Annotated in this window: 55 protein-coding genes and 2 pseudogenes (1 of these 57 cut by a window edge); 25 read left to right on the top strand and 32 right to left on the bottom strand. The window is 63.4% G+C overall.

Going from position 1 to position 55,465, the window contains the following annotated elements:
- The 3 genes from YUA_RS51145 to YUA_RS0122875 form a co-directional block, all read left to right on the top strand.
- Positions 1-71 carry the final stretch of a hypothetical protein gene (locus YUA_RS51145; RefSeq protein ID WP_198029491.1) on the top strand. It extends 94 nt beyond the left edge of the window, so 71 of the gene's 165 nt are visible here — the last part of the coding sequence; the start codon falls outside the window, past its left edge; its stop codon occupies positions 69-71.
- Between the two features lie 228 nt (positions 72-299).
- Complete coding sequence (locus YUA_RS0122880) at positions 300-1,031, top strand: 4'-phosphopantetheinyl transferase superfamily protein (RefSeq protein WP_027532797.1); 732 nt, start codon at positions 300-302, stop codon at positions 1,029-1,031.
- Positions 1,028-2,008, top strand: a complete 981-nt coding sequence (locus tag YUA_RS0122875; RefSeq protein WP_027532796.1) for an LLM class flavin-dependent oxidoreductase — start codon at positions 1,028-1,030, stop codon at positions 2,006-2,008. The genes YUA_RS0122880 and YUA_RS0122875 overlap by 4 nt, the downstream gene beginning before the upstream one ends.
- Before the next feature lie 159 nt (positions 2,009-2,167).
- Here the strand turns inward: YUA_RS0122875 and YUA_RS0122870 are convergent, their stop codons facing one another.
- From YUA_RS0122870 to YUA_RS0122860, 3 genes are all read right to left on the bottom strand, one after another.
- On the bottom strand, positions 2,168-3,193 hold the full coding sequence (locus YUA_RS0122870) for a histone deacetylase family protein (protein ID WP_027532795.1): 1,026 nt from the start codon (positions 3,191-3,193) through the stop codon (positions 2,168-2,170).
- A gap of 134 nt (positions 3,194-3,327) precedes the next feature.
- Positions 3,328-4,269 (bottom strand): SMP-30/gluconolactonase/LRE family protein, encoded by a 942-nt coding sequence (locus tag YUA_RS0122865; protein WP_027532794.1) that lies wholly within the window; start codon positions 4,267-4,269, stop codon positions 3,328-3,330.
- A complete protein-coding gene (locus tag YUA_RS0122860; protein ID WP_027532793.1) occupies positions 4,226-6,301 on the bottom strand; it encodes a PQQ-dependent sugar dehydrogenase in 2,076 nt (691 codons plus the stop codon). Before YUA_RS0122860 ends, YUA_RS0122865 begins: the two co-directional genes overlap by 44 nt.
- 207 nt (positions 6,302-6,508) lie before the next feature.
- Here YUA_RS0122860 and YUA_RS0122855 point away from each other — a divergent pair, with 207 nt between their 5' ends.
- From YUA_RS0122855 to YUA_RS0122845, 3 genes are all read left to right on the top strand, one after another.
- Positions 6,509-6,742, top strand: a complete 234-nt coding sequence (locus YUA_RS0122855; RefSeq protein ID WP_027532792.1) for a hypothetical protein — start codon at positions 6,509-6,511, stop codon at positions 6,740-6,742.
- A 9-nt stretch (positions 6,743-6,751) separates the two neighbouring features.
- Positions 6,752-6,928 carry a hypothetical protein gene (locus tag YUA_RS51140; RefSeq protein ID WP_198029490.1) on the top strand — a complete coding sequence of 59 codons (177 nt, stop codon included), beginning with the start codon at positions 6,752-6,754 and terminating at the stop codon, positions 6,926-6,928.
- A gap of 263 nt (positions 6,929-7,191) precedes the next feature.
- Positions 7,192-8,781 (top strand): gamma-glutamyltransferase family protein, encoded by a 1,590-nt coding sequence (locus YUA_RS0122845; protein WP_027532791.1) that lies wholly within the window; start codon positions 7,192-7,194, stop codon positions 8,779-8,781.
- A 203-nt stretch (positions 8,782-8,984) separates the two neighbouring features.
- Here YUA_RS0122845 and YUA_RS0122840 read toward each other — a convergent pair whose 3' ends face one another.
- From YUA_RS0122840 to YUA_RS0122825, 4 genes are read right to left on the bottom strand one after another with little or no spacing between them, the layout of a single operon-like run.
- Entirely contained in the window at positions 8,985-10,268 is a 1,284-nt protein-coding gene (locus YUA_RS0122840) for an FAD-binding oxidoreductase (protein WP_027532790.1), read from the bottom strand.
- A gap of 12 nt (positions 10,269-10,280) precedes the next feature.
- Positions 10,281-11,012, bottom strand: a complete 732-nt coding sequence (locus tag YUA_RS0122835; RefSeq protein WP_027532789.1) for an amino acid ABC transporter ATP-binding protein — start codon at positions 11,010-11,012, stop codon at positions 10,281-10,283.
- Positions 11,009-11,662 (bottom strand): amino acid ABC transporter permease, encoded by a 654-nt coding sequence (locus YUA_RS0122830; RefSeq protein WP_027532788.1) that lies wholly within the window; start codon positions 11,660-11,662, stop codon positions 11,009-11,011. Before YUA_RS0122830 ends, YUA_RS0122835 begins: the two co-directional genes overlap by 4 nt.
- Before the next feature lie 25 nt (positions 11,663-11,687).
- Positions 11,688-12,446, bottom strand: a complete 759-nt coding sequence (locus YUA_RS0122825) for an ABC transporter substrate-binding protein (RefSeq protein ID WP_027532787.1) — start codon at positions 12,444-12,446, stop codon at positions 11,688-11,690.
- A gap of 161 nt (positions 12,447-12,607) precedes the next feature.
- Here YUA_RS0122825 and YUA_RS0122820 point away from each other — a divergent pair, with 161 nt between their 5' ends.
- Positions 12,608-13,267: a helix-turn-helix domain-containing protein gene (locus YUA_RS0122820; RefSeq protein ID WP_035971666.1), complete on the top strand. Its 660-nt coding sequence runs from the start codon at positions 12,608-12,610 to the stop codon at positions 13,265-13,267.
- Between the two features lie 113 nt (positions 13,268-13,380).
- Here the strand turns inward: YUA_RS0122820 and YUA_RS0122815 are convergent, their stop codons facing one another.
- Entirely contained in the window at positions 13,381-14,646 is a 1,266-nt protein-coding gene (locus YUA_RS0122815; protein WP_027532785.1) for a D-amino acid dehydrogenase, read from the bottom strand.
- 71 nt (positions 14,647-14,717) lie between these two features.
- On the bottom strand, positions 14,718-16,046 hold the full coding sequence (locus YUA_RS0122810) for an aspartate aminotransferase family protein (RefSeq protein ID WP_035971664.1): 1,329 nt from the start codon (positions 16,044-16,046) through the stop codon (positions 14,718-14,720).
- Between the two features lie 148 nt (positions 16,047-16,194).
- On the opposite strand from YUA_RS0122810, the gene YUA_RS0122800 reads away from it, so the two are divergent.
- Positions 16,195-16,743, top strand: coding sequence for a cupin domain-containing protein (locus tag YUA_RS0122800; RefSeq protein ID WP_027532783.1), 549 nt, complete (start codon positions 16,195-16,197; stop codon positions 16,741-16,743).
- Between the two features lie 43 nt (positions 16,744-16,786).
- On the opposite strand, the gene YUA_RS0122795 is transcribed toward YUA_RS0122800, so the two are convergent.
- From YUA_RS0122795 to YUA_RS0122785, 3 genes are read right to left on the bottom strand one after another with little or no spacing between them, the layout of a single operon-like run.
- A complete protein-coding gene (locus tag YUA_RS0122795) occupies positions 16,787-19,042 on the bottom strand; it encodes a xanthine dehydrogenase family protein molybdopterin-binding subunit (RefSeq protein ID WP_027532782.1) in 2,256 nt (751 codons plus the stop codon).
- A complete protein-coding gene (locus YUA_RS0122790; protein ID WP_027532781.1) occupies positions 19,035-20,090 on the bottom strand; it encodes a xanthine dehydrogenase family protein subunit M in 1,056 nt (351 codons plus the stop codon). The genes YUA_RS0122795 and YUA_RS0122790 overlap by 8 nt, the downstream gene beginning before the upstream one ends.
- Entirely contained in the window at positions 20,087-20,584 is a 498-nt protein-coding gene (locus tag YUA_RS0122785; RefSeq protein WP_027532780.1) for a (2Fe-2S)-binding protein, read from the bottom strand. Before YUA_RS0122785 ends, YUA_RS0122790 begins: the two co-directional genes overlap by 4 nt.
- A 239-nt stretch (positions 20,585-20,823) precedes the next feature.
- On the opposite strand from YUA_RS0122785, the gene YUA_RS0122780 reads away from it, so the two are divergent.
- Positions 20,824-21,477 carry a TetR/AcrR family transcriptional regulator gene (locus YUA_RS0122780; protein ID WP_027532779.1) on the top strand — a complete coding sequence of 218 codons (654 nt, stop codon included), beginning with the start codon at positions 20,824-20,826 and terminating at the stop codon, positions 21,475-21,477.
- 65 nt (positions 21,478-21,542) lie between these two features.
- On the top strand, positions 21,543-21,950 hold the full coding sequence (locus tag YUA_RS0122775) for a DUF4864 domain-containing protein (protein WP_027532778.1): 408 nt from the start codon (positions 21,543-21,545) through the stop codon (positions 21,948-21,950).
- On the opposite strand, the gene lspA is transcribed toward YUA_RS0122775, so the two are convergent.
- Genes lspA through YUA_RS51135 form a run of 3 tightly spaced genes read right to left on the bottom strand, consistent with a single transcriptional unit; the run spans position 21,947 to position 23,901 of the window.
- Positions 21,947-22,447: a signal peptidase II gene (gene lspA, locus YUA_RS0122770; RefSeq protein WP_027532777.1), complete on the bottom strand. Its 501-nt coding sequence runs from the start codon at positions 22,445-22,447 to the stop codon at positions 21,947-21,949. The genes YUA_RS0122775 and lspA overlap by 4 nt on opposite strands.
- Positions 22,437-23,702, bottom strand: coding sequence for an MFS transporter (locus YUA_RS0122765; RefSeq protein WP_027532776.1), 1,266 nt, complete (start codon positions 23,700-23,702; stop codon positions 22,437-22,439). The genes lspA and YUA_RS0122765 overlap by 11 nt, the downstream gene beginning before the upstream one ends.
- Entirely contained in the window at positions 23,641-23,901 is a 261-nt protein-coding gene (locus YUA_RS51135) for a hypothetical protein (protein WP_198029495.1), read from the bottom strand. Before YUA_RS51135 ends, YUA_RS0122765 begins: the two co-directional genes overlap by 62 nt.
- Between YUA_RS51135 and YUA_RS0122760 the strand changes: the two genes are divergently transcribed.
- From YUA_RS0122760 to YUA_RS0122725, 8 genes are all read left to right on the top strand, one after another.
- Positions 23,876-24,298: a hypothetical protein gene (locus tag YUA_RS0122760; protein ID WP_245285238.1), complete on the top strand. Its 423-nt coding sequence runs from the start codon at positions 23,876-23,878 to the stop codon at positions 24,296-24,298. The genes YUA_RS51135 and YUA_RS0122760 overlap by 26 nt on opposite strands.
- Before the next feature lie 77 nt (positions 24,299-24,375).
- Positions 24,376-24,660: a hypothetical protein gene (locus YUA_RS0122755; protein ID WP_027532774.1), complete on the top strand. Its 285-nt coding sequence runs from the start codon at positions 24,376-24,378 to the stop codon at positions 24,658-24,660.
- A gap of 9 nt (positions 24,661-24,669) precedes the next feature.
- Complete coding sequence (locus YUA_RS0122750; RefSeq protein WP_027532773.1) at positions 24,670-26,094, top strand: TolC family protein; 1,425 nt, start codon at positions 24,670-24,672, stop codon at positions 26,092-26,094.
- 13 nt (positions 26,095-26,107) lie between these two features.
- Complete coding sequence (locus YUA_RS0122745; protein WP_027532772.1) at positions 26,108-27,439, top strand: copper oxidase; 1,332 nt, start codon at positions 26,108-26,110, stop codon at positions 27,437-27,439.
- Between the two features lie 32 nt (positions 27,440-27,471).
- Entirely contained in the window at positions 27,472-27,927 is a 456-nt protein-coding gene (locus tag YUA_RS0122740; RefSeq protein WP_027532771.1) for a cupredoxin domain-containing protein, read from the top strand.
- Positions 27,928-27,944: 17 nt separating this feature from the next.
- The gene (locus YUA_RS0122735; protein ID WP_027532770.1) at positions 27,945-28,244 is read left to right on the top strand and encodes a copper-binding protein; all 300 of its coding nucleotides are present in this window, start codon (positions 27,945-27,947) and stop codon (positions 28,242-28,244) included.
- 374 nt (positions 28,245-28,618) lie between these two features.
- Positions 28,619-30,757 (top strand): flagellar biosynthesis protein FlhA, encoded by a 2,139-nt coding sequence (gene flhA / locus YUA_RS0122730; RefSeq protein WP_027532769.1) that lies wholly within the window; start codon positions 28,619-28,621, stop codon positions 30,755-30,757.
- Positions 30,758-31,050: 293 nt separating this feature from the next.
- Complete coding sequence (locus YUA_RS0122725; protein ID WP_027532768.1) at positions 31,051-31,251, top strand: hypothetical protein; 201 nt, start codon at positions 31,051-31,053, stop codon at positions 31,249-31,251.
- 1,193 nt (positions 31,252-32,444) lie between these two features.
- On the opposite strand, the pseudogene YUA_RS52665 reads toward YUA_RS0122725, so the two are convergent.
- Positions 32,445-32,549: pseudogene (locus tag YUA_RS52665) on the bottom strand (PEPxxWA-CTERM sorting domain-containing protein); the annotation flags it as partial.
- Between the two features lie 780 nt (positions 32,550-33,329).
- Positions 33,330-33,434: pseudogene (locus YUA_RS52660) on the bottom strand (PEPxxWA-CTERM sorting domain-containing protein); the annotation flags it as partial.
- Positions 33,435-34,532: 1,098 nt separating this feature from the next.
- Here YUA_RS52660 and YUA_RS0122710 point away from each other — a divergent pair.
- Complete coding sequence (locus YUA_RS0122710; protein WP_027532765.1) at positions 34,533-35,312, top strand: class I SAM-dependent methyltransferase; 780 nt, start codon at positions 34,533-34,535, stop codon at positions 35,310-35,312.
- Between the two features lie 84 nt (positions 35,313-35,396).
- Here the strand turns inward: YUA_RS0122710 and YUA_RS0122705 are convergent, their stop codons facing one another.
- On the bottom strand, positions 35,397-36,257 hold the full coding sequence (locus YUA_RS0122705) for a DMT family transporter (RefSeq protein WP_027532764.1): 861 nt from the start codon (positions 36,255-36,257) through the stop codon (positions 35,397-35,399).
- A gap of 70 nt (positions 36,258-36,327) precedes the next feature.
- Positions 36,328-36,864 carry a TetR/AcrR family transcriptional regulator gene (locus YUA_RS0122700; protein ID WP_371259906.1) on the bottom strand — a complete coding sequence of 179 codons (537 nt, stop codon included), beginning with the start codon at positions 36,862-36,864 and terminating at the stop codon, positions 36,328-36,330.
- 211 nt (positions 36,865-37,075) lie between these two features.
- On the opposite strand from YUA_RS0122700, the gene YUA_RS0122695 reads away from it, so the two are divergent.
- Positions 37,076-37,285, top strand: coding sequence for a hypothetical protein (locus YUA_RS0122695; protein ID WP_027532762.1), 210 nt, complete (start codon positions 37,076-37,078; stop codon positions 37,283-37,285).
- 3 nt (positions 37,286-37,288) lie between these two features.
- Here the strand turns inward: YUA_RS0122695 and YUA_RS0122690 are convergent, their stop codons facing one another.
- A complete protein-coding gene (locus YUA_RS0122690) occupies positions 37,289-37,582 on the bottom strand; it encodes a DUF1127 domain-containing protein (protein ID WP_027532761.1) in 294 nt (97 codons plus the stop codon).
- A gap of 184 nt (positions 37,583-37,766) precedes the next feature.
- Here YUA_RS0122690 and YUA_RS0122685 point away from each other — a divergent pair, with 184 nt between their 5' ends.
- The gene (locus YUA_RS0122685; protein ID WP_027532760.1) at positions 37,767-39,326 is read left to right on the top strand and encodes a winged helix-turn-helix domain-containing protein; all 1,560 of its coding nucleotides are present in this window, start codon (positions 37,767-37,769) and stop codon (positions 39,324-39,326) included.
- Positions 39,327-39,531: 205 nt separating this feature from the next.
- Here the strand turns inward: YUA_RS0122685 and YUA_RS0122680 are convergent, their stop codons facing one another.
- The 6 genes from YUA_RS0122680 to fliI all read right to left on the bottom strand — a co-directional run bounded on the left by YUA_RS0122680 (position 39,532) and on the right by fliI (position 45,289).
- Complete coding sequence (locus YUA_RS0122680) at positions 39,532-39,999, bottom strand: hypothetical protein (RefSeq protein ID WP_027532759.1); 468 nt, start codon at positions 39,997-39,999, stop codon at positions 39,532-39,534.
- Positions 40,000-40,293: 294 nt separating this feature from the next.
- Positions 40,294-41,253: an AraC family transcriptional regulator gene (locus YUA_RS0122675; protein WP_027532758.1), complete on the bottom strand. Its 960-nt coding sequence runs from the start codon at positions 41,251-41,253 to the stop codon at positions 40,294-40,296.
- A gap of 168 nt (positions 41,254-41,421) precedes the next feature.
- Complete coding sequence (locus YUA_RS0122670) at positions 41,422-42,480, bottom strand: anti-sigma factor domain-containing protein (protein ID WP_027532757.1); 1,059 nt, start codon at positions 42,478-42,480, stop codon at positions 41,422-41,424.
- Between the two features lie 75 nt (positions 42,481-42,555).
- On the bottom strand, positions 42,556-43,101 hold the full coding sequence (locus tag YUA_RS0122665) for a sigma-70 family RNA polymerase sigma factor (RefSeq protein ID WP_027532756.1): 546 nt from the start codon (positions 43,099-43,101) through the stop codon (positions 42,556-42,558).
- A gap of 322 nt (positions 43,102-43,423) precedes the next feature.
- Positions 43,424-43,843: a flagellar export protein FliJ gene (gene fliJ, locus YUA_RS0122660; RefSeq protein WP_027532755.1), complete on the bottom strand. Its 420-nt coding sequence runs from the start codon at positions 43,841-43,843 to the stop codon at positions 43,424-43,426.
- 120 nt (positions 43,844-43,963) lie between these two features.
- Positions 43,964-45,289: a flagellar protein export ATPase FliI gene (fliI, locus tag YUA_RS0122655; protein ID WP_027532754.1), complete on the bottom strand. Its 1,326-nt coding sequence runs from the start codon at positions 45,287-45,289 to the stop codon at positions 43,964-43,966.
- 415 nt (positions 45,290-45,704) lie between these two features.
- Between fliI and ctrA the strand changes: the two genes are divergently transcribed.
- Positions 45,705-46,406: a response regulator transcription factor CtrA gene (gene ctrA, locus YUA_RS0122650; protein WP_007600544.1), complete on the top strand. Its 702-nt coding sequence runs from the start codon at positions 45,705-45,707 to the stop codon at positions 46,404-46,406.
- 90 nt (positions 46,407-46,496) lie between these two features.
- Here ctrA and YUA_RS0122645 read toward each other — a convergent pair whose 3' ends face one another.
- On the bottom strand, positions 46,497-48,080 hold the full coding sequence (locus YUA_RS0122645) for a hypothetical protein (protein ID WP_027532753.1): 1,584 nt from the start codon (positions 48,078-48,080) through the stop codon (positions 46,497-46,499).
- Positions 48,081-48,153: 73 nt separating this feature from the next.
- The gene (locus tag YUA_RS0122640; protein ID WP_027532752.1) at positions 48,154-49,971 is read right to left on the bottom strand and encodes a CHAT domain-containing protein; all 1,818 of its coding nucleotides are present in this window, start codon (positions 49,969-49,971) and stop codon (positions 48,154-48,156) included.
- Between the two features lie 275 nt (positions 49,972-50,246).
- On the opposite strand from YUA_RS0122640, the gene YUA_RS0122635 reads away from it, so the two are divergent.
- The 3 genes from YUA_RS0122635 to YUA_RS0122625 are packed head-to-tail and all read left to right on the top strand — an operon-like array spanning position 50,247 to position 52,256.
- Entirely contained in the window at positions 50,247-50,651 is a 405-nt protein-coding gene (locus YUA_RS0122635) for a DUF350 domain-containing protein (RefSeq protein WP_027532751.1), read from the top strand.
- 1 nt (position 50,652) lies between these two features.
- A complete protein-coding gene (locus YUA_RS0122630) occupies positions 50,653-51,066 on the top strand; it encodes a hypothetical protein (RefSeq protein ID WP_027532750.1) in 414 nt (137 codons plus the stop codon).
- A gap of 29 nt (positions 51,067-51,095) precedes the next feature.
- Positions 51,096-52,256: a glutathionylspermidine synthase family protein gene (locus YUA_RS0122625; RefSeq protein WP_027532749.1), complete on the top strand. Its 1,161-nt coding sequence runs from the start codon at positions 51,096-51,098 to the stop codon at positions 52,254-52,256.
- A gap of 172 nt (positions 52,257-52,428) precedes the next feature.
- Here the strand turns inward: YUA_RS0122625 and YUA_RS0122620 are convergent, their stop codons facing one another.
- From YUA_RS0122620 to YUA_RS0122605, 4 genes are all read right to left on the bottom strand, one after another.
- Positions 52,429-53,301 carry a protein-glutamate O-methyltransferase CheR gene (locus YUA_RS0122620; RefSeq protein WP_027532748.1) on the bottom strand — a complete coding sequence of 291 codons (873 nt, stop codon included), beginning with the start codon at positions 53,299-53,301 and terminating at the stop codon, positions 52,429-52,431.
- Positions 53,298-54,500 (bottom strand): chemotaxis response regulator protein-glutamate methylesterase, encoded by a 1,203-nt coding sequence (locus tag YUA_RS0122615; protein ID WP_027532747.1) that lies wholly within the window; start codon positions 54,498-54,500, stop codon positions 53,298-53,300. Before YUA_RS0122615 ends, YUA_RS0122620 begins: the two co-directional genes overlap by 4 nt.
- Before the next feature lie 74 nt (positions 54,501-54,574).
- Positions 54,575-54,940, bottom strand: a complete 366-nt coding sequence (locus tag YUA_RS0122610; RefSeq protein ID WP_007600538.1) for a PleD family two-component system response regulator — start codon at positions 54,938-54,940, stop codon at positions 54,575-54,577.
- Between the two features lie 73 nt (positions 54,941-55,013).
- On the bottom strand, positions 55,014-55,465 hold a 452-nt coding region (locus YUA_RS0122605), incomplete at its 5' end, for a chemotaxis protein CheW (RefSeq protein WP_063627812.1).

Genomic DNA, 55,465 nt, shown 5'->3' with positions numbered 1-55,465 from the left:
AGTCCGCGCTGAAGGACGTCGACGCCAGCCTTTCGATGCTGGGCGGGAAAAAGGCCAAGAAGAAAAAGTAAGATTAGTCGGCCGGGACGCCGCACGAATCTTCAATTTCATTTTCAAATCTGGGCCGCTCGCCTGTCGAGTTGGGGTCTCGCACAAGCTTGGGCCTGTAAACCGGCCAGCAATCGACAAGAATTTGCCTGGGTGGACCGCTAGAAGCGGACTGCTCAGTTGCTTCCTGCTCGGTTGATTCTTCGGTCAGGGCCGGATTTGGCCTCCGCCTGACGCTATGGGCCCAATTGATGGCAGACGACGAAATTGAACTGTTTGTCGGACTGATCGAGAGCATCGACACGCCGGGCGCGGTCGAGGCATGCCGCCGGCTGCTCTCGGTCGACGAACGGATACGCGCCGACCGCTTCATGTTCGAGCGGCATCAGCGGCAATATATCTTCGCGCACGCGATGTTGCGCCTCGCGCTCTCGCATGCGGCGCCCGAGGTCGAACCGACCGACTGGTCGTTTTCGACCGGCCGCTATGGGCGGCCCTTTGTCGCGGCGCCTGCGACCTCGATGACGCTGCATTTCAGCCTGTCCCATGCCGACGGCTGCGTGGCTTGCGTCGTATCGAGGCACGAGACCGTCGGCGTCGACGTCGAGACCGTGTCGCGGCGCGTCGCACCGCTCTCGACCGCGCTTCGCTTCTTTGCGCCGGAAGAGGTCGAGACGCTGCGCGGCCTGCCGGAGCCGGCTGCGATCGAGCGCTTCTTCGACTATTGGACGCTGAAGGAGGCCTATCTGAAGGCCAGGGGTTTCGGGCTCAATCTACCGCTCGACGCATTCGCGATGCAGGTGTCGCGGGAAGCGATCGAGATCAGCTTCAAGCCTGATATCTCCGATGATCCCGCTGGCTGGTGCTTCTCGCTGTGCTCGCCCTCGCCCTCACATCGCCTGGCGATCGCCGACGGCTCCCGCGCGGCCGGTGGCCTTCGCATCACCCGTAACGCCTGGCCGCTCCAGGAAGCGGCGGAATGAATCCGGCGCGGCTGCGCGTCTTTCCCGCGATCTCGCGCAACCGCGATCCCAAGCAATATGTCGGCGAGCTGATGCGGGTGGCGGAATTCGCCGACCGCAACGGCTTCGAGGGCATTCTGCTGTTCGAAGGCAATGACGTCTTCGTCGAGCCCTGGGCGATGGCCCAGCACATCACGGCCGCGACGACCCGAAGCTCGCCGCTGATCGCTGTCAATCCGGTCTACATGCACCCGTTCACGGCGGCGAAGCTCGTGTCGTCCTTCGCGCAGCTCTACGGCCGCAAGGTCTACCTCAACATGATCACGGGGACCGCGATCAGCGATTTGCAGGGGCTGGGCGACGAGCAGTCGCATGCCGACCGCTATGTCCGGCTCGGCGAGTTCGTCGCGCTGATGCGCCAACTGCTCGCGAGCCCACGCCCGGTCAATGCCGACGGCCGATTCTACCGCACCAGCAATCTGCAACTCCGGCCGCGGCTGCCGGCCGAGCTGATGCCTGAATTCCTGATCGCGGGGCAATCGGACGCCGCGCAGCGCGTCGCAGCTGAGACCGACTGCATCAAGATGCAGATGCTGCCGCCCGACCTCGATCGCGGCCTCAACGCCCCCGGAATGAATTTTGGAATATTCGCGCGCGAGAGCAGCGAGGAGGCGCGACAGGCCGCGAAGGCCCGCTTCCGCGACAACCCTGACGACCGCGAGCTGCTCGCGCTCACGGTGGAGAATTCGGATGCCGTCTGGAAGCGGCGATTGTATGAGGGGCAGAGCGGCGAGCTCCAGAACAACGGCTATTGGCTGCTGCCGTACCTCACCTTCCAGGCCGACTGCCCCTATCTCGTCGGCAGCTATGCCGAGATCGGCGCGAAGCTGAAGGAATTTGCAGCGAAGGGCCTCACCACGATCATGCTCGACATGGTCGCGGACGACACCGAGATGCAGCACGTCTGCAAGGCGCTGAGGGCGAGCGGGATGTTCTGAGGACTGATGCCGCCAATCCAATCTCTCTCCTTCTCGCAAGGCTGCATCCAAATCGTCATTGCGAGCGCAGCGAAGCAATCCAGAGTCGTCGCGAGGAAAGATTCTGGATTGCTTCGCTTCGCTCGCAATGACGGAGAATGACGAGTTGTTCCGGGCGCCTCACCGCGCCTCTTCGAAGCCCGCGAGCACCGAGGTCAAATTCGCGCCAAGGATATCCGAGAGATAGCCGCCTTCCTGCACGAAAACGGTCGGCAGGCCCATCTTGGCGATGGCCTGGCCGATGCGGCGGAAGCCGGGCGTGGTGACGGCGAGGCCCTTCAGCGGATCGTGCTCGGAGGCGTCGAGGCCGAGCGCGATCACGAGTGCGCCAGGCGCAAAGGACTCGATCGCCTTGCGCGCGACATCCATGGCCTGGATGTAACCGTCATCGCTGGTGCCGATCGCCAGCGGAATGTTGAGATTGGTGCCGAGGCCGGGACCTTCGCCGCGCTCATGCGCATAGCCCCACACATACGGATAATACGCGATCGGATCGGCGTGGATCGAGATCGTGTAAACATCCGGCCGCGCGTAGAAGATGCCTTGTGTGCCGTTGCCGTGGTGGACGTCGACGTCGAGGATCACGACGCGCTCGTGCTTGAGCCGCAGATGTGCCGCGGTAATCGCGCTGTTGTTGAGGAAGCAGAAGCCGCCGGCCATGTCGCGATAGGCATGATGACCGGGCGGACGGCACAGCGCGTAGGTCGCGTCCTCGCCGTCCATCACCATCTGCGCCGCGGTGACCGCAACATCCGTCGCCGCGCAGGCGGCGGCCCAGGTGCCGGGACCGATCGGCGCCGCGGTGTCTGCGGTGTGCCAGCCGAGCTTGCCTACGATATGGGTGGGATAGGTCGCGGCATGGCGTACCGGATGGACGTTACCGATCATTTCCGGACCGGAATCGCCGAGCGCCGTCCAGGCATCCCAGGCTTCACTCAGAAACGACAGATATTCGGGGCTGTGAATCCGCGCGCGCGGGCCTTGGCCGAACTTCGTCGGCTCAACCAGTTGATGCTTGCCGTCCTTCAGGCCCTTGAGCAGGCGGTCTGCGCGCTCGGGCTGTTCGGTGGTGCGCTTGACGACGCCGCGGACCAGGAAGAATTGCGGATCGTGGCTGCGGTGCAGTTCGGTATGGACGGCTTTCACTCAACACTCCGTGGTCGCGTGCTCTCTAACGATGCCACGGAATGTCTAAATCCCGGCGGCGGCCAGATGCAAGCAAGAAGAATGCCGCCTTCGCGCTGCGGCCCTGCGTCAAGAGCAGAGCGCCTTTGACGAGCCTAGCAGCGTCCGCGCTGGAGACAGTGCTCGCGGCCCTGTTGATCCGTGCGGAAGGATTCAACGAAGCCGCCCTGGCGCTGGGTGACGAAGACGGTCTTGCCGTCGCTGCCGCCGAAGGCGAGGTTGGTCGGCTCCTTGCCCTTCAGCGCGATCTCGCGCTCGACCGTCCCGCTGGCCTTCATCAGCGCGATCGTGCCCTTGAGGATGCGCGCGACGTAGAGGCGGCCGGCAACGTCGGTGCGCAGGCCGTCGATGGTGTCGGGCTGGAACGTCTTGACGAGTTTTGCGTCGGCGAGCTCGCTGCCGCGGATGGTGTAGGACCAGACTTGGCCATTGCTGGATTCACCGACATAGAGCGTCTTGCCGTCGGGGCTGAGATCGATGCCGTTGGTGGTGCCCATCGCGCGCGGCGCCGACATGATTTGTCCCTGCACCGATCCGTCGGCAGCCTTGGCGATGCGCCAGATGTAGCCTTCCCGGCCCTTCCAGTTCGGATCGCTCGCATAGATCGTGCCGTCGCGAGCGATGGTGATGTCGTTGGGCTGGTTCATCTCGTCGGAATGAAACCAGACTGCCGGCTCGGTTGCGCCTTTCGCGATCGCGAAGATGTTGTGCTTCTTGTAGTCGGCGATGAACATCGTGCCATTGCGATCGAAGCGGATGGCGTTGCCGACGCTGCCCTCGGGGAGCACCGTGAAGGCTTCCGACGCCGCGCCGCCTGCCGGCAATCGGCCGATGGTGCCGGGCCTGCCGAAATTGACGACAAAGAGATTGCCATCGAGATCTGCGGCGGGTCCTTCGATGCCGAAGGTATATTCGCCGGCCGGCGTCACTTGCACGCTTTCGAACAGCTTCGTCTCGGCTGCGACGAGCGGCGTCGCGACGACGAGCAGGATGCTACTGCACAGGCACCAGAAATTCCTGCCGGATGTAATAGCCATCGTCGTCGCTGCACTCGCCATTCAAATAAGGATCGGCCGGCCGGAAGAATCTGCTGAAGCCCGGTTTGTCTACAGCGTTCCTTTGTGTCACGATAACGACCTTGGCGGCCGGTATTTCGCCGCATTCCTTGTTCGCCTTGCTGAAGAATTTGCGCTGCGGCAGACCGAGCTTGACGCGCATCCGCGTCCCCGGAACCATCCTGGCAACGAGCAGATCCGCGGTCGTGAGCAGCGCAGCATAACCGGGCTCGGTCTTCGGCAGGCTCTCGCCCCCGGGCGGCATCAGCTTCTCCGCACCGATGCCGCGCAGCCGCGTGCGCAGCTTGCCGGACTCGGGATCGCCCGGATAGATCCAGCCATCCTGCGACAGCATGAAACGGAGCACGGTCGCGTCCTTGTCGGCATCCGACTGCCCCGCCTTCAGACCGAAATCGGAGTGACAGCCGAGGCAGTGCTTTTCAACGAGGTTTTTGCGCAGCGCGGTGAGCCGGGTCTTGTTTTGCGCATCCTTCGCGACGAAGGCGGCGAGCTGGTCGATCAGCGCCTGGCTGCGGGTATCGCAGGGCAGCGGCGGCGGTGGATCGCCTGCGGCGCGATCGATCCGGATGATCGTCTGGTTCTTGTCCTCGACCAGCCAGATCGCACCATCTTCTGCGACCGTCATGCCAACCGGCGCGCCTTGCGGGCGCGCACCATTGACGCGGTGCCAGCCAGCGATCAGCTCCTCGAACGGCGCGGCGGCGACATCTCCCGCGTCGGTCTGAAAATTGTGGGTCGGATCGGCCGCACAACTGACGTGGTAGCGCACCGGCGCCGGGGCGGGTTTTGGAAAACCGTGATCGTCGACGTCGTAGACCAGGACGCGGCTGCCGGTCGGGCGATAGCCGTGCAGGCCGACCAGCAGCTTGCCTTCGAGCTCGGGAAACTTCGTGCCGTGATAATACAGCATCGCCAGCGGCGCACCGTGCGGCGGCAGCAGCGAGAACGGCGCCTTATAGAGCGCGTTCGCCGTGCAAAGGGATTTATAGACACCGGATTGCAGCACGAGCCTGAACTCGGGGCTCGGCGTCGACAGGTCATAACAATACGGCCAGCCATAATGCCGGCCCTGCTCGATCGCGTTGATCTCCTCGTTCGGCTTGAAGATATCGGGCAGGTCGCGGCCGTTCTCGCCTTGCAGGAAGGCGTAGCCCGCATCGGGAAAATTCGGGTGCAGCGCCAGCGCCATCGAATTGCGCAAGCCGCGCGCGTAGGTCGTGTGCGGCGGATCGGGATCATTCGGCTTCAACGCCGGGAAGACGCCGCTCGACGGCGGCGTGAACAGCCAGATCGCGGCCATGGCGGAGGCACCTTCAGCCGCCGCGCAGGGCTTCGTGATCGGCGCCGGCGTGATGCAATCGTCGCTGTGGGCGCCGACATTGACGAACAGCCGCCCGCTCCTGTCGAAGACGAACTGCTTGAGCGGATGCGCGCTCTCATCGAGCCTGGTGCCGTCGGGCAGCGTGACGCGGCGGCCCGGCATGTGACGAATGATCGTCTCGACCGTGCCGCGCGGATTGTCCGCGAGTGGATCGAAGCGGAAGATGGTCTCGGCGGTCGAGGCATAGAGTTTTTTGTCCGGGCCGATCACGAGGCCGAACGGATATTCGAGCCCGGTCAGGAGCTCCTTGAACCGCTGGCCGCCGGCGGCGTGCGGATCGAGCAGCAGCAGCCGGCCATCGGTGTGGCCCCAGCCGCCCATGTCGGCAATCACAAACAGGTCGTGGCCCGGCACCTGGGTGATCGACCGCGGAAATTTCAGATGGTCTTCTTCGCTGGCGACGAGGCCCGCACAAAAGCCCGCCTTCATGTCGATCTGGACCTTGGGAAGGGCGAGATCGTCGCTGCCACAGGCCTCCGTTCCCACCGCGTAGCCGCTTTTCCTCACCGGATCGGACGCGGCCACTGAGCCAAAGCCGAGCAGGACCGCCGCGAAGGCGACGACACCCACGCACAAGCTTCGGCGCCCATCCTGAAATGTGAGCTGATTCACAGCGGCCTCCCCGGCTTTCGGCCGCGAGTTGTTCCACGCCGCTTTGGCGCCGTCCAGTTGAACATCACTCCCCTGTGATCAAACCCGCAGGGCTCTTCGTGCCGACCAATCCCCGTAGATTCCCTTACCGGGCTTGGCCCGAATATTCTTCGACTGTTTCGGATGGTATCGATATGCCGTCCAAATCGCTTTCCAGAGGAGGCGTGTATGGTTCAGATGTATTTCCACTGCTCGAATGCCGAAGGCACGCTGATCGATCGCTACGGCATGGCAGTCGCCAACCTGACCGAGGCGCGCGACCGCGCCGCCCAGATCATGCGCTCGATGATCGAGACGCCCGGCGCCGAGGATTGGCGTGATTGGGTGATCCATATCAGCGACGACGATGGCGAGGAGATCTTCGATCTTCCCTTCACCGCCATGCTCGGCAAGCCGCATTGAGGTGATGCCATGCTGCTCGCTTCTTTGACCCTGCTCCGGCAGCCCTTCGCCTTCGTCGCCACCAAATGGCAGAAGCTGGTGCGGATCGCAGGCAACCCCTACCGCCCCGAGCTTCACTACATGCGCGGTCCGGGCCCGAAATGGCACGCCAAATATCAGGCCAGCCGGCTGAACCGCGAGCTCTGAGCCTGGCGCCTTTGCTGCTTTCCAACTGATCGGTCTCTCAACTCGTCTCATGCCCGGGCTTGTCCCGCCTGCGCGGCCAAAGCCGCTTCGGCGAGGCGAAGGCCCGGGCATTCACGTCTTTGCCTCTAGCGCGGAAGAACGTGGATGGCCGGGATGTTCTCGTTGGCGGCAATGTGCCATTCTTCGCGTGCTCCGCCAATTGCGGAGCTTCGACGTCAGCGCAACGAAGCCAAGACAAGCACAAGACAAGCACAAGCGACATCATGCCTCATCAGTTCAGCCTCAACCAAACCGTCCGCAAACCCGCCGTCACGTCCAAGGGCGGCATTGTCGCCTCGCAATCGCGGCGGGCGGCCGAGGTGGGGGCGCAGGTGCTGGCGGCGGGCGGCGATTGCGTCGACGCGATCGTGGCGACCACCTTTGCGCTGAACGTGCTGGAGCCCTGGAACAGCGGCATCGGCGGCGGCGGCGCGATGGTGCTCTACCGCGCCAAGGAAAATCGCTACCAGGTGATCGACTACGGCATGTGCGCGCCGCAGAGCCTGCGCGTGTCCGACTATCCGCTCAGCGGCGAAGGCGCAGCCTCCGACCTGTTTCCCTGGCAGCGGGTGAAGGACGACCACAACATCCACGGTCCCGGTGCGATCGCCGTGCCCGGCGTCGTCGCCGGCATGGAGGAAGCGCATCGCCGCTACGCCAAGATGCCGTGGAAGGATCTGGTGGCGCCGGCCGTCGCGCTCGCCGGCGAAGGCCTGCTGGTCGATTGGTGGACCGCACTGACGATCACGGCCTCGGCGGCCGATCTCCGGCGTTATCCCGCAAGCGCTGCAGCATTCCTGAAGGACGGCCTGCCGCCGAGCCCGCCATGGGGCATCAAGTCCGAGACCCGGCTGCCGCAGGACGCGCTCAAGGCGACGCTGTCGCACCTCGCCGAAGCCGGTCCGCGGGACTTCTACCAGGGCGACCTCGCCAAGAGCATCGCATCCGACATCAAAGCTGACGGCGGCTCGCTGTCGGTCGAGGATCTCGCCGCGTTCCGCGCCCATCTGCGCGAGCCGCTGGCGATCCCCTATCGCAACGGCAAGGTCTATGCGACGCCCGAACTCACGGCCGGGCCGACCATGGCGCATGCGCTGCGCCTGTTGCAGCAGAACCTGCAGCCGGCGAACGCGCCGGATGCAGCCGCCTATGTCGAATATGCGCGCGCCCTGCAGGCGGCCTTCCGCGAGCGACTCAAGGATATGGGCGATGCCGACGGCAAGCGCTCGCTCGGCGCCGAATATCTCGCGCCCGCCTGCACGACGCATTTCTCCGTGGTCGATCGCCACGGCAACATCGCCGCGGTGACGCAGACGCTGCTCTCGTCGTTCGGCTCGAAATATGTGACGCCGCACAGCGGCATCGCCATGAACAACGGCATCATGTGGTTCGATCCGACGCCCGGCACCACCAATTCGCTCGCCCCCGGCAAGCGCTGCCTCTGCAACTACACGCCTGTCATCGCCGAGACCAGGGACGGCAAGCGCCTCGCGGTCGGCGCGTCCGGCGGCCGCCGCATCCTGCCGTCGGTGATGCAGCTTGTCTCCTTTGCGATGGATTTCGACATGGATCTCGATGCCGCCATCCACCAGCCGCGCATCGACGCCAGCGAGGGCGCGGTCGTGATCGGCGATATCAGGCTGCCAGAGGAAGCACGCAAAGTCCTGGCCGCGCATTTCGACTATGAGGAGAGCCAGGTGCAGGCCTTGCCGCAAAAATTCGCCTGCCCGAGCGTGGTGATGCGCGATGGCGACACGAACTTTGGCGCGGTCGAAATCTTCCAGCCCTGGGCCGACGCGGTGGCGGAGGACTGATTAAGGAAACGCGATCGGGCCACGGGCGCTGCTGCACCTCTCCCGCTTGCGGGAGAGGTCGACGCGCTCGCAGAGCGCGCCGGGTGAGGGCTTTCTCCTCTTGGGGGTTCTTCCCAGTGGAGACAGCCCTCTCCCCAGCCCTCTCCTGCAAGCGGGAGAGGGAGCGCACCTGCTTCGCGGCCGCAGTCAAATCCTAATGCGCTCTAGATCCCCAGCCGGTCGCGCACGCGCCCCGCAATCACGGCTGTGGTCACGCCCACCGGCCAGAACGCGTGCATCGGGATCGGATTGATGCCGGTGATGGGCATGTCGATCTCGGCCTTAGCGCCGCCGATCAGGCGACGCGCGAGTTGCGCGCCCATCGCGGTCGAGAGCGCGACACCGCGGCCGTTGCAGCCGAGCGAGATCAGCACGCCCTCCGCCGGCTCGTGCACATGCGGATAGTGGTCCTTGGTGATTGCGAGCCGGCTGTTCCAGCCATGGGTCCAGGCCACGCCCTTGAGCTGCGGCCAGAGCCGCTCGGCGTAACGCATGAGATAGGCGACGTCGGATGGCGAGTTGATCCAGCGCATCGGCCCGCGGCCGCCCATCAGCAGACGGTTTTGCTGATCGATGCGGTAATAGACCGTGATGTGGCCGCTTTCGTAGAGCACTGGCCGCGTCGGCATGATCGAGCGGGCAACCTCATTGGACAATGGCGCGGTGGCCGCGATCGAGGAGAACACCGGGACGATGGAACGGCGGAGCGCCGGCCAGAGATCGTCGGTAAAACCATTGGTCGCGAGCAGCACCTTGTCGGCATGCACGACCGCGCGCGGCGTCTCGATGCGCCAGCGGCTGCCGTCGCGACGGAGCGACAGTGCCGGCGTCTCGCCATGGACCTTCGCGCCGGCGGAGATCGCGGCGCGCGCGAGGCCGCGGGCGTAGCTGAGCGGATGCAAATCGCCGCCGCGGATATCCAGCATGGCGCCGATGTAGCGGTCGGTGCCGGTCATCGCGCGCAACTGCTCGCGGTTCAGATACGTTACCGGCATGCCGCGGCGGATGCATTGCTGCGCGGTCTTCTCGATCGCGGCGGCGCTGGCCTCGTTATAGGCCGCACGCAGCGTGCCGTTCTGCCTCGCCTCGCACGGGATCTGGTAACGGCGGATCAACTCGTGCGTGAAGTTGGTGGTGCCGTAGGAGAACGCGATCATGCGGCGGCCGAGCTCGGCGCCGAAATCAGCCTCGATCTGATCGGGATCGTGCTTTAATCCGGGATTGGTGTGGCCGCCATTGTTGCCGGATGCGCCCCAGCCCGGTTCCTGCGCCTCCAGCACCAGCGCCTCGACGCCCTGCTCGGCGAGATGCAGCGCGGTGGAGAGACCCGTGTAGCCGCCGCCGATGATGGCCACGGAAACATTCTTGTCGGTATCGAGCGGCGGCGTACCCACCGGCGTGACGGCGGTGTCGGCATAGAGCGAGGGCGGCAGAGGCAGGCGCGTCATGGCGAAGTCCGGTCAGAGCGGATGCAGCACGCGGCGCAAAAAGTCCTGCGTGCGCGGATGCTGGGGTTGATTGAGTAGCGCTTTCGCAGGCCCCTGCTCGACGATGACGCCACCATCAATGAACAGCACACGGTCGGCGACGTCGCGAGCAAAGCCCATCTCGTGGGTGACGACGACCATGGTCATGCCGTCGTCGGCGAGCTTGCGCATCACGCCGAGAACGTCGCCGACGAGCTCCGGATCAAGCGCCGAAGTCGGTTCGTCGAACAGGATCGCCTTCGGCTGCATCGCCAGCGCACGCGCGATCGCGACGCGCTGCTGCTGGCCGCCGGAGAGCTGCGGCGGATGCACATCAGCCTTCTCGGCAAGCCCGACGCGAGCAAGCAGCGCGCGTCCGCGCTCGTATACCTGGGCGCGCGGCTCCTTCTTCACGAAGAGCGGCCCCTCGATGACGTTTTCCAGCACTGTCCGATGCGGGAACAGGTTGAAACGCTGGAACACCATCGAAACCTGGGTGCGGATGTTCACGATCGAGGACGCATCGCGGTCGACCTTGAGGCCTTCGACGCTGATCTCGCCGCGGTCGTAGCTTTCAAGCCCGTTGATACAGCGCAGGATGGTGGACTTGCCCGATCCCGATGGACCAATGATGCAGACCACCTCGCCCTTCTGCACGGAGGCCGTGATGCCCTTGAGCACCTCGACCTGGCCAAAGCTCTTGTGGACGTCGTTGAGCTCAATCATTTCTTGCCGGCCCGCTTCTCGAAGTGGCGGACCAGCAGGATCAGCGGAATGCTCATGGTGAGGTACATTAGCGCCACCATCGTAAACACGTTGGTGTTCTTGAAGGTCGAGGACGCGATCAGCTTGCCCTGAAGGGCAAGCTCGGCGACCGTGATCGTCGAGGCCTGCGAGGAATCCTTCAGCATCATGATCATGACGTTGCCGTAAGGAGGCAGCACGATGCGCACGGCCTGCGGCAGCACCACGCGGCGCATGGTGAGCCACCAGCCCATGCCGATCGACTGCGCCGCCTCGATCTGGCCCTTGTCGATGGCCTCGATGCCGGCGCGGAAGTTTTCCGCCTGATAGGCCGAATAGGCGATGCCGAGCCCGAGAATCGCGGCCTGCAACGCCGACAACGTGACGCCGAGATCAGGCATCACGAAGTAGAGATAGAACAGCAGCACGATGATCGGGATGCCGCGGATCACGTTGATCAGGCTGGCGCTGAGCATCGACAGCGCCTTGATGCCGGAGACCCGCATCATCGCCCAGATCAGGCCGAGCGCCGTCGAGAGCAGCAGCGAGCCGATGGTGACGACGATCGTCAGCGCGACGCCGCTCATCAGGATCGGGAAGAACTCGACGGCGTCGTGCCAAAAACCTTTCATCGGGCAGCCTTCGATACGCCTCTCATCAGCCCTGGGCCTTCAGGCCCCATTTGTCGAGGATCTTGTCGATGGTGCCGTTGGCCTTGAGTTTCGCCAGCGACGCATTGATCTTGCCGAGCAGCGTGCTCTCACCCTTGCGCACGCCGATGCCGACGGAGCCGACAGTGACCGGCTTGTAGCCGTCGATCAGCCGCACCTCGGGGAAGCCGCCCTGCTTCAGATTATAGGCCAGGATCGGATAGTCGGCGTAGCCGGCCTTGAGGCGGCCGGTGTTCACGTCGCGCAGGATGTCGGGGATGGTGTCGTAGGCCTTGACGTCGGCGAACAGGCCGGACTTCTTCAGCGCATCGACGAAGGCGGTGCCGACCTGGGCACCGACCGTCTCGCCCTTCAGATCGTCCTGCGTGGCATAGGGCTTGGTGTCGCTCTTCGGCACCACCAGGCCTTCGCCATAGGTGTAGATCGGGTCGGAGAAATCGACGACCTCTTTCCGCGGCGCCGTGATGAACATCGCAGCCGCGATGATGTCGATCTTGCCCGAGGTCAGCGACGGGATCAGCGCCGAGAACTGCATCGGCTCGATCTGCACGTTGAAGCCGGCATCCTTGCCGATCTCGGTGACAAGATCGACCATGATGCCCTGGATGGTGTTGGTCTTGGTCTCGAGGAAGGTGAAGGGAATGCCGGTCGGCGTCGAGCCGACCTTCAGCACCTGCTGCGCCGAAGCCGGCACGATGGCTGCAAGTGCGAGCGCCGCAACCGCGGCCAGACCAAAACGCTTCATCGCATCCCCCTTTGGGTCCGGCCGTTGTCGGCGCTCGCACGTCGTGGTCGCAGACGTTGCGGACCGAGCCGTTTCGGCCTATTTTCACCAATATGAAAATTTGGTCACACTTTCGCGGATGACGCAAGCGGTTTTCATGCACATGAAGGAAGCGGTTTGACGTGAGCGGTGGCAAAAGATTGCGCAAACCGGCCGCCGCAAAGCCGGCCAGGAAGGTGAAAAAGGCGACTGCGAAGCCGGCGGAGCCTGCCATGGACGTCGCGGTCGGCCGCCGCATCCGCGATCTCAGGCGTATCAGGCAATTCTCGCTCGAGACGGTCGCCGCGCGCACCAATCTGTCGATCGGCTTCCTCAGCCAGATCGAGCGCGGCCTGTCATCGCCGTCGCTGCGCGTGCTGGCAACGCTTTCCGACGTGCTCGGCGTTGGCATCGCCGCGCTGTTCGGCGCGAGCCCGAACGCCGACGGTGCCTCGGATCAGGTGGTGACGCGCGGACTGCAGCGGCCCGAGCTAAAACTCTGGCGCACGGGTGTGTCCAAGCAGTTGCTCAGCCCTGCGAGTGCCGACAACCGGCTCAATCTGTTCCTGGTGCATCTGGAGCCCGGCGGCTCGACGGGCGACGAACTCTACACCCATGACGGCGAAGAGGCTGGCCTGGTGCTGGAAGGCGAGATGATGCTGACGGTGGACAGCGAGACGTGGTCGCTGAAGACGGGCGACAGTTTTCGCTTTGCGAGCCAAAGGCCGCACCGGTTTTCCAACCCGGCGCAGGATGCGAAGGCGGTCGTGCTGTGGGTGAATTGCGTGACGGGGACGGCTTGAATTCTCCGCTTCCGTCGTTGCGAGCGGAGCGAAGCAAATCCAGACTGCCGCCGCGGAGAGATTCTGGATTGCTTCGTCGCAAGAGCTCCTCGCAATGACGAGGGGATAGAGTCTTAACCAAACCGGTGCGCGTACCGATCCACCGTCAGCGCGCTCACATCGACCTCCGGCTTCTCGCCCGACAGCATATCCGCGAGCACGCGCCCCGAGCCGCAGGACATGGTCCAGCCGAGCGTGCCGTGGCCGGTGTTGAGATGGAGGTTGGCGTATTGCGTCGGGCCGATCACGGGCGGACCGTCCGGCGTCATCGGACGCAGGCCGCTCCAGAACGTCGCCTTGGAGAGATCGCCGCCACGCGGGAACAGATCAGTCAGGGAGTGATCGAGCGTGGCGCGGCGGGCATCGTACAGCTTGCTCGAGAAGCCCGAGATTTCGGCGGTGCCGCCGACGCGGATGCGATTTCCCAGGCGCGTGATCGCGACCTTGTAGCTCTCGTCCATCACCGTCGATTCCGGCGCGCCGGAGGCGTCCTTGATCGGCACCGTGATCGAATAGCCCTTCACCGGATAGACCGGCAGCGAGATGCCGAGCGGCGCGACGAGACGCGACGACCAGCTTCCGAGCGCGAGGACGTAGGCATCGGCCTCTAACATGCCCGCGCTGGTCGCGACACCGCTGACGCCCGTGCCGTCGGTGACGATGCGGTCGATGCCGGTGTTGAACATGAAGCGCACGCCGAGCGTCTCGGCATGCTTGGCCAGCGCCTGCGTGAACATGTGGCAATCGCCGGTCTCGTCCTGCGGCAGACGAAGCCCGCCTGCGAACTTCTCCTTGACGCCGGCGAGCGCCGGCTCGACCGCGATGCAGCCCTCGCGGCTCAGCACCTCGAAAGGCACGCCATATTGCTTGAGCACGGCGATGTCTTCGCCGGTGCCGTCGAGCTGCGCCTGGTAACGGAACAGCTGCAGCGTGCCCTGCGAGCGCTCGTCATATTGAATACCGATGTCGCGGCGCAGATCGCGCAGGCAGTCGCGGCTGTATTCCGCGATCGGGATCATCCGGCTCTTGTTGACCGCATAGCGCGTGCTGGTGCAGTTGCGCAGCAGCTTGAGCAGCCAGACCCACATCACCGGATCGAGCTTCGGCCGGATCACCAGCGGGCCATGCTTCATCAAGAGCCATTTGACCGCCTTCACCGGCACGCCGGGGCCGGCCCATGGCGAAGAATAGCCGGGCGACACTTCGCCGGCATTGGCAAAGGAGGTCTCCAGCGCCGGCTCGGGCTGACGGTCGACGACCGTCACCTCGTGGCCGGCACGGGCGAGGTAGTAGGCAGAGGTGACACCGATGACACCGCTGCCGAGGATCAGAACTTTCACGCTTGGTCAAACTCCCGCGGCATCACGCGCGCCGCTGCAAGATAAAACTCCGCAAACGGCGAGAGCAATTATCAGGCCACCTTCTTGATGGCGTCACCGAGGATCGAGACCATCTGGTCGATGTGGCTCTTCTCGACGATGAGCGGAGGCGACATTGCGAAGCTGTCGCCGCTCATGCGCAGATAAAGGCCGGTGTTGAAGCAGTCGACCATGACGTCGTAGCCGCGCGCGCCGGCGGCGCCGTCACGCGGCGCGAGCTCGACCGCGCCCATCAGGCCGCAATTGCGGATGTCGACGACGTTGGGCAGGCCCTTGAGCGAATGCAGCGCATCGCGCCAGTATTCGGCCATCGTCGCACCGCGCGTGAGCAGGCCCTCGTCCTTGTAGATGTCGAGCGTCGCGATACCGGCGGCGCAGGCGGTCGGATGCGCGGAATAAGTGTAGCCGTGGAACAGCTCCATCTGGTTCTCCGGACCGACCATCATGCCGTCATGCACCTTGCGGCTCGCGAACACCGCGCCGCAGGGAATGGTGCCATTGGTGATGCCCTTGGCCGTCGTCATCAGGTCCGGCGTGACGCCGAAGAAGTTGGCGGCGAACGGCGTGCCAAGACGGCCGAAGCCGGTGATGACCTCGTCGAAGATCAAGAGGATGCCGTGCTTGTCACAGATCGCGCGCAGGCGCTGCAGATAGCCCTTCGGCGGCGGCAGCACCGCGGTCGAACCCGGCACCGGCTCGACGATGACGGCGGCGATGGTCTCGGCGCCGTGCAAGGCGACCAGACGCTCGAGATCGTCTGCAAGCTCGGCGCCATGCTCGGGCTGATCCTTGGCAAAGGCGTTGCGGGTCAGATCATGGGTGTGGCGAATGTGGTCGACGCCCGGCAGCAGCGTAGCGAAGGCACGGCGGTTGGCGACCATGCCGCCGACCGAGGTGCCGCCGAAGCCGACGCCGTGATAGCCGCGCTCGCGGCCGATCAGGCGGGTGCGGCTCGACTGGCCGTTGGCGCGGTGATAGGCGAGCGCGATCTTCAGCGCGGTGTCGACCGATTCAGAGCCGGAGTTGGTGAAGAAGATGCGGTCGAGGCCCTTCGGCGCGATCTCGGCGAGCCGCTCGGCGAAGTCGAACGCCAGCGGATGGCCCATCTGGAACGTCGGCGCGAAGTCCAGCGTCATCAGCTGCCGCTCGACCGCAGCCGCAATCTGCTTGCGGCCGTGGCCGGCATTGACGCACCAGAGGCCGGCGGAGCCGTCGATCACCTTGCGGCCGTCGACTGTGGTGTAGTGCATGCCCTCGGCCGAGGAGAACAGGCGCGGTGCCTTCTTGAACTGACGGTTGGCCGTGAACGGCATCCAGAACGAGTCGGTCTTGATAGTGTTCGGAATCTGATGAAGGGTCACGGGCCACGCTCCTTTGCTGACGACCTAGCAGAGCCACGGCTTCAACAGGGCAACAAGTCCTTTTCTGGCGAGCTGCAAGCCATTGATTTCACTGGGGCAGCCGGTCCATATTTGCGCGATCCGCAACACCTGCAACAGGACCAGGGGCATGAGCGTCGACATCGGTGGACGGCTGCGATTCATCCGGGCGCGCCACAAGCTGTCGCAGCGGGAACTCGCCAAGCGCGCCGGCGTCACCAATTCGACGATTTCGCTGATCGAATCCAACCAGATGAACCCGTCGGTCGGCGCGCTCAAGCGCATCCTCGACGGCATCCCGATGGGGCTCGCCGAGTTCTTCGCGCTGGAGCCGGAGAGCCGGCGCAAGATCTTCTACCGTGCCGAGGAGCTCACGGAAGTCGGCAAGAAGCCGATCTCGTATCGGCAGATCGGCGACAATCTGTTCGGCCGAACCCTGCAGATCCTGAAGGAGCGCTACGAGCCCGGCAGCGACACCGGGCGCGTGCATCTCGTCCATGACGGCGAGGAAGGCGGCATCGTAATTTCAGGAAAGCTCGAAGTCACCGTCGAGGACGAGCGGCGCATCCTCAATCCCGGCGACGCCTATTATTTCGAGAGCCGCCGCCCGCATCGGTTTCGCTGCGTCGGCGGCAAAGCGTGCGAAGTGATCTCGGCCTGCACACCACCGACATTCTGAAGCGGCGGAGCGAGAAGAACTCGCCCCGCCGGTTAGCTCAGATCTACGTCAGCAGCTCTTCGATCCTGATCGGGAAACGCCGCACCCGCACGCCGGTCGCGTGCCAAACGGCATTGGCGACCGCGCCGGCGCTGCCGGTGATACCGATCTCGCCGACGCCCTTGATGCCGAGCGCATTGACGTGCGGATCGTGCTCCTCGACCGTGACCACGTCGAGCGGCGGCACGTCGGCATTCACCGGGATATGATACTCGCCGAGATTGGCGTTCATGATCCGGCCGCTGCGGCGGTCGGTGATGGCCTCCTCATGCAGCGCAAAGGACATGCCCCAGATCATACCGCCGAACAGCTGGCTCTTAACCAGATGCGGGTTGACGATGCGCCCCGCCGCGAAGGCCCCGACCATGCGGGTGACGCGGACCTGGCCGAGCTCGGGATCGACCTTCACCTCCGCGAACACCGCGCCATGGGCATGCATCGCATACTCCTCCATCGCCGTCGGATTCGGCGCACCGGTGCCGCGCGCCTCGACCTCGGCGACGCCGGCACGCGCGAGGATCTCGGTATAGCTCTCGCTGCGGCTCTCGTCGTCGCGCCGGATCAACCGGCCATCGCGCGCGATCACGCCGGCATTGCCGGCGCCGAACAGCGGCGAGCGTTCGTCATGGGTGGCGAGATCGGCGAGCTTTGCGATCACGGCAGCACCGGCGCTGTGGATCGCAGCGCCTGCGGTCGCGGTGTGTGCCGAGCCGCCAGCGATGCCCGCATCAGGCAGGTCCGACGTGCCGGCCTTGAACGTGACGCGATCGATATCGAGCCCGACGGCATCGGCTGCGATCTGGGCGAGCGCCGTCCAGGCGCCCTGCCCCATGTCATGTGCGCCGATCTCCATCGCGCCGGTGCCGTCACGGCGGATCGCCGCACGCGCTTCGGCCTGGAACATCAGCGCGGGGAACGTCGCGGTGCCCATACCCCAGCCGACCAGAAAGCCGGCATCGTCGCGCATCTGCCGCGGCTGGAGCGGGCGCCTCGACCAGCCGAAGCGCGCCGCGCCCTGATCGTAACAGGCGCGCAGCGCTTTGGACGAGAACGGCTTGCCGGTGATCGGCTCGACCTCGGCGTAGTTCTTCAAGCGGAAGGCGAGCGGATCGATACCGCAGGCCCAGGCCATCTCGTCGATCGCGCTTTCGAGTGCAATCGATCCGGTCGCCTCGCCCGGTGCGCGCATGAACAGCGGCGTGCCGGTGTTGACGCGCACGGCATCGTGCGAGGTGCGGATTGCAGGTGCGGCATAGAGGGTGTGCGACGCATCGGCGGCCGGTTCATAGAAGTCGTCGAACGTGCTCGACACGGTGCGCGCATGGTGATCGAGCGCGGTCAGGCGCCCCTCGCCGTCGGCACCGATGCGCAGGCGCTGACGCGTCGGCGCGCGATGGCCGACCGGGCCATACATCTGCTCACGCCGCAGCACGAGCTTGACCGGCCTGCCGACCAGCTTTGCGGCCATCAGGCCGAGCACGGGAGGACCGGCCATGAGCCCCTTGGAGCCAAAGCCGCCGCCGAGGAACGGGCTGCGGATGTGGATCTTGTCCGGCGCGATCCCGAACAATTCGGCGATGCGTCCAAGCGACAGCATCAGGCCCTGGGTCGGCATGTCGACCGACAGATTGTCGCCGTCCCAATGGGCGACGATCGCATGCGGCTCCATGGCGTTGTGATATTGCGGCGGCGTCTCGTAAACGGCCTCGATCCGCTTGTCGGCGGCCGCAAGGCCCGCCTCGATATCACCGCGATGATTCTCTGTGGGATTGCCGACACCGACGACCGGTGGCACGAAACTTTCGCCGGCATCGAGGCCGACGAGGGCGGGCAGCATCTCGTAGCGCGGCGCCAGCAGCGCCGCGCCTTCAGTTGCCGCCTCCAGCGTCTCGGCGATCACGACCGCGATAGGCTGGTTGGCGTAGCGGACCTCGTTACTCTGCAACACCTCCATCCGGAACACGAACGGATTGGTCTTGATCTCCGGATCGATCGCGAGCTGCGGCTTGTGGTCCGGCGTCATGATTTCGATGACGCCGGGATGACGCTTGGCCGCAGCGACATCGAGTGAGGTCACGCGGCCATGCGCGATGCTGGACACCGCCATCACAGCAAACAGCATGCCGGGCGGATGATTGTCGGCGGCGTAGGTCGCCTGTCCTTTGACCTTGAGCACGCCATCTCGGCGGGTGAGCGGCTGGCCGATGCTCGAGCCGTGACGGAGATGGGCGGGAGCGCTGGTGAGATTGAGCTCAGGCATGGATGGCTCCAGACGTCGAAGCAAAGGGGGATGCCGGCAGCGCGGGAATACGCGCGGGCGTACCGGCGGCGGCAAGGGTCAGCGCGCGCACGACGATGCGGCGTGCGAGCTCGATCTTGTAGGCGTTGTCGCCGGACGGCTTTGCATCGGTGAGCGCGCGCCAGGCGGCTTCCCGGAAGGCATCTGCCGTTGGCGCAACGCCCTTGAGCACGTCTTCCGCGGCGCGGGCACGCCAGGGCTTCGCGGCGACGCCGCCGAGCGCAAGCCGCGCCTCCGCGATCTTGCCGTTCTCGATCCGCAGCGCAGCCGCAGCCGAGACGATGGCGAATGCGTAGGACGTACGCTCGCGAACCTTGAGATAGCGCGCATGCGCGGCAAAACCACGCGCCGCGGGCGGTAGACGCACCGCGACGATGAGGTCGCAAGGTTCGAGGGCTGACTCACGCTCGGGCGTATTGCCGGGCAGGCGGTGCAGTTCATCGAGCGTGATCTCGCGACGACCGCTCTTGCCTTCGATCTCGACGATGGCGTCGAGCGCCACCAGCGGCACGCAGAAGTCAGAGGGATTCGTCGCAATGCAGCTCTTGCTCCAGCCAAGCACGGCGTGCGTCCGGTTCTCGCCATCGCGGGCGTCGCAACCGCTGCCGGCCTCGCGCTTGTTGCAGCGGCTGGCGGTGTCGTAGAAATATGCACACCGCGTCCGTTGCAGCAGGTTGCCGCCCACGGTCGCCGCATTGCGCAATTGCGCCGACGCGCCGGAGAGCAGCGCTTCTGCCACGGCCGGATAGGATTTTGCGAACCCCGCATCATGCGCGAGATCGGCATTGCTGACGAGCGCACCGATTCGCAACGACCCGTCGGCGAGGCGTTCGATCCGATCGAGCCCTTCGAGATGCGTGACATCGACGAGGCGATCCGGACGGCTGACGCCGCCCTTCATCAGATCGAGCAGATTGGTGCCGGCCGCAAGATAAGTTGCGCCCGGCTGCGCGGCGGCGGCAACGGCTTCAGCGACCGTGGCGGGCCTGACATAATCGAACTGTTTCATGCGGAGCGCCTCTGATTGGATTCGTCGGCACCGGCCTGCGCCTCCAGCACGGCATCGACGATGCCGGCATAGGCGCCGCAGCGGCAGAGATTGCCGCTCATGCATTCACGGATGCGTTCGGGATCGTTGCCGGCCTGAGCTTCCTGCATCATGCCGATGGCGCTCATGATCTGGCCGGGCGTGCAGAAGCCGCACTGGAATCCGTCATGGGCGATGAAGGCGGCCTGGACCGGATGAAGCTGGTCGCCCCGCGCGACGCCTTCGATGGTGAGGATGTCGGCGCCGTCATGGCTGACGGCGAGTGCGAGGCATGAGTTGATACGCTTGCCGTCGACGAGAATGGTGCAGGCGCCACACTGGCCGCGGTCGCAGCCCTTCTTGGTTCCGGTGAGATGGAGGCGCTCACGCAGGAGATCGAGCAGCGTGACGCGCGGATCGTCGAGGACGAAGTCGCGCCGTGCACCGTTCACGGTGAGGCTGATGGAGTGGTTCATACAAGGCTCCGATCAGATAGGGACATGGCTCATCGTTCGGCGCGCCACCGCCGTGGCCCCCGCCGATATTGCGCCGCCCGGACACATTCCGGGCCGACACCAACGAAGATACGGAGGCACCCTCCGCTTAACAAGGGCCGCCGAAAAATATTTGGAATTCGTCAAAAGCCCGTGCGCAGACAACGCGATGCAGCGAGCCAAGGGTTCAATCTAACCAATTCGTGATCTACATTACCGATATGGACGACCACACCGACCAGACCCGCAGGCCCCGCGCCGATGCCGTGCGCAATCGCGAGCGCGTGCTCGAGGCAGCCAAGGTCGTGTTCAGCGCCGGCGGCCCGGAGGCGAGCCTGGAGGCCGTGGCCAAGCGCGCCGGGGTCGGCATCGGCACGCTCTACCGGCATTTTCCGACGCGCGAGGATCTGTTCGAGGCGGTGTACCGGCGCGAGGTCGAGCAGCTCAGCGAGCTCGCCGAGCAGTTGAAGAACGCCAAGGACCCGGTCGATGCGCTCAGGCGCTGGCTGCGCTCCAACGTCGAATTCGTTGCGACGAAAAAGGGCATGTCGGCGGCATTGGCGCTGACGTTCCAGAGTTCGTCGGACCTCGCTGCCTTCTCGATGGACCGTCTGACCAAGGCAATTGGCTCGCTGCTCGACCGCGCGGTCGCGGCCGGCGAGATGCGAGGCGATGTCAGTCCCGAGGACCTGCTCAGGGCCCTGGTCGGCATGTGCTACATGCACGACCAGCCCGGCTGGCAATCCTCGGTGTTGCGGATGCTCGACGTGTTCGTGGATGGTTTGCGCGTGCAGGCCGGCACGAAGGCCAAGTCACACACCGCCAAGTCACACACCGCCAAGCGCGCGAGGCCGGCGGTGAAACCGAAGCGATAGCGCGTCCGTATTTGCCAAGGTCGTGCCAGGATCGGCATCACCGGGATTTCAACGCGGAGCCTGCCATGCGCATTGCCGCCTTGCTGGTCTTTCTCAGTATTGCTTGCAGCTCCATCCCCGCACGCGCCGACGATGTCGCGACAGCGCAAGGCGTGATCCGGGCTCAGGAACAAGCCTTCGGCCACGACGATGCCACGGCCGCCTATTCCTATGCCGCACCGACGATCAAGCAGCTCTTCCCCGCAGCCGACATCTTCATGTCGATGGTGCAAAACGGCTACGCGCCGGTCTATCGTCACAGGAGTTTTGAGTTCGGCGAGAGCAAGATCGAAGGCAGCTCCGTCGCCCAGCGCGTTCACATCATCGATGCCAATGGCGAAGCCTGGGAAGCGCTCTACACGCTCGAGCAGCAGGCGGACGGCAGCTACAAGATCACCGGCTGCTCGCTGCTGAGGGCGGGACAGGCGGTTTAGGCCGCCTCCAGACATAAAGACACCACGGTCGCGACTGCACCCAAAGTGATCGCGGTGTCGGCGACGTTGAAAATGGCGAACGACCAAGCCTGATAGGAGAGATGGACAAAGTCGATCACCGAACCGATCCGGGCGCGGTCCAGCATATTGCCGAACGCGCCACCAATAATCAGGGCAAGTCCGGCTGCCAGCATCGGTTGGCTCGGCGGCACGCGACGAAGCCACCAGGCCAACAGTCCGCAGGCGAGAAGCGAGAGGCCAACCAGCGGCCAGCGCTGGGCGTTGTCTGCGAACCGCAGGAAGCTGAACGAGATGCCCTTGTTGTAGGACAACACGAAGTCGATGGTTGGCAATACCGTGGACGAGAAAATGATCATCGGACGATCGGGTTCCAGCAAGCCGACGACGAGCTGCTTCGTGCCCTGATCCAGCAGCACGATAACTGTGATCAACCAGATCCAGCGGAAGCTGACACGTGACGGCGTCCTAGGTTGCAAAACCCGGTCCCGCCTTCACCGAATTCATCCGCGAGCGGATCAGCAGCGTCACTACAATACCGATATTGAGCGCATTCCACGCCACGCCGTTGGCGAACGCAGCCGCATAGGAGCCGGTGGCATCGAAGATGATGCCGGACACCCAGCCACCAAAGGACATGCCGAATACGGAGGCGAAGATCACGATGCCGACGCGGGTTGCGGCTTCGCTTGCCGGCATCGCCTCGCGCACGATGATGGCATAGCTCGGCACGATGCCGCCCTGGAACAGGCCGAACATCGCGGAGATCAGATAGAGCGAAGTGAGGCTGTCGAAGAACAGGTAGAACACCAGCGCAAAGCCCTGCGCCAACGCGCCGATCAGCAGAGTCGGAATGCCGCCGATCTTGTCGGCAAGGTAGCCCGAGCCGATGCGGCTGACGATGCCGCAGGCCATCATCAGCGACAGCATCTCGGCGCCGCGCGCCACGCCGTAGCCGAGATCGCCGCAATAGGCGACGATATGCACCTGCGGCATCGCCATGGCGACGCAACAGGAAATGCTGGCGATCGAGAGCAGCGCCGTTAGCGTGTTGGTCGACAGCCTGAGATCGACCCGCGGCGGCGGTGCGTTGGCGTGATTGCGGACCTTGTCAACGCCCATCTGCACGCGCAGGACCAGCACCAGGATCGACATCAACACCACGCAGACGACGGCGATGCCGATATGCGTGGTGCGCCAGCCGATCTTTTCCATGCCCGTGCTGATGAGCGGCGGCCACATCGTGCCGGCCACGTAATTGCCGCTCGCGACGATGGTCACGGCCAGTCCGCGATAGCGCTCGAACCAGTGCGAGGCCTCTGCCATCAGCGGCGCGAAGGTCGCGGACGTGCCGAGCCCGATCAGGAAATAGGCTGCCACGAACTGCCAGAGCTGGGTCGACAATCCCGCGAGCGTATTGGCGACGCCGAGAAAGGCGATGCTGATCCCCATCGCGGGCACAATGCCGAACTTGTCGGTGATCTTGCCGGCGATCACGCCGCCGAGCCCGAAGCCGAACATCATCAGTGTGAAGGCCAGCGACACCGCACCGCGCGTGGCAGCGAACTCGGCTTGCACGACGGGAATCACCACGACGACCGCCCACATGCCGACGCCGCCGATCGAGCCGATCAGCAGTGCGAGCAAAAGCCGCACCCAGGCCTGACGGGAGTCAGGGGTGAATGAGGCCGGTCTCTGTCCTGGGTGATTTGGCGCGTGCACGGCGCGGACCATGTTCGGGGATCGCTTCGCGGTCAAGCATGCTGCCGCGATATTGGGCATGCGCGGTGCACTGCGGTAAGAAGAGCTTGGCGAAATCGCGCTTTGCCATTAGTTTGCAATCTGCGTGTGCAACAATGCCGCGCAAGGAGCGTGACGGCGGGATGTTGTTGCAATTGACGCGATCGATGCGGATCAAGGTGGGGCGCTTCATTGCGCTAGCCTATCTGTTCTGCGTGCTCGCGCCGGCGGCAAGCCTCGCCTGGGGCAGTGGTCCAGCGCCATGCCTTGGCGACGAAGCCTTGCTCGCCGACCTCGTGCCTGTGCATCATCAGATGTCGGCTAGCCACATGCATGGCGACGTGCCGCATGACCATTCGGGGATGCACGCGCATCACCAGGCTGCCGCGCAGGACACGCCTGCCCCGCATCGTCATGACGGCAAGGGCAAGGTTGGCCCGTGCTGCGCCATGATGTGCGTCAGCGCGTTACCGGCCGATCTGCCGAGCTTCGCAAAGCCGCTTCAGCCGGTCTCCAGCTGTGCGCCCGAGATCGTGCCCAGCCTGCACAGCGCGGCGCCACCCATTCTCTACCGCCCTCCCATCATCTGATCTGATTCCACGACGTCAGGCCAGGCGCGCATCCGCGCGCGCGAACCTGTGGTCTTCACACAGATCAGGAATTGCTCATGCTTACGCTTCTCGGGGCGAGGTCCGCCGCCGCATCTGCGGCGCGCGGAGGACACTTTCGAATCAATTGGCTACTGCTAGCCGCAGCCGCATTGGCGTTGTCCGGCTGCTTGCCAGCAACGACGTCCGTGGCCGGCGCGGATCCGGCCGATCCCGCGGCAAAGGCAGCACGTGTCGGCTATCGCTCGACAGTCGCGCCCTATACGAGCCTGCGGCCCGCTACGCCGGCGCCATGGCGCGAGCGCAACGACGCGGTCGCGCCGCAGCCGAAGCAAGACCGGTAGGAGCGCGCCATGGCACAGTATTTTGCGCGGGGCGCGCACGTTCTCGCCCTGCTCGGCCTCTCCGGCTGCGCGGCGTTCTCGCCCGACAGCGGCATGACAGCGGTCTCGGCGCTGACGAGCCAGACTCTCAACAAGGACGTCGCCTTCGTGCGAACCGCCGAGGGGGCCGGCGCGGTCGAGGCGCGCGTTCGCCAGCTGCTGTCGGGGACGCTGAGCGCAGAGACCGCCGTACAGGTCGCGCTGCTCAACAACAAGGGGCTGCAGGCCGCCTATAACGAGCTGGCGCTGGCCGAGACCGATCTCGTCGAGCAGAGCCTGCCGTCCAATCCGGTGTTCTCGGTGTCGCGGATCTCGGGCAATGGCGCCAGCGAGATCGAGCGCCAGGTCGTCGGCGACATCTTGGCGTTGGCCACGCTGCCGTTCCGGTCCGACATCGCGCGCGAGCGCTTTCGTCAGGCGCAATTGCGCGCGGCGCTGGCGACACTGCGGCTCGCCGCCGACGTGCGGCGCGCTTACGTCCGCGCAGTCGCCGGAAACGAAATGGTGGTCCTGCTGACGGATGCAAAGGCGACGGCGGAATCAACTGCGAAACTCGCGGTCAAGCTCGGCGAGACCGGTTCGGTCAACAAGCTCGACCAGGCCCGCGAGCAGGTGTTTTACGCCGAGACCACAGCCGATCTCGCCACCGCACGCCAGGCGACGACGAGCGCCCGTGAAAAGCTGACGCGGCTGATGGGGCTATGGGACGACGGTCTCGACTTCCGTCTGCCCAATGCCTTGCCGCCGATACCTCGTCGGCCGCAAGCCCTGCCCTCGATCGAGGCCGACGCGGTCGAGCACCGTATCGACTTGCAGATCGCGCGGCTGGAGCTTGCGGCGCTGGCGAAGTCGTTGAACCTCACCGAGGCGACACGCTTCGTCACCCTGCTCGATCTCGCCGGCATCTCACGCCGGACTCAGGATCCGGAAGGCGCCCCGTTCCGCGAACGCGGCTTCGACGTGCAGTTCCAGATCCCGATTTTCGACGGCGGCGAGGTCCGCGTGCGGCAGGCCGCGGAGACCTACAACCTCGCCTTCAACCGCCTCACCGAGCGCGCCGTGAACGTCCGTTCGGAAGCGCGCGATGCCTATCGCGTCTATCGCGCCACCTACGACATCGCGATCCACTACCACCGCGAGATTTTGCCGTTGCGAAAAATCATCACCGAGGAGATGCAGCTGCGCTTCTCCAGCATGCAGGTCGATATCTTCGCGCTCCTGGCCGAAGCGCGGCAGCGCCTTGCCTCGTTGCGTGGCGCGATCGACGCGAAGCAGAACTTCTTCCTCGCCCAGTCCGCGCTGCAGACTGCCGTCAATGGCGGCGGCGCGCCTGCGACCGACAGCGACAATCCAACCAATATCGTCGCGGCAGCGCCTGCCGATGGCGGCCACTGACATGGAGGCCAGCATGTTTTCCCGCCGAGGATTTTTGGGCACCGCCGCGCTCGTGAGCGCGTCAGCCGTCAGCGGCCGCGTCCAGGCCGGATCGATTCCGGAAGCAGCCCATATGGACAAGGCGGTGATGCAGCCGCCGCTGCACCCCATCAGCGGTCCCGACTACCGTCCCGTCGTCACGCTCAACGGCTGGACACTGCCATTTCGCATGAACGGCGACTGGAAGGAATATCATCTGATGGCCGAGCCTGTGGTGCGCGAATTCGCCGAGGGCATGAAGGTCAATCTCTGGGGCTATAACGGCCAGTCGCCGGGGCCGACCATCGAGGCCGTCGAGGGCGACAAGGTCCGTATCTTCGTCACCAACCGCCTGCCCGAATACACCACCGTTCATTGGCACGGCATGATCGTGCCCAGCGGCATGGACGGCGTCGGTGGACTGACCCAGCCGCACATCGAGCCGGGCAAGACATTCGTCTACGAGTTCGAGATGAGGAAGAGCGGGACCTTCATGTACCACCCGCATTCCGACGAGATGGTGCAGATGGCGATGGGCATGATGGGCATGGTCGTCGTGCATCCGCGCGACCCGAACTTCAGACCCGTCGACCGCGACTTCGTCTTCGTGATGAGCACCTATCGCGTCGATCCCGGCACCTATTTGCCGCGGGTCAACGAGATGACCGACTTCAACATGTGGACCTGGAATGCGCGGGTGTTTCCGGGCATCGATCCCATGCCGGTGCGGCTCGGCGATAGGGCGCGTGTGCGCATCGGCAATCTCAGCATGACCAACCATCCGATCCATCTGCATGGCCACAGCTTTGCCTTGACCTGCACCGACGGCGGCTGGATTCCCGAGAGCGCGCAATATCCTGAGACGACGACCGATGTGCCGGTCGGTGCGGTCCGCGTGTTCGACGTCCTCGCCGACAATCCCGGCGACTGGGCGTTTCACTGCCACAAGTCGCATCACACCATGAATGCGATGGGACACGACATGCGCAATATGATCGGCGTCTCGCGCAAGGATCTCGCCAAGGCTGTCGGCAAGCTCGCGCCCGACGCCATGGTGATGGGCCAGTCCGGCATGGCGATGGGCAACATGGAGATGCCGGCGCCTGACAACACGCTGCCGATGATGAGCGGCGCCGGCCAGTTCGGCCCGATCGAGATGGGCGGCATGTTCACGGTGATGAAGATCCGCGAAGACCTCGCGCGCGACGATTATCGCGATCCCGGCCCCTATCAATTCCCGCAAGGCACCGTCGCCTACGAGGTCGCCTCGCCCGCGGCAGAGCCGGCGCGGCAGCCGGCCACGCCGGCACACAAGATGAAGATGTGAGCGTTTCGATGAACCACCAACTGGAGACCACAATGAAGAACACGATCAAACTCGCCCTCGCGCTGGCCGCGCTGTCGATCGCACCCGCCCTCGCGCACGAGGGTCACGACCATCATGGCTTCTCGGCCGGCGAACCCGGCGTCCCCAACAAGCCCGCGCGCACCATCGAGATCGCGTTGAGCGAGATGGCCTATGAGCCGTCGACGATCACCGTCAAGCGCGGCGAGCAGATCCGCTTCGTGCTGCGCAATGTCGGCAAGGAGGACCACGAATTCCTGCTCGCCACCACCAAGGAGAACCTCGCGCATGCCGAGGTGATGAAGAAGCATCCGCACATGGAGCATGACGATCCGAACGGGGTGCGGCTCGCGCCGAACAAGACGGCCGAGATCGTCTGGAAGTTCAGCAAAGCCGGCACCTTCGAATTTTCCTGCCTGATCCCGGACCATCGCGACTACGGCATGGTCGGCCACGTCACCGTGAAATGAAGATATTGGAGACAGCCATGACGCTGATCGTCCGCATCGCCGCAGCGCTCGCACTGGCGCTGAGCCTGACCGTGAGCGCAGCTGCGCAAGCCGCTTCCATCAGCGGCGAGGTCAGGAAAATCGACGAGAGCGCCGGCAAAATCACGCTCAAGCACGGGCCCGCCAAGAGCCTCGGCATGGATGAACCCATGACCATGGTCTACCGCGTCAAGGATCCCGCGATCCTCAAGCAGGTGAAGGTCGGCGACAAGGTGTCGTTTGAAGCCGAGGAGGCAGCGTCGGGGTACACGGTGACGAAGATGCAGAAGGCGAAATAGCCGGCCTTCCCTCAACTGTGATTCCGGGGCGCGCCCTTGGCGCGAGCTATGATGCGCAACTGCGCATCGGAGAATCCATGTCTCCCTCATGGTTTGCAGCCCGATGGATTCCGGGCTCGCTCTTCGGGCGCCCCGGAACGACCTCCAGGGGCCCGAAATACGCTCCGTCTGACCAGTTCCCGCACCCCTTGTTAACCCTTTGCTAACCATACACCGGGCAAAAATTGCCGGGTGGAGTCGAGTGTCGTCAGCCGCGTAGAACGGGAGTTCCCGTGGACGCCAGTGCGGTGCCTCACTTTCGGAACGGCGGCCCATCGGCCGTCGCGCAGACGTTTGGGGCGCGTGGACGTCAGTCGCGCGGGGAGGCAGCTACCATGGTCGACGTCACCGCGGGACAGGGCGTAGGCAGCGCGAAGCCGGGCCTCCCCTCCCTCACCGAGATCGTCAACATCCTCAAGCGCGGCGATATCGCGCTGGCGCTCGGCATCCTCACCATCCTGGTGGTGCTGATCCTGCCGCTGCCCGCGATCGTGCTGGACCTGTTCCTGGCGATCTCGATCACGCTCTCGATCCTGATCCTGATGACCTCGCTGTTCATCCAGACGCCGCTGGAATTCTCCGCCTTCCCGACCATCCTGCTGATCTCGACCATGCTGCGGCTGTCGCTCAACATGGCCTCGACCCGCCTGATCCTGTCGCACGGGCACGAGGGCACGGATGCCGCCGGTCACGTCATCGAGGCGTTCGGCAGCTTCGTGATGGGCGGCAATTTCGTCATCGGCATCATCGTCTTCGCCATCCTGATCATCGTCAATTTCGTCGTCATCACCAAGGGTTCGGGCCGTATCGCCGAAGTCGCGGCGCGCTTCCACCTCGACGCCATGCCCGGCAAGCAGATGGCGATCGACGCCGATCTCTCCGCCGGCCTGATCGACGAGAAGGTCGCCAAGCACCGCCGCAAGGAGCTGGAGGACGAGAGCGGCTTCTTCGGCGCCATGGACGGTGCCTCGAAGTTCGTCCGCGGCGACGCCATCGCCGGCCTCCTGATCGTCTTCATCAACGTCGTCGGCGGCATGATCATCGGCGTCGCGCAGCAGGGCCTCTCCTTCGCCGACGCCGGCCGCAGCTACACGCTGCTGACGGTCGGCGACGGCCTCGTCACACAGGTGCCGGCGCTGATCGTCTCGACCGCGGCGGGCCTGCTCGTCTCCAAGGCCGGCGTCTCCGGCGCCGCCGACAAGGCGCTGATGAAGCAGTTCTCCGGCTATCCGCAGGCGCTCGCGATGTCCTCGGCGGTCATGCTGGTGCTGGCGGCACTGCCGGGCATTCCAACCCTCCCCTTCCTCGCGCTCGGCGCGGGTGCCGGTGTGCTGGCCTGGCAGGCTCGCAACCGCAAGAGGACCGCCGTGAAGGCCGAGGAAGCCGCCAACGCCGCGCCCGCTTCCGGTACGCCGGGTGCGCCGGGCGCTGCGGCGGAGGAGCCGATCTCGGCCGCGCTCAAGATCGACGACCTCAAGATCGAGCTCGGCTACGCGCTCTTGCCGCTCGTCAACGGCCCCGACGGCACCGACCGCCTCACCGAACAGATCAAGGCGCTGCGCCGCTCGCTCGCGATCGAGATGGGTTTCGTGATGCCGGCGGTGCGCATCCTCGACAACGTCCAGCTCGAGGCCAACACCTACATCATCAAGATCAAGGAGGTCGACGCCGGCACCGGCAAGATCTGGCCGAACCAGTTCATGGTCATGGACCCCGGCGGCAGCCAGGTACAGGTGCCCGGCATCCACACCACCGAGCCGACCTTCGGCCTGCCCGCGACCTGGGTCGACGCCAGCCTCAAGGAGGAAGCTTCGCTCAAGGGCTACACCGTCGTCGACGCCGCGACCGTGCTCTCGACCCACCTCACCGAGCTGCTCAAGGCCAACATGTCGGACCTGCTCTCCTATGGCGAAGTGCAGAAGCTGCTCAAGGAGCTGCCGAAGGAGCAGGGCGAGCTGGTCAAGGACATCGTGCCCGGACAGGTCACCGTCTCCGGCATCCAGCGCGTGCTCCAGCTGCTGCTCGCCGAGCGCATCTCGATCCGCGACCTCTCGACCATCCTCGAAGGCATCGCCGATTCACTCGCCTTCTCGCGCAATCCCGCGACCATGGTCGAGCATGTCCGCGCCCGCCTGGCGCGGCAGATCTGCGCGCAGAATACGTCGTACAACGGCTATCTGCCGCTGATCGCGCTGTCGGCGCGGTGGGAGCAGGCCTTTGCCGAATCCATCGTTGGCCAGGGCGAAGAGCGCAGCCTCGCGATGCAGCCCTCGAAACTGTCAGAGTTCATGACCGGCGTGCGCGAGGCCTTCGAGCGCGCCGCGCGCGAAGGCGAGGCGCCGGTGCTGGTGACGTCTGCGGCAATTCGTCCCTTCGTCCGCTCCCTGGTCGAGCGGTTCCGGGCCCAGACGACGGTGTTGTCGCAGGCCGAAATCCACCCTAGAGCGAGGCTGAAAACGGTCGGAAGCATCTGATTTGCCTTAAGAAGCCGTGTGTTTTTCGGCCACAGGCAAATGGTTTTTGAGTTCCTGGCGCCTTATCGGCCAAATGCTGACAAGGCGCCTTTCAAGTGCATTATACCATTGAAATAATTACGAAATTACGAGATCGAGCCCTGCTTTCGATCGCGACTTCTCACGTCCTGTCACGCTCTTGTGATCGCCCCTTGGGAACGAATCCGCCCAATACTACGTTGTTGGGACCGGAAGCATGAACCTGCCCAAATACGCAGGCGACTACTTCGGGTAGATGGCGGCAGGAGCCTTCCATGAACCACTCGATTTACAGCGCAGATCGCTCGACCCACCTGAAGATCGTGGTCGTGGCCCTCGTCGCAGGGATCGCGGTGGCAGGCTTCGGCATTACGGCACGCACTGGTTCGGACGACGGCCTGACGCAGACCGCCCGCGTCATCAAGGCCGGCAAGCCGGTCGTTATCACCAGCTCGAACGCATCGCTCGTTCGCTAAGGAGATTTGAGTTTCAGGAATTCACGCGGCTCTTTACCAGCCCCCCAAAGTCGCCACGTGGATATGTAGACGACCCCAACCCCAAGTCGACTACAGAAAGCGCCCGCCCCCCACGGGCGCTTTCTCATGTCTGGGGTAGCTCTTCGTTGCGAGCGTCGAGTCGAAGGATGGGTAGAGCGAAGCGAAACCCATCAACGTTTCCTCCGCGCGGAGACATGATGGGTTTCGCAAGTGCTCTACCCATCCTACGCTCCCACTCAATTCGTATCTTCATTTCAGACACAGCTTCCCATCCTCGCGGCTCATTTCGCCCGAGCTTTGCGTCGTTGTTTCACCCTCAATTGAAAGAGGGCGCAGGGAAGACCGGGCGCCGGCTGGCACCCGCGGTCCACTGTGCGAAATTGCAACGAGAGAATTTGCACAGCGGCATACAGGTGAAGCCAGGACATCCCGGCCTTCCCTGCGCAGTGGTTTGACGGCTTATGTCGCGCTCTCCTCGGGGAGCGATGCACTATTGCCCCCGTCGCCTTGCCGATCACTGATGCAAGAGCCCGGTTGGGCACTCCACATCACCACAAGACTTGGCGCACAGGCTGCGGGCGCCAGGACCACACGATTTTGCCGTACGCAGATCACACCGGTCGTGCGCGCGACGCATCCGCTCACGGTTGCCCGCCCTGCGATTGCCTTTCGCGCCGATGCGGCCCACGTCCACCGCCGTCCGGCCCGCGTTCGTGACGATCGCGATACGCCCCTCTTCCTTGGGCCGGAGTGAGACGACGTATACGCCGTTTCCGAATTTCGGTAAAGCGGAATATTTTTGGCGAAGCGGGTTGTCCCAGGTCTGGCGTGTTTTGCCTGTCAGGCAACGCAAGGGCTTGTAGATGAGGCGACCATGCCTTGAACGAAGGACCCTGCCTGGCTAGGTTTCACAACCTGATGAAGCGCGGCATTCCATGGAGCGGCGCTTTACCTTCGATCAAATCGCGGGTGCATATCGGGCCTCACGCTCTAGTCTCGATAAGCAGCTCTGACTTCGGTTCAATGTCTGGAATTGGGTCAGAAGCTAACGGTCGAGGGGTGGCACGCAAGGTCAGCTACGTGCCCAAGAGGCGACATATCAGGCTGGCCTGATATGAAAGAGGCCGCCAACTGAGGCGGCCTTTTCTATTTTCCTTCCGGGGTGACCCGATTTAGGCGGCGCTGAGCGCCAGCCTGTCCTTGCGACGATAGGCCATGAAGCCAACGCCAGCAAAGCCAAGAACCATCATCGCCCAGGTTGATGGCTCAGGAACGGCGGCAATTGGACGGATCGTTCCGGACGCGTCGTAGTTTGGCAAATGGAGTGAATAATTGCCATGAAACTGAAACTCTGAACGGTCCAACAACGCAACGGTTTGTCCCGAAAACAGTTGCGATGCATCGACATAGAAAGTCCCCCAATAAAGGTCATCTGGGGTGCCTATCGAGAACATTAGCTGGTTTTGGAAAATCGTTTGGCCTTCAAGTGTATTGAGGACACCCAGGGCGCCCGCATTGATTTTGCCGCCCGTGATTTTGTCGGTAGCGGTATCAAACGTGATCGTGCCGGAAAATGGCAGGGCAGGATCGCCCCAGGCATCTCCATAGGTTCCGCTTATCGCTTCAACGACAACGGCAGCCGAGGCTTGACTTGCGAACGTAGCCGCGCAGGCAAAAACAGCTAGAGCCCCGGTCAATCGCTTAAAACAAAATGACATTTAACCCCCTCAATCAAAAGCTGCGCGACAGTTTCAAATATTGAATTAAGAGTCAATCATCCTGACCTATTTTATATATTAAATGGTCGCCGAGCGCACCGATCATCGCTGTCGGACCCAATGGCCCTGGGCAGATTCCGACTTTCCATATCGGTCGGACGCAAGCCTCTGACGGGAGACTACGGTGACACAAAATGCCAAGTCTGAAAGCCCATCAATTGAGTGCACTGTCACCGTAATACCCAGCACTGTCACCGTAATACGATAGGCGACATCGGAATTGTGGCACAGACAGAAAGACCGCCCGAAGGCGGTCCTCGTCACTGATGTTGCCCGTGCTTACGCGGCGCTGAACTCGATTGACCTCCTGCGCCGATAGGCCATAAATCCCAGTCCCGCGAAACCGAGGGTCATCATTGCCCAGGTCGAGGGCTCCGGGACCGCGCTCGAGATCGGAGGAACGACTCGCTCGGTCCAGATCCCGGCACCGGGAGCGCCACCATGATACAGCCGGGCGTAATAATTGTTGGTGTTGCCGGTTCCAGCGAGAGTCAATGCGAAGTCGCTGAAAAAACCATCAGGCCAAGAAAGCGTCTCGACCTTATAGGACGCATCGGAGAGTTGCACGTCCCAGTCCGAGATCTTCCCGCCGATGAAGTTGAACGTGGCGTCGAACGCGGTGTACGCCGCGGATGACACGAGGATGGCTCCCGAGGAGAAATTCCATGCCATGACATCGTGCACGGTACCCGTGAAACTGCTCGTCACGGTCGTGTCGTCGAACGTGACCGAGCCGGTCAAATGAGTCCCGTAGAATGCGACGTTTTGAAGAGGCGAAGTGCCCAATCCGTTCACGACGCCGTTCGAATAGGAATTGCCCGTGTAGTCAAACGTAATTGCCGCCGCTAATGCAGTGCCGGGCTTCATCGTGGTCCCGATCCCAACCAACATAGTCGATGCGAACAGCGCTCTGAAAATTCTAGACTTCATGATGTCCTCCGCAATCTTCGGAAGGATTGCAGATGGCTCCGGCGAGCGCATCCACCGTTCGGTTGAGTCCGGCTAGAAAGAGAAAATTTCTCGCCAGATTTCGGGGCAAAAGCGGCGGTTGAGCCAAGCGCGAAGCGTGTCCGCTTGGAAAGCTGACCTGATGACGGTCGGACGCTGTTGAGCTTAGGGTTATGAGCAGCCGGTCCCGGCCGAATGGCGATACTTCCGCTTTGCCAGCAAAAACGGCTGTCCGAGCAAATCCTAGGATTTCTGCTCAGCCCCCCACAACGCATTTCCGACCTTTCGGCCGAGACTTTCACCGACCTGGAAGCCTCCAAATTACTTGGTTTCCAGCCGAGCGCGTACAGCGGCTTGGCATCTTCGACATCATCACGAACCCGTCGAGTGGAATATTCCTCGCGAAGTGGGTTGCCCCAAGCCCAGCGTGTTTTGCCCGTCAGGCAACGCAAGGGCTTGTGGACGAGGCGACGATGCCTTGACAACGTATGGCTTGACTTGGCTAGGTTCACAACCGAACGAGGCGGGGATGCTATGGAGCAGCGCTTTACTTTCGATCAAATCGCGGGTGCGTATGGGGCCTCACGCCCCGAATATCCCGAAGCCCTCGTGGACAACGTGGTTTCGTACGCCAGCCTGAAGCCCGGCGATCCCATCCTCGAAGTCGGCTGCGGCACGGGGCAGGCAACAAAGAGCTTCGCGACGCGAGATTTGCAGATCGTTGCGATCGATCCCGGACCCGAAATGGTCCGCGCTGCGCGCGAGAGCTTGGCACATTTTGGTAATGTCGAACTGGTCGAGACGACGTTCGAGGCGTGGTCACAAGACAAGGCACCGTTCCGACTCATCATCGCTGCGCAGTCGTGGCACTGGGTTTCGCCGGAGTTGCGGTTCGTGAAAGCCGCGAAGCTGCTTTCATGTGACGGATCATTGGCCGTCTTCGGACATGTTCCGACAGGACTACCCATCCAATTGCTCGAGCAGTTCAGGGAAATAACCCTGCGTCATACGGGCCGCTGGGGGCCGCCACCGGAAGCCTGGTACCTGCCAAGCGGTCCATTCAACGGCTGGTTTGACGAGTCGGGATTGTTTGGACCGGTGGAGCACCGCTGCTATCCATGGAAGTGGCGGCACACAACATCAAGCTACGCAAGTTTCCTGGGGACGCGCTCAGATATCCGGATGCTCACGCCAACGATGCGCGAAGAGCTGCTCAACGACATTTCCAAAGCAGTCGATCGTCACGGCGGAGAATTCGAAATGGACTACGAAACTCACCTCTACATGGCCCGCCGAGCTGGTCTCGATCAGTAGCGGTTCAAATGTCTGGAATCGGGTCAGAAGCTGTCGGCCAGCGGGGCGGCACGGCAAGGTCAGCGATGGGCCAACAGCGGGAACTCAAACCGGTCGAGCGCTCGGCCTAAACTGTGTCACGGCAACACCAGAGATCGCCAGCAGCGCACCAACAATCAACTTCGGGGTCATCGGCTCGCCAAGAAACAATGCACTCGACATCAAGGCGAACACCGGCAGCAGCAGACCGAAGGGAGCGACGCGCCCCATGGAGCAGCGAGCGATCAGCCAGAACCAAAGGCCAAATCCAACAATTCCTCCGATAAAAATCGTGTAGGCGAGTGCCAGCCAGCCACGTTCATCCGCAGCAACGAGGCTCGCCAGTTGCCCATATTCAAGGAGCAACGACATCAACATCACCTGCGGCACCGTGAACAGCGACGCCCAACCCATCAACATCAAGGGGTCGAAAGGGCCGTAGCGTTTCGTCAAGACGTTGGATACCGCGAACGCGAAGGCAGCTCCGATCACCAGCAGCAGTGGTAGGCCGTTTGACGACAGGCCGGGCTCCGTCCTCAACACAAAGACGCCGGCAAATGCAAGCACTACCCCGGAGACGGTAGTGAGAGATGGCCTCTCCGCCAGAAGCGGCCAGGCCAACAGGACCGTGAAGGGTGTGGAGAGTAAATATGCGACAGCTGTCATGCTTCCCGAGCCGAGCCCTAGACCAACGTAGAAGAGCCCGAAGTTCAATCCACCAAGAAAAAGCGAGATGGCTGCGATAGGACGCAGCTGTTCACGCGTGGGCTTTTTGACGAACGGAATGAGCAGGAGCGCGGTGGCCAGGAAACGCAGCGCTAGGAAGAAGAACGGCGGAAACTCCGTAATGCCCACTTTGATGACCACGAACTGATAACCCCAGAGCAAAGGAACGGCCACCGCGCAAACAATCTGGATCACGGACATGGTATTCTCCTTTAAAGACCGATTGGTCTAGATATCGACGCGCCGATCGTGGGGACGGCCCCGGGTTTGCTTACCTGATGAAACGATCGAGCAGAGCGTCAGCCGCGGCTTGGGTTATGGCTCCCGTCGGCGCCGTTTTGCTGATCACTCGCAGCCCCTCAACGAAACAGACGAGAATTCGGGCAGCATTTGCAGGGTCGACACCGTCGGCTAACTTGCCCGCCGCCTTCGCACGGGAAAGTGCATCCGCCACTCGCGCCTCCATGACTTTGAAAAAGCTCGCGATACGACGATTAACGTCAGCGTCACGCCCGGCCAGTTCCATGGTTGTGGCAATCACCAGACATCCACGCCGACCGTGGGTCCCGCTCGTGCGGTCAACATATCCAGCAAGATAGGCCCGCAGGCCGTCCACCGGCTCCTTGCGAGGGTCAAGCTCGATATCCATCCGTGTCACGGCATCGGCAATGTAACGATCGAGCGCGCGCAGGAAGAGCGAGTGCTTGTCACCGAAAGCAGCATAAAGGCTGCCACGCGAGAGCTTCGTCACACGAAGAAGGTCTGGCAGCGCTGTCGCATGATAGCCACGCGACCAGAACACATCCATCGCGCGTTCGACAGCGGCTTCCGCATCGAAACTCCGCGGGCGACCGCGGGGCAACGGCACTGAGGTTCGGTTGCTCATTGGAAAGATATAGACCAAATGGTCTTTAAATCAAGTGACCGCTCAGGGTCGTGTGGACGACGCCGCTCCGTGGAAGTGGCGGCACACCACATCAAGCTACGCAGATTTCCTGGGGACGCGCTCGGATATCCGGATGCTCACGCCAACGATGCGCGAAGAGCTGCTCAACGACATTTCCAAAGCGGTCGATCATCACGGCGGAGAATTCGAAATGGACTACGAAACTCACCTCTACATGGCCCGCCGAGCCAGTCTCGATAAGCAGCTCTGCCTTCGGTTCAAATGTCTGGAATTGGGCCCATTGCCGACCTTGGCGCGCGGCATGCTGACCGGCAGCTTTTGACCCTTATCGGACGTCGGTGGGCCCAATTTGGCCGTCCACTGTTGGCAGGTATCGCAGCCAATCGCCGGATCGGATGCCTCGCGGGTCAATACCCCGATGCGAGGCGACGTAGTCGATCTCTCCGCGCGTGGTACCGATATCCATCAGCTCCGTGTCGCTTAAGTTGGACAAGGTGGCGCGTAATTTTTGGCGTTCGCGGCGCTCCTGAAAGGCATCCCAATATTTCCAGACGAAGCTGCAGAGATGCCCGGTCGATACGGATGTCCGTTCCAGCCACGTGCCGTGTGTCGTGCTCATTGCGGAGTCTCCCTGGGACATCGTGTCAGGAGCCGTCACAACCGACATGATGGTGCCAGTGCTCAGCCGGACACGCTTGACAGGCAGCTTACATTTTCCTCACCGGCAGCTTACTCTTGCGATTTCCAACAGGGCCAAAGCGCCACCCAGTGATCGGTGACCCCCAAACCAAGGGATTTGCATCTTGCGCTATCTCTTCGAGGAGTACGCATTCGACACCGAGCGTCGCGAACTCCGTCGCGGCCCCGATATGATCCCTACCACGCCGCAGGTCTTCGATTTGCTCCACTACCTCATCCGCAACCGGGATCGCGTCGTCAGCAAAGACGACCTCATCAAAGCTATATGGAATGGACGCAGCGTGTCGGATGCAGCGCTGACGACCCGCCTTAACTCTGTCCGGAGCGCAATCGGCGATTCCGGCGAGGAACAGCGCTTCATCAAAACGTTACCGCGGAAGGGTTTTCGGTTTGTCGGTGTGGTGCGTGAAGTGACTGAGCTGAATGAGGCTGTCTCCTCAAATGGCGTAGTTCAGACTACGACACCAGCTGCTGGACTGTCCGACAAACCCGCGATTGCCGTGATGCCGTTCGAAAACATGTCGGCAGATCCAGAGCAGGCGTATTTCGCCGATGGATTAGTGGACGATATCATTACCGCACTGTCACGCTTCAGAGCATTCTTCGTTATCGCTCGCAATTCCTCGTTCACGTACAAGGGAAAAGTGGTCGATATCAGGCAAGTTGGACACGAGCTTGGAGTGCGTTACGTGCTCGAAGGCAGTGTCCGAAAAGCAGGCAGTCAGCTGAGGATCAACGCACAGTTGATTGATGTCGCAACTGGCGGACACCTTTGGGCTGATCGATTTGACGGCGCGCTGGGAGACATTTTCGATCTGCAGAACAGGGTCGCGCAACAGGTTGTGGGCGCCATTGCGCCAGAAGTTGACCGGGCCGAGATCGAACGAGCAATCGGAGAACGGATCGGCAAAATAGACGCGGTGACGGCGTATTATCGTGGCTTGCCTTTGATTTTTTATCCTACCACTCCAGAGAACAACGAGACTGCTGCGAGGTGTTTTGAGCAAGCAATTGCTCTTGATCCAAGTTTTACGCCCGCATATGGCGGCGCTGCAGCTTGTATCGGTTGGCGGCGTGCTAACAATTGGTGTGGAGATATCGCCGGAGACAACGCGCGGGTATTAGGGTTCGCCGAGCGTTTGAAAGAGCTTCGAACAAACGATGCCCTTGTGGGCTTTCTTCTGTTCTGGTTCGCGCTCGACTTCCACGGTGGAATTGACATCATAGAGCGCGCGATTCGAACCAATCCATCCCATGCACCGGCGCTTCACTATAGGGGCCTAATTCGAGGCTGGCAGGGGGAATCCGATGCTGCCATTGCGGACCTTGAATTAGCAATGCGTCTTAGTCCGCGCGACCCAGCTAGTTATCAAGCGATGCTGGGGCTTGCTCTGGCTCATCATAATGCCGGTAGGCATGCAAAAGCGGGTGAATGGACGGACAAGGCTGTTCGCGCGTTTCCTCCGGCGTTCTATGTAGGGATAGCTCAGGCCATCCTCTGCTATAACGGCGCTGAACGATTGGAAGATGCTCGAAGACTAATGGCAGCAGGCCTCCGCCTGTCTCCCGGCTCACGGCAGTCAACCTTCGCCGCCCCGCACCTTTCGCCGAAACTTAGAGCCGAACTCTTCGAAGCAATGACTAAGGCGGGGCTGCCCGAATAGGTATCGCTCTATTGCCTCCGTTAGAGATATGTGGGCGCGCGGCCAATTTCCCGAACTGTCCGAGTTCCGCTGTTGCCGCGAAAGCTTGGCATGTCGACTATCAAAGACAGAGCACACCAAGGACTTGGCAGCCCAGACTTCCGCTTTGCCCCGCGGCGGACCACGAACACAGATTGTTCGACTTCTGCCATGCTCGTAGGGGCCGTCAGATTTCACAGGCGGCCGAATTCAACGCCTTACGCAAGCCACCAAAGGCCATGAGCCGACAGGGCTCGGTACCGGTGGCGGGCTTTGAACGCTGGAAAATGGCAGTTCGTTTGATAACGGTTGCCTTTGGCTTCGGCTTGGGGCGTGCGGCGGTAGCGGCCTTCTTCGTATCGTGCCGACGACGGGCGATCGGCCTCGGAGGCTCCGACGAATCGATACTGACGTCTTCTGGCAGGACAATGCGTTCGTCGACTGAAACAGCCTCTGTCGGCCTCTCGCTGCTCGGAGCGATAACTTCAAGGCGGTCCGCCTTCGCCAACACGCCATGTGAATTGGTGTCCGCGTTTGGCTCGGCAAGGGGCTGGACGGCCGCAACTGCGCTGTGCCGTGGAGCTCTCAACTCCATGGCCGACAGTGCTCCCACGCCCAACAGGATAACGAGGCCCAACAACGCCGTTCTCAGCATAATGTGCCTCCAATCTGAGTTGGTGCCGCTGAAAATTCTCCGCCCCAAAAAGGCAACTTGTTGGCGGCTGCCGACCCGCTTAGGGATCATTTGTCGACAGGGTTAACGCCGGCGATGCCCCCACCGCGTTGTGCCGCCATAGCGACAAGGCGGACATCGCGCCTCGTCACATCGTTTCGCTTGGTTTATGGATGCACGGCCCGGCTCAACGACGCGGGCGCCCCAAAGGTCAGCGGCGGCGCTTGCACCGATCGACCAACGGCGGCAGCAGTGCGCCGCTACGCAAATCGCAGCTCAGGCCTCGCGCAGCTCCGACGGCGTTGCGCCAAAACGCTTGCGGAAGGCGCGGTTGAAATAGGACAGATCCGAAAAGCCGGAGGAATGCGCAATGTCGCTGATCTTGCGCACCCGCGCGCGGGGATCGCCAAGCAATTTGCGTGCAAGCAACAGACGCTGCTCCAGCACGAATTCTGTGAAGGTGGTACCGGCCTGCTCGAACAGCCGCTGCGCCTGGCGCGGGCTCAGCCCTGAGCGGGTGGCGACCTCGGACAGGCAGAGATCGTTGCGGCCGAGTGCGGCCATCACGTCGGCGCGCATGAGATCGAGACGGGCCGCCGCATGGCCGCGACCGCGCGCGAGCGCCGCGTGCTCGGCGTCGGTGCCAAGCAGCAGGCCGACGAGGTCGACCATGTGCTGCGCGGTCAGGCGCTGGCCGACGGCGTCGAGATGCGGTGCGTGATGGGCGGCAAGCGCGTGATAGCGGAAGATGGTCTCGGCCACCGCACCATCCGACAGCACCTGGGACAGCTTCTCCTCGGCGCGCGGATTGATGTCGAGCAGCGCGCGGCGCGGCATGCGGATGGTGGTGAAGCGGTTCTCGTCGGTGTGACCGACGCTGCCGGTGATACGCATGTCGGCAAGCACCATCTGCGCGGGCGCAAGCTCGACGGTATGACCGTTCTGCCGGACGCTGACGAGGCCGGCATGCGCGGCGATCAGCACGAGATCGTCGCTGCCGTCGGCAAGGCCGCTCTGCGTGCGGGAATATTGTGCGGAGGCACCCTCGGGAATGGCGAGCGCGATATTGTCGACCACGCTGACCTGCAGCCGGCAATCGATGCTGTCGCCCTGGCTTGGTCCGATCTCGAGGCCACAGGACCCCAGGGCCCTGTCGCGCCAATGCTCGAACGCCGGCCCCTGCGGCAGGCCAGCATATTGGTGAATAAAGACGCCCGGCGGCTTGGCTGCATCCATCTGATTTCTAGCCCTCTCCGGCACCATGATCGGCGATGCCGACTGCCAATTCCGGGGATTTGACGCCACGGAATGCATGGAGGTTCAAATCACGGGCGGATTTGGCAGGGCTTGTCGGATTGCGACGGCGAAATGGACCGCAGCGACAATTATGCGCCCTTGCGGCGGCTACTTCTTCGCCGGAACCTGCGGCTGGGACTGCGGCACGGTCTCGATCAGCTTGCCGGAAAACACCGGCGCCGAGGTCGGCTGTCCGCTGGGCGAGCCGCCCGCCTGCTCGACCGTGACGGCATAGGTCGCGCCGTTGACGACATCGGCGTCGTAGCCGGCGAGCACGGGACGCGCCGTGAAGTCGCCACTGCCGATCACGCCCAGCGAACGCGGACGCGGCAACCTGTCGGAGATCAGCCAGAGCTCGAAGCTCTTTCCGGGCTCCGGCGTCGCGCCGACCTTGCGCACTGTGAAATTCTTGGTCGCCCCATCAATGGTGAGGATGAAGGCGGGACCGCCGCTCTGGCCCTGCAACAGCGCGACATATTGCGCTGGCGTAGACAGCGGCGCGGCCGGTGTCTTGACCTCCACCGTCTGGATGCGCGGTGCGGGCCGCAGCGCGCCGGGCAGCGCATCGGGCAGGAAGACCTGAAGCGACAGCGTCACCAGCAGCGCGGCCGCGAGCGCGCCCACGGCGGAGGCGACGTTGCGCCAGCGCTTCACGCGGCTCTCGAGATAGATCAATTTGGTGTCGTCGACGACCGGCGCCGGCGTCACGGGCGCAACGCGCGGGTCGGGCGCATGGGTCTGCGGCACGAATTGCGGCGGGAAAATCGGAACGGCATCGGAATTGGATTCGGGCGACGGAGGCTCTGGCGCCGGAGACTCGGTCGTTGAAGACTCCGTCGTCGAAGATTCGGGCGATGAAGGCTCCGGTGAATAGAACTCCGGCGGTGGCGGCGGCGCATCCGACAGCACCGGTGGCGTCCCTGACGAATCCTGCGACGATATTGCCTGCGCGATCTCGCGCTGGATGTTCTCCCACACGATCGGCCGCGGCTCGATCGTGCCGACCATCTGGTTGAGGACGCCGAGCCGGAATTCCCAGGCCTGCACGATCGCGGCGAACTCCTGGTCCACCGCCATCATGGTCGCAACCTGCGCGCGCTCGTCGGCGTCGAGTGTGCCGAGCGCATATTCCGCGGCGAGCGCGATATGGTCCTCGGTGTAGGCCATCACTATCCTTCACCTCTCCCGAAGGGAGAGGTCGACAATCGCTGCCGCTCTGGATCGTCCCACTCTCATCATCCTCTATAGTCCGAGGCACTCCCGGATATCCAACATGCTGCGCCGGAGCCACGTCTTCACCGTGTTGACGGGCGCAGCGAATTTCTGCGCCAATTGCTCGCGGCTCCAGCCGTTGTAATAGGCGAGAAGCACGAGCCGCTGACGGTCCGGATCGAGGCGGCCAATACATTCCAATAGCCGCTTCAATTCCTCGGACATCTCCCGGCGCGCCAGGGGATCGGGACTGTCGGCCGCGACTTCCATCGCTTGCGGTTCCTCCTCGATGGAGGCTTCCGTCTTCTTGCGCACGATATCGATGGCGCGGTTGCGCGCGATCGACGCCATCCACGTGATCGGCGACGACAGCGACGGATTGAATTGGCCGGCGCTGTTCCAGATCTTGACGTAGGTCTCCTGAATGACCTCCTCTGCGAGATCCTGTCGGCGCAAGATACGGAGGACGACGCCATAGAGTTTCGCGCGCGTGGCGCCGTAAAGGCGCTCGAACGCGGCCTGATCGCGCTTCGCCACCGCCTCAATCAGCCCGACCAGCTCTGCTGGCGTCAGCATTCAGCCCCCCAACGCGCGGCCCCGTCGCATCTCTCTTCACCTCTCCCCGACGGGGAGAGGTCGATTTGCGCAGCAAGTCGGGTGAGGGGGCGCTGGGCTGACGGGAGACCGTAACCCCTCAACCCGGCGCTCCGTGCCGACCTCTCCCAAGGGAGAGGTGGACACCGCCGTCACTGGCACAGCATTCATTCCCGCTACCATAGCGCGCGGCCAAGCCCGTCACCAAGGGCCGGCGCGCCATGCTGTGGACAGCACACGCAAAAACCCGGACCTTGCGGGTCCGGGCTCGCAAATTCTCGTCGGTTTTGACCGCTGGCTGCCGCTAGGCGACGGCGCCGATGCGGGAGCGCATCAGGCCGATGCTGTCGAGATCGGCCTGCTCGCGGGCGTTTTCCTCGGCGCGCTCGCGGGCCTGGTCACGCTCGTCCAGGAGCTCGACCTTCTTGAGCTCCTCGAAAGCCTCCCCGAGCGCGGCCTTGGCCTCCTCGAGCTGGCCCCTCAGCTCGTCGGCCGAGCGGGTCAGGTTTTCGCGGCGCTGAATTGCGGCCTTGGCATAGGTCGGATAGGCGAAATGCGCGGGATCGTTGATCCCGGCGCGGTCCTGCTCGGTCTGGATCTCGCGATCAAGATCGGTCGACATCCGCTGGAAGTCCGCGATCATGGACTCGATCTGGGCGACCCGGCGGCGCTTCTCGTCGACCTGAAACTTCTTCAGGCGGATGAGGGTATCACGTGACTTCATCGACTCGTACTCCCCAGAAGTCCCTTAGCTGCACGTGGGACGACACCAGTCTCCCCACAGGCCCGGTGGGGCCAAGACCGGCTCTGCTACTCTGTGGGACAGGATGATGACGGGACAAAGTTAGCGTTCCGTTTCCAAACTGCCGAGGATTTGCGCCAACTGGCGGTAGCCGTCGGCCAGCGAGGCATTTTCGTCCTTGCGCTGGCGCAGGAAGGCCTCCAGCGGCTCGTGCAGCCGGATCGCCTCGTCGACCTCGGGGCTGGAGCCGGCCCGGTAGGCGCCCAGCCGGATCAGCTCTTCCATGTCCGCATAGGTCGCCATCACCGCCCGCGCCTTCTGGATGGTCGGCCAGAACTGCGGATCGGCCGATTTCGGCATGGTACGCGAAACCGATTTGAGGATGTTGATGGCGGGGTAGCGGCCGCGTTCGGCGATCGAGCGCTGCATCACGATGTGGCCGTCGAGGATGCCGCGGACGGCGTCGGCGATCGGCTCGTTGTGATCGTCGCCATCGACAAGCACCGTAAAGATCGCGGTGATGGCGCCGACATCGAGGCCGGGACCTGCGCGCTCCAACAGCTTCGGCAGCTCGGTGAAAACGGTCGGCGTATAACCCTTGGCGGTCGGCGGCTCGCCGGCGGACAGTCCGATCTCGCGCTGGGCCATGGCGAAACGCGTCACCGAGTCCATCAGGCAGAGCACGTCCTGGCCCTCGTCGCGAAAATATTCGGCGACCGCGAGCGTCAGATACGCGGCCTGCCGCCGCATCAGCGCCGGCTCGTCGGACGTCGCGACCACCACGACGGAGCGCGCCAGCCCTTCCTCGCCGAGGTCGTCCTGCAAGAATTCCTGCACCTCGCGGCCGCGTTCGCCGATCAGCCCGATGACGCTGACGGCGGCATCGACGTTGCGCGCGAGCATCGACAGCAGCACCGATTTGCCGACGCCGGAGCCTGCGAAGATGCCCATGCGCTGGCCGCGGCAGCAGGTGAGGAAGGTGTTCATCGCGCGCACGCCGAGATCGAGCGGCGCGCCGACGCGCTTGCGCGAATGCGCCGGCGGCGGCGAATTGCGGTACGGCATCGGCGAGGCGCCTTGCGGCAACGGACCCTTGCCGTCGATCGGTTCGCCCAGCGCGTTGACGACGCGGCCGAGCCAGGCCGACGACGGACGCACCTGATTGGCGGCATTGGCGATGACGGCCTTGCAGCCGCGGCGCACGCCGTCGAGGCCGGCAAACGGCATCACGACCGCATTGTTGCCGGAGAAGCCGATCACCTCGCAGGGGATGGAACGGTTGGCGCCAGTCTCGATCACGAGCCGCGCACCGACCGACATCGCGTGGATCGGGCCGGCGACCTCGACCATCAGGCCGCGCACGCCGACCACACGGCCATAGATATTGACGCCGTCGATATCGCCGATCTGTTCGGCAAGTGCTTTCATCAAGCAGCCTTCATTAAGGGCGCGCCTTCAGGATTGGGGCCTTCATGGAGAAACCCTTAAATTTCGCCATATTTCTGAACGGCGCTTAACTTCGTGTTTACCCGCATCGTTAATCATTGCGTCACTGTCTTTGTGACTGAGCGTGGCTCCCCTTCAGAAGAAGGTTGAGTCGCGGGAGTCGGTTAGGCCCGTCTCTTAAAGTGGAACTTGAACAGGACCGGATAACGAAAGCTGCTTCGCGCACAAGACCTTAGGGCGATTCGACAAAAATTGCACCCGCAGGGCTTGCGTTCCAGAATCAGAATTTGTTAACCATCTGTTGTCAGGATCCGAATCAGTTGTTCAAAGGCGTTTTGTTGTGTGCCGCGAATGCGGCCGACCTGACGCCCAGGAGCGGCGACTATGGGGAACTGGCATGCGCGTTTTGCTGATTGAAGATGACAGCGCCGTCGCGCAGTCGATCGAGCTGATGCTGAAGTCTGAGAGCTTCAACGTCTACACGACCGATTTGGGGGAAGAAGGCGTCGATCTCGGTAAATTATACGATTACGACATTATCCTTCTCGACCTCAACCTGCCCGACATGTCCGGCTACGACGTGCTCAAGCAGCTCCGGGTCTCCAAGATCAAGACACCGATTCTGATCCTCTCCGGCCTCGCCGGCATCGAGGACAAGGTCAAGGGTCTCGGCGTCGGCGCCGACGACTACATGACCAAGCCTTTCCATAAGGACGAGCTGGTTGCCCGCATCCACGCGATCGTGCGCCGCTCCAAGGGCCACGCCCAGTCGGTCATCCAGACCGGCGACCTGGTCGTCAACCTCGACACCAAGACGGTCGAAGTCGGTGGCCAGCGCGTGCATCTGACCGGCAAGGAATATCAGATGCTGGAGCTCCTCTCGCTCCGCAAGGGGACGACCCTCACCAAGGAAATGTTCCTCAACCACCTCTATGGCGGCATGGATGAGCCCGAGCTGAAGATCATCGACGTCTTCATCTGCAAGCTCCGCAAGAAGCTCGCCAACGCCTCCGAGGGACGCAACTTCATCGAGACCGTGTGGGGCCGCGGCTACGTGCTGCGCGAGCCGCACGAGGTCGAGGAACGCATTCCCGCCTGATCAACATTTACGTCGCGAGCCCTTGTCGGGCTCGCTCCTCCCAGCCTGGACCCCGCCGCAAATGGCGGGGTTTTGTTGTTTGGGGCTTCGTCAGGCGCCCGCGAGGACAGGGCTTGCGAGCGGCGAGTTCCTCACCGGGCAGCGCGCCGCCGCCTCGCGCAGCCAGGCAATCAGCGCGTACCCGATGATGAACCCGAACGCGAAGGTCGGGAGCACGAAGGACCAGACAAACATCCATCCGGAGACGCTGTCGACGACTTCCATCACCGGCATCGGGCTGACCTGGTGGATGGCCAGCAGCACCCAGAGCAGCACTGTCATCCCGCTACCAAAGACGAGGCCATCGCGCATCCGCCTTGTCTTGCGCGACCGCCTGCCCCAGGTCGAATCCTGCACCAGCAGGGCCGCCATCGCCGCGATCCCCCAAGGGAAGATCAAAAGCGGCAGTTCGTGCAGGACCACGTCGAGATAGGGCTTTTGCGGAAACTGGTAGAAGTCGAACGCGGCCTGAATCGGGAAAAGGATCAGCGCACTCCAGAGACCGATCGTGAGAATGAATCCGACCGGAAGCCGGCCGAAGATGGTCTCGTTCGCAAACGCGTATTGCCTCTTGAAATAATAGACCAGCCAGAAGTTCACGATCAGGTACAGTGGCGTCATCAGCAGCGTCCGCATCATGCCGACATAGTGGTCGCCAGGCATGTGAACGACCTTGCCGGACCCGAGCAGCCACGCCAGGCACCAGACGAAGCCGAAGCCCGCCGCGACCGCCACGAACTTCACGATGCCGGGCGGCGGCGGCTCCAGCGCGAAGCCGATCGCCCCCAACCTTTTTCTGCTGCGAGCAAAGGTCCATTCACCGGCGAGCGCGGCGCGCGCTGCGAACAGCAGGAGATTGTTGAGCAGGGAATCCATGTCCTTGCGCAAATCCTCCAGCATGCATCCCGCCGCGGTCTGGGCGGCCAGTTGAAGCTGGCTGACCGCGCTGTGGCGCGTGGAAAGCTGATCGAGCGCCTGCCAGTCATTCGGCTCGACCTCGCTGTCCTCCATGATCGCACCGTAGATCTCGGCGCTGCTCTTGAGCACGCGGACGGTACGGAAACAGAGGGAGTCATAGACCGCGAGCAGCTCCGCATAGAGATCGGAGTTGCGCTCCATGAAGGCATCGTGGTCGGCGGCCCAGCGCTCCAGATGAAGCATGAGCGCCGAAATCTTGAGAAAGCGGGACTGGATCGCGGTCGATTGCGTGGCGCGGAAGTCGTCGATCTGATAGCCGACCCTGGAGAGCTTGCGCTGAAGGCCCGGCATGTCGTCCGGACCGACCTGGAACGGTGCCGCAGCCAGTGCGTCGCGTAGCGCGAGCGCGCTGACAGGAATGCCAGCCAACTCCTGGCAAAATTTCCGCCACGCCTTCGGGGCGACGGGAATGAGCCAGGCGAACATCAGGAGCCAGACCGCGGCGAGCGGCGACAGTTCGTCGGGAAGGACGGCGTAGATCACCAGGAACGGCGTGGTGAAGACGGCGAGGCCGAACAAGAACAGCGGCCGCGTCGTGAACGAGCGGGTCCCTTTCAACGTATGAAAACGGAACCAGTAGAACAGCACGACCAGAAGCGGTCCGCCGAAGGACCCGAGGATCGCATTCAGGCGGTCTACGACGTGAGCAAGCGGCACGATGAACTCCTATTGCTAGGGTTCGCTGTTGAAAAGCGCGCCGGACACGCGGCATCCGGCGGTCGCGTGAGAGTCACGCAGCCTGGGCAACCATCTTGGCCTTCTGGACCAGGAAATCGATATTGTCCGGAGCCAGCGCAATCGCGCTGTCCATATCGTTCTGGGCCTTCGCCACGTCCTTGATCTGGGCGTAGGCATTGGCCCGGGACACCAGATATTTCGGCTCGTTCTCGTTCGACGAGATGGCCGTACCGAAAGCCTTGATCGCCTCCTCGACATAGCCGCGCTTGTCGTCGGTGCCGGCGGCCGTCATGCTGACGATGCCCTTGATCCAGTAGAACTCGGCGTTCTTCGGCTTGAGCTTGATCGCCTCGGTGATGTCGCCGAGCGCGTTCTCGTAGAGACCGACCGTCACGTTGAAATTGGCGCGGCGCACGAAATATTCGGGCTTGGCCGGATCGAGCTTCAGCATGTAGGCGAAGCTCGCGGCGGCCTTCGGAATCTGCTTCTGCTTGTGCTGAAGCGTGCCGAGGTCGAAATAGACTTTTGCGAGCCGGACCGAAAGTTCGCTGTCATCGGCGAGCAGGCCGTGCAGCTCCTGCCCGCGCCGGGTCAATTCCTCCAGCGCCTCGATCGTGGCCGCACCAGCGGCGAGCGCCTCCATGAATTCATCGCGCCGCTGCCACAGCATTTCCTTCGAGGGCCGCGCCGCCTCGGGCGGAGGCACAGGCGGCTGCGGCGCTTCGACGTCAAAGATCCGGCCGTCGGGCGAACGCATGTAGAGGACCGGAATTCCCCACTCGACCCGGGATTTCTCCTGGATGAACTTGCGCGCGAGCGTCACGGCATCGTCGATCGGACGGTTGCCGGCGAGTGCTGCGTAGAATCCTTCCGACATCGAGATCGCGGCATTGTCGGTGATCGGAAACTGCATCGCCACCACGGCGGGCAGCCATCCCGTCTTCATCAGCCCGATCGCCGGATTGCCGAAGCGGTCGCCGACATTGATCCTGGCGCTCTCGCAGCAATTGAGCACGATCAGGCGCATGCTGCGCCGCGCTCCTGTCAGCATCATCGCGAGATCGGAGGCAAACTTCTTCACCGGCTTGCCATCCTCGTCGACCATGACGACGAAGCCGGAGGCGCCGGCTCCGGGCAAGGCTTCCTCGACCCCGCCATGCCCGATGAAGTGGAAGATGTGCCAATCACCTTCCAACAGCTTCTTCATCAGGTCTTTTCCGGTCCCGCCGGGGACCCATTGGAAATCGACCTTGCCTTCGTGCTGGAGCGCATCGATGCCCTTGTTGATGCGGTCGCGTTCCTTGACGACGTTGAGCTTCGGCCATTCACTGGTCGAGGGATCGGCGATCATGCCGAGAATGCGCAACGGTCCCTTGACGCCCATCCGGCTGACGCCGCCCGCCGTCTCGAGATAGCGCACGATGGGGCGCGTGAGGCTGACGAAGCCGGGCATGTCGTCTTCGTCGTAGAGATATTCCCAGGGCAGTCCGGCGAGGTCGGCCGCCTCGATGCGCAGCTTGATCCTCAGATCCTGCGCCGCGCCCTTGCTGCGCTCGTAGATCCGCTGGATCGACGGCACGTCGGTGAAGACGCTGCGAAACACCCCGCGGCCGAAGTCCCGTAACACCTGCTCGCCGCGCGTGGTCGGGCCTTGGCGATTCTTCTCGTCGATCTCGAGGACGGCATTTTCCAGCTCGCCGCGCAGCTTGGCCAGTTCACCGGGCGCGGAGAACCAGAACTTCACCTGGCTCTTCGGCGCCTCACCCGCCGGCGACCTGACGACGCGTCCGTAATATTGCTGAGGGCCGCCACCCACGGGCAGATCGGAGCCGATCTCGAGCTCGAAATCTTCGTATTCGGCAACAGGCATTTTGAGCCTCACCCAACAAGATTTTGATCTGAACGAAGAAGCCCTCGAATGTGCGTGGCCGATCGCAACCAGGACGACCGCAAAAACAATACGCCAGACTATCACACGCAACCTCGAGACGCATTTGTGAAGCATGTCTCATGCAGCCCGAAATTTTGTGCGGTGCCGATCCCGCCGCACCACCCGGACTCGTTTCTGGGGATCGAACCTGTCCGCGGCGTGCAGCGACTAAGCGATCGTGCCAGAATTCGCGGCGCCAACGTCGGACCTCCCCCATGATCCTGCAATCGCTCGCCGGCCTGCCCGCCTTCCTGGTCTATTTCTGCACCGGGCTGGTCGCGATAGTGGCATATCTCTTCGTCTACACGCGGATCACGCCGCACAACGAGTTCCAGCTCATCCGGGACAACGATCCAGCGGCTGCGATTGCGCTCGGCCTCAGCCTGCTCGGCTTCGTGGCACCGCTGTTCAGCGCAATCGCGCATTCGGCCAATGTGCTGGACTGCCTGATCTGGGCCTTCATCGCGCTGATCGTGCAAGTTGCCGTGTTCTATATCGTCAAGATCCCGGTGCCGAACCTGTCGGGGCGGATCGCCGCCGGCGAGCTGGCGCCCGCCATCTGGCTCGGCCTGTCCTCACTCGCCGCCGGCCTCCTGAACGCCGCCTGCATGATCTACTGACATGGCAGCGAAGCCTCCAGCCAAGGATTTCGGCAAGCGCAGGCCTGCACCCGCGCCGCCGACCCCGCGCGAGCCGGTGAAACGCTCGGGCCATGTCGCGCTGCTGGTGATGGGGACGATCGCGGTCGGCACCACCGCCTACACGCTGATGCCGCGGCCGGGTTGCAATCCCATTCCTCCCGGGGCGTCAGTCCCAGGCACGACAGTCCCCGGGGCAACCCCGGCACCAGTGAGCACCAACTGCAGCAGCGGGCATGGCTCATCAGGCAGCTCGCACTGGTCGTCGCGGTCCAGCTTCTTCAGCAGCGACTCCACGAGCCATTCCTCGTCGGGGACCTCATCCGATTCAGGCTCCGGCGGCGTCACGCGCGGCGGCTTCGGCTCGTTCGCGCATGGTTTCTCGGGCGGCGGCTGACGCGCGAGGTTTTGAATTCGAGAAATAACATGCAACGCATCCCCTGTCCTGAACGCGACGACTGGCAACAGACCGCCGAGCAATGCGGCTTCGCCTTCCACACCATCGACGGCGAGCGTTATTGGGACGAGCGCGCCTATTACGCCTTCACGCTCGACGAGATCGAACGTGCCATCGAGACGCCGACCGGCGAGATCGATGCAATGTGCCTGGAGCTCGCCGGCCGCGTGATCGGCGACGAACGCCATTTGCGGCGGCTCAATATTCCGGAATCGTTTTGGGACCTGATCGCGGAAAGCTGGAAGCGTGACGACCGCAGCCTCTACGGCCGGCTCGACCTGAAGTTCGACGGCAACGCTCCCGCAAAATTGCTCGAATACAACGCGGACACGCCGACCTCGATCTTCGAGGCCGCGGTATTTCAATGGACCTGGCTCGAGCAGGCGATCGAGCGGCGCATCATCCCAGCGCGCGCCGACCAGTTCAACTCGATCCACGAGCGGCTGATCGAGGCGTGGAAGACCATCGGCGTGGATCACCATCTGCACCTCACCGGCACCACTGGCAGTGAGGAAGACGCCGGCACGCTCGCTTATCTCGAAGACACCGCGCGTCAGGCGGGCCTCTCCACCACGCTGCTCGACATCGAAGAGATCGGCTGGCGCGACGAGGCCGGCGGCTTCGTCGACCTCGACGATCGCGACATGCAGCTTGTCTTCAAGCTCTACCCCTGGGAATGGATGTTCCACGACGCCTTCGGCGCCAAGCTCGCGGGCGCTCAGACGCGCTGGATCGAGCCGCCGTGGAAGGCGGTGCTTTCCAACAAGGGCATCCTGCCGCTGCTCTGGGAGATGTTTCCGAACCATCCCAATCTGCTGCCGGCCTTCTTCGAGGACGATCCGCGCGCAGCCGAGCTCGGCAGCTCCTATGTCCGCAAACCGCTGCTCTCGCGCGAAGGCGCCAATGTCACGCTGGTATCAGGCGGCATGCCGCTCGACGAGCACGCGGGCCCTTACGGCGCCGAAGGCTTTGTGCGCCAGGCGCTGTCACCGCTGCCGAATTTTTCCGGCGTCTTTCCGGTGGTGGGAAGCTGGCTGGTGAACCACGAGCCGTGCGGGCTTTCGATCCGCGAGGACAAGAGCCCGATCACGGGCAACAGCTCGCGGTTTCTGCCGCACGCGATTCTTTGAGAAGTATGACGCTTCTTTCCCTCTCCCCTTGTGGGAGAGGGTGGCTCGCCGCAGAGCGGCGAGACGGGGTATCTAACTAACCGCGAAGAACGATCTCACGACTTGAGTTCGTAGAGGCAACCCTCATCCGGCGCATCGCGCCACCTTCTCCACAAGGGGAGAAGGAAGAGGTTCATCTCGCCGCGGCGACTTTCAGCGGCTGCGGCATCAGTCCACCCATCGCCCGGCCCGAGCGCGCCGGATTGAGCTGGTAGAGCCCGCGCCGGTCGGAGAGCGGACGGAACGCGTCGGTGATGCCGACGACGGATTCGGCAGCTCCCAACAACAGCGTGCCATCGGCTTCCAGGCACTTCGCCAAACGCTCGAAGATCACTGCCTTGGTGTCCTGGTCGAAATAGATCAGCACGTTGCGGCAGAAGATCACGTCGAACGTGCCGAGATGGGAGAAGTCCTGCAACAGATTGAGCTGGCGGAACTGCACCATCGCGCGGACATCGGCATTGAGCTGCCAGACGTCGCTGGCCTGGGTGAAGTATTTCATCAGCAGCTGGATCGGCAGGCCGCGCTGCACCTCGAACTGGCTGTAGACGCCGGCCTTGCACTTCTCCAGCACCTCCTGCGACAGATCGGTGGCGACGATCTCGATGCGCCAGCCGGCGAGCGTGGCGCCCATCTCCTTCAGACACATCGCGATCGAATAGGGCTCCTGCCCCGTTGACGAAGCCGCCGACCAGATGCGCAGCGATCTGCGCGCGGCGCGGGCCTGGATCAGGCCCGGCATGATGCTGTCGCGCAGATGATCGAACGGGATCTTGTCGCGGAAAAAGAAGGTCTCGTTGGTGGTCATGGCCTCGACCACATCGGTCGCAAGCCTTCCATCGCCGTTCCTGATCTTCAGCACGAGATCGGGAATGCCGGGCAAGCTCGCCTTGCGAGCCAGCGGCAGCAACCGGCTCTCGACCAGATATTGCTTGTCGGGTGAGAGATCGAGACCGGAGCGTTCTTTCAGGAACTTGCGCAGATAGTCGTAGTCCGTGGGCGTCACGAGCGGTCTCCCGCGAACAGGCGGTTGACCTTGGCGCCGATCTGGTTGAGCGGCAGGATCGCTGCGCAGATGCCGGCGTGGGCAGCGGCACCCGGCATGCCCCACACCACGCTGGAAGCTTCGTCCTGCGCGATCACGCTGCCGCCGGCGGCGACGATGTCCTTGCCGCCGCGCATGCCGTCCGAGCCCATGCCCGTCAGGATGACGGAGAGGATGCTGCCGTGCCAGATGTCGATGGCGGAGCTGAAGAGCGGATCAACCGCGGGCTTGCAGAAATTGACCGCGGGGCCGTCGTCGAGCGCGATAGCCACGTCTGCACCGCTGCGCACGATGCGCATGTGCTTGCCACCGGGCGCGAGATAGATTCGACCCGGCTTCACCGGCTCGCCGTCGACAGCCTCGGCTGCCGGCTTGCGGCTCGAACGCGCCAGATGCTCGGCGAGAATAGTGGTGAAGGTCGGCGGCATGTGCTGGGTTATCAGCACCGGGACGCGGTCGATCACCGGACCGAGCTCGGTGACCAGCGCCATCAGCGCCTGCGGGCCACCGGTTGAGGAACCGATCAGCAGCACCTTCGGCGCTTGGGTTGAGAACGGACGCGTGGTCAGCGGGCCTGACGACAGGGCATGCACGGCGGGCGCCGATGCGGGCGCGGCGGGCCGCGCGACAGCCGGTGCACGCGCTGCCGGTGCAGCAGGGCTCGCGGGCGCAAGCGGCGGGCTCGCAACTGCGGGCTTCCGGCGCAGCCGTGCACCGAGGTGACGGATCTTCTGGATCAGGTCGTGATGGAAGACGTCAGCGGCGGATGTCTCGCGCGTCGATTCCGGCTTCGGAATGTAGTCGGCCGCGCCGAGCGACAGCGCCTTGAAGCTGACCTCGGCGTTGCGGCGGGTCAGCGTGGAGGCCATGATGATGACGAGATCGCGCTTCTTCGCCAGCAGTTGCGGCAGCGCCGAGATGCCGTCGAGCTCGGGCATTTCGATGTCGAGCACGGCGACATCGGGATTGATGCGTTCGATCTGGTTGACCGCCTCGAGCCCGGTACGCAGCGAGGCAGCGACCTCCATGTCGTGCTCGGCGCCGATCCAGCGCGAGATCAGACCGCGTATGACGACGGAGTCGTCGACGATCATCACCCGCAGTGGTCCCGCTTCGCGCGACGAGCCCGTGGTCGAATTACCTGCGAACGCAACACTCATTACTCACCAACTCAGACTGAAACGGTTTACTTGAAAACAAACGCCGAAGGAGCCGTTCAGCCTCCGGTGTTCGCTCAGATCAAGCCGACTTCCTGGAACTTCGCCGTCACGATGTCCTTGTCGAACGGCTTCATGATGTACTCGTTGGCACCGGCGTGCAGCGCGCGCGCAATATGGGCCACGTCGTTCTCGGTGGTGCAGAACACCACCTTGGGCTGGTCGCCGCCGGGCATGCGGCGCAGATGGCCGAGGAACTCGTAGCCATCCATCACCGGCATGTTCCAGTCGAGCAGCACAGCGTCGGGGAGCCCGCGCTTGCAGGCTTCGAGCGCCTTCTCACCGTCCTCGGCTTCGAGAATCTGGAAGTCGAGGCCTTCCAGGATCCGGCGCGCAACTTTGCGGATGACGCTGGAATCATCAACGACGAGACAAGTTCGCATGTGAACCTCTGCTTCCTGTCCCCTTTGCGGGGGCACTTCCAATTGCGAGTCCGTCGGCGGCGATGCCGCCGTATCAGGCCGCCATCATCTCGGGCGCGAGCTCGAGGACGCGATCGACGTCGAGGACGACCATGAGCTGGCCGTCGAGACGGTGGACGCCGCCGGCAAGCTTGGCCATGCGGGGGTCGAGGTTGACCGGGTTGTCTTCCTTGCCGTCCTCGGACAGGCGCAGCACTTCGCCGATCTGGTCGATCAAGAGGCCATAGGATTCACCGCGCAGGTCGACGCCGACCGCCATCGCCGTCTTGCCGTCCTCGGGCTTGGGCAGGCCGAGACGGGCGCGCATNTCGACCACGGTGACNATGCGGCCGCGCAGGTTCAACACGCCCGCGATCTCGCGCGAGGACAAGGGAACGCGGGTGACGCGCTCGGGCATGAACACGTCCTGGACGCGGGAGATCGGCAGGCCGAACAGCTGGCCACCGATCATCGCGGTGACGTATTCGACCATGGCGCCTTCGCCAG

Source organism: Bradyrhizobium sp. WSM3983 (assembly GCF_000473045.1).
GTDB lineage: Bacteria > Pseudomonadota > Alphaproteobacteria > Rhizobiales > Xanthobacteraceae > Bradyrhizobium.
Note: the sequence above shows the minus strand (reverse complement) of the source record. Positions and strands in the feature narration are given on the sequence as shown.

Excerpts from the sequence above, each read along its gene's own strand:
- ctrA (WP_007600544.1), top strand. The coding sequence starts at position 45,705 with ATGCGCGTTTTGCTGATTGAAGATGACAGCGCCGTCGCGCAGTCGATC.
- YUA_RS0122610 (WP_007600538.1), bottom strand. The coding sequence starts at position 54,940 with ATGCGAACTTGTCTCGTCGTTGATGATTCCAGCGTCATCCGCAAAGTT.
- YUA_RS0122680 (WP_027532759.1), bottom strand. The coding sequence starts at position 39,999 with ATGCTGAGAACGGCGTTGTTGGGCCTCGTTATCCTGTTGGGCGTGGGA.
- flhA (WP_027532769.1), top strand. The coding sequence starts at position 28,619 with ATGGTCGACGTCACCGCGGGACAGGGCGTAGGCAGCGCGAAGCCGGGC.
- YUA_RS0122665 (WP_027532756.1), bottom strand. The coding sequence starts at position 43,101 with ATGCTGACGCCAGCAGAGCTGGTCGGGCTGATTGAGGCGGTGGCGAAG.
- YUA_RS0122765 (WP_027532776.1), bottom strand. The coding sequence starts at position 23,702 with ATGGTCCGCGCCGTGCACGCGCCAAATCACCCAGGACAGAGACCGGCC.
- YUA_RS0122880 (WP_027532797.1), top strand. The coding sequence starts at position 300 with ATGGCAGACGACGAAATTGAACTGTTTGTCGGACTGATCGAGAGCATC.
- YUA_RS0122625 (WP_027532749.1), top strand. The coding sequence starts at position 51,096 with ATGCAACGCATCCCCTGTCCTGAACGCGACGACTGGCAACAGACCGCC.
- YUA_RS0122735 (WP_027532770.1), top strand. The coding sequence starts at position 27,945 with ATGACGCTGATCGTCCGCATCGCCGCAGCGCTCGCACTGGCGCTGAGC.
- YUA_RS0122755 (WP_027532774.1), top strand. The coding sequence starts at position 24,376 with ATGCTTACGCTTCTCGGGGCGAGGTCCGCCGCCGCATCTGCGGCGCGC.
- YUA_RS0122630 (WP_027532750.1), top strand. The coding sequence starts at position 50,653 with ATGGCAGCGAAGCCTCCAGCCAAGGATTTCGGCAAGCGCAGGCCTGCA.
- YUA_RS0122795 (WP_027532782.1), bottom strand. The coding sequence starts at position 19,042 with ATGCCTGAGCTCAATCTCACCAGCGCTCCCGCCCATCTCCGTCACGGC.
- YUA_RS0122845 (WP_027532791.1), top strand. The coding sequence starts at position 7,192 with ATGCCTCATCAGTTCAGCCTCAACCAAACCGTCCGCAAACCCGCCGTC.
- YUA_RS0122785 (WP_027532780.1), bottom strand. The coding sequence starts at position 20,584 with ATGAACCACTCCATCAGCCTCACCGTGAACGGTGCACGGCGCGACTTC.
- YUA_RS0122640 (WP_027532752.1), bottom strand. The coding sequence starts at position 49,971 with ATGCCTGTTGCCGAATACGAAGATTTCGAGCTCGAGATCGGCTCCGAT.
- YUA_RS0122700 (WP_371259906.1), bottom strand. The coding sequence starts at position 36,864 with ATGGATGTGTTCTGGTCGCGTGGCTATCATGCGACAGCGCTGCCAGAC.
- YUA_RS0122750 (WP_027532773.1), top strand. The coding sequence starts at position 24,670 with ATGGCACAGTATTTTGCGCGGGGCGCGCACGTTCTCGCCCTGCTCGGC.
- YUA_RS0122635 (WP_027532751.1), top strand. The coding sequence starts at position 50,247 with ATGATCCTGCAATCGCTCGCCGGCCTGCCCGCCTTCCTGGTCTATTTC.
- YUA_RS0122760 (WP_245285238.1), top strand. The coding sequence starts at position 23,876 with ATGCGGATCAAGGTGGGGCGCTTCATTGCGCTAGCCTATCTGTTCTGC.
- YUA_RS0122830 (WP_027532788.1), bottom strand. The coding sequence starts at position 11,662 with ATGAAAGGTTTTTGGCACGACGCCGTCGAGTTCTTCCCGATCCTGATG.
- YUA_RS0122675 (WP_027532758.1), bottom strand. The coding sequence starts at position 41,253 with ATGGATGCAGCCAAGCCGCCGGGCGTCTTTATTCACCAATATGCTGGC.
- YUA_RS0122855 (WP_027532792.1), top strand. The coding sequence starts at position 6,509 with ATGGTTCAGATGTATTTCCACTGCTCGAATGCCGAAGGCACGCTGATC.
- fliJ (WP_027532755.1), bottom strand. The coding sequence starts at position 43,843 with ATGAAGTCACGTGATACCCTCATCCGCCTGAAGAAGTTTCAGGTCGAC.
- YUA_RS0122745 (WP_027532772.1), top strand. The coding sequence starts at position 26,108 with ATGTTTTCCCGCCGAGGATTTTTGGGCACCGCCGCGCTCGTGAGCGCG.
- YUA_RS0122790 (WP_027532781.1), bottom strand. The coding sequence starts at position 20,090 with ATGAAACAGTTCGATTATGTCAGGCCCGCCACGGTCGCTGAAGCCGTT.
- YUA_RS0122705 (WP_027532764.1), bottom strand. The coding sequence starts at position 36,257 with ATGTCCGTGATCCAGATTGTTTGCGCGGTGGCCGTTCCTTTGCTCTGG.
- YUA_RS51140 (WP_198029490.1), top strand. The coding sequence starts at position 6,752 with ATGCTGCTCGCTTCTTTGACCCTGCTCCGGCAGCCCTTCGCCTTCGTC.
- YUA_RS0122695 (WP_027532762.1), top strand. The coding sequence starts at position 37,076 with ATGCTCACGCCAACGATGCGCGAAGAGCTGCTCAACGACATTTCCAAA.
- YUA_RS0122780 (WP_027532779.1), top strand. The coding sequence starts at position 20,824 with ATGGACGACCACACCGACCAGACCCGCAGGCCCCGCGCCGATGCCGTG.
- YUA_RS0122865 (WP_027532794.1), bottom strand. The coding sequence starts at position 4,269 with ATGGCTATTACATCCGGCAGGAATTTCTGGTGCCTGTGCAGTAGCATC.
- YUA_RS0122775 (WP_027532778.1), top strand. The coding sequence starts at position 21,543 with ATGCGCATTGCCGCCTTGCTGGTCTTTCTCAGTATTGCTTGCAGCTCC.
- fliI (WP_027532754.1), bottom strand. The coding sequence starts at position 45,289 with ATGAAAGCACTTGCCGAACAGATCGGCGATATCGACGGCGTCAATATC.
- YUA_RS0122835 (WP_027532789.1), bottom strand. The coding sequence starts at position 11,012 with ATGATTGAGCTCAACGACGTCCACAAGAGCTTTGGCCAGGTCGAGGTG.
- YUA_RS0122710 (WP_027532765.1), top strand. The coding sequence starts at position 34,533 with ATGGAGCAGCGCTTTACTTTCGATCAAATCGCGGGTGCGTATGGGGCC.
- YUA_RS0122740 (WP_027532771.1), top strand. The coding sequence starts at position 27,472 with ATGAAGAACACGATCAAACTCGCCCTCGCGCTGGCCGCGCTGTCGATC.
- YUA_RS0122615 (WP_027532747.1), bottom strand. The coding sequence starts at position 54,500 with ATGAGTGTTGCGTTCGCAGGTAATTCGACCACGGGCTCGTCGCGCGAA.
- YUA_RS0122670 (WP_027532757.1), bottom strand. The coding sequence starts at position 42,480 with ATGGCCTACACCGAGGACCATATCGCGCTCGCCGCGGAATATGCGCTC.
- YUA_RS0122800 (WP_027532783.1), top strand. The coding sequence starts at position 16,195 with ATGAGCGTCGACATCGGTGGACGGCTGCGATTCATCCGGGCGCGCCAC.
- YUA_RS0122725 (WP_027532768.1), top strand. The coding sequence starts at position 31,051 with ATGAACCACTCGATTTACAGCGCAGATCGCTCGACCCACCTGAAGATC.
- YUA_RS0122875 (WP_027532796.1), top strand. The coding sequence starts at position 1,028 with ATGAATCCGGCGCGGCTGCGCGTCTTTCCCGCGATCTCGCGCAACCGC.
- YUA_RS0122840 (WP_027532790.1), bottom strand. The coding sequence starts at position 10,268 with ATGACGCGCCTGCCTCTGCCGCCCTCGCTCTATGCCGACACCGCCGTC.
- YUA_RS0122825 (WP_027532787.1), bottom strand. The coding sequence starts at position 12,446 with ATGAAGCGTTTTGGTCTGGCCGCGGTTGCGGCGCTCGCACTTGCAGCC.
- YUA_RS0122690 (WP_027532761.1), bottom strand. The coding sequence starts at position 37,582 with ATGAGCACGACACACGGCACGTGGCTGGAACGGACATCCGTATCGACC.
- YUA_RS51135 (WP_198029495.1), bottom strand. The coding sequence starts at position 23,901 with ATGAAGCGCCCCACCTTGATCCGCATCGATCGCGTCAATTGCAACAAC.